This window comes from Streptomyces sp. NPDC012827, assembly GCF_042900905.1.
Taxonomy (GTDB): domain Bacteria; phylum Actinomycetota; class Actinomycetes; order Streptomycetales; family Streptomycetaceae; genus Streptomyces; species Streptomyces gulbargensis.
Genome location: NZ_JBIBBY010000013.1, coordinates 224,004 through 280,617 on the forward strand (window position 1 = coordinate 224,004; position 56,614 = coordinate 280,617).

General features: G+C 74.7%; 47 protein-coding genes and 1 pseudogene (2 of these 48 only partly in view). 22 read left to right on the forward strand and 26 right to left on the reverse strand.

What is annotated here, in order from left to right; genetic code table 11:
• Window positions 1-19: the start of a PadR family transcriptional regulator gene (locus ACFY60_RS27180; protein WP_388613995.1), read on the reverse strand. It extends 560 nt beyond the left edge of the window; only the first 19 of its 579 coding nucleotides appear in the window; its start codon is at window positions 17-19; the stop codon falls past the left edge of the window.
• Window positions 20-326: 307 nt separating this feature from the next.
• On the opposite strand from ACFY60_RS27180, the gene ACFY60_RS27185 reads away from it, so the two are divergent.
• On the forward strand, window positions 327-2,180 hold the full coding sequence (locus tag ACFY60_RS27185; protein ID WP_388613998.1) for a serine/threonine-protein kinase: 1,854 nt from the start codon (window positions 327-329) through the stop codon (window positions 2,178-2,180).
• 102 nt (window positions 2,181-2,282) lie between these two features.
• Here the strand turns inward: ACFY60_RS27185 and ACFY60_RS27190 are convergent, their stop codons facing one another.
• Window positions 2,283-4,325, reverse strand: coding sequence for a prolyl oligopeptidase family protein (locus ACFY60_RS27190; RefSeq protein WP_388614000.1), 2,043 nt, complete (start codon window positions 4,323-4,325; stop codon window positions 2,283-2,285).
• Between the two features lie 241 nt (window positions 4,326-4,566).
• Here ACFY60_RS27190 and ACFY60_RS27195 point away from each other — a divergent pair, with 241 nt between their 5' ends.
• Entirely contained in the window at window positions 4,567-5,592 is a 1,026-nt protein-coding gene (locus ACFY60_RS27195) for a LacI family DNA-binding transcriptional regulator (RefSeq protein WP_388614003.1), read from the forward strand.
• Window positions 5,593-5,662: 70 nt separating this feature from the next.
• Here ACFY60_RS27195 and ACFY60_RS27200 read toward each other — a convergent pair whose 3' ends face one another.
• On the reverse strand, window positions 5,663-8,434 hold the full coding sequence (locus tag ACFY60_RS27200; protein WP_388614006.1) for a glycosyl hydrolase: 2,772 nt from the start codon (window positions 8,432-8,434) through the stop codon (window positions 5,663-5,665).
• A 315-nt stretch (window positions 8,435-8,749) separates the two neighbouring features.
• On the opposite strand from ACFY60_RS27200, the gene ACFY60_RS27205 reads away from it, so the two are divergent.
• The 4 genes and pseudogenes from ACFY60_RS27205 to ACFY60_RS27220 all read left to right on the forward strand — a co-directional run bounded on the left by ACFY60_RS27205 (window position 8,750) and on the right by ACFY60_RS27220 (window position 13,712).
• Complete coding sequence (locus tag ACFY60_RS27205) at window positions 8,750-10,054, forward strand: extracellular solute-binding protein (protein ID WP_388614008.1); 1,305 nt, start codon at window positions 8,750-8,752, stop codon at window positions 10,052-10,054.
• A gap of 164 nt (window positions 10,055-10,218) precedes the next feature.
• Window positions 10,219-11,178: pseudogene (locus ACFY60_RS27210) on the forward strand (carbohydrate ABC transporter permease); the annotation flags it as partial.
• Between the two features lie 131 nt (window positions 11,179-11,309).
• A complete protein-coding gene (locus tag ACFY60_RS27215) occupies window positions 11,310-12,242 on the forward strand; it encodes a carbohydrate ABC transporter permease (protein WP_388614009.1) in 933 nt (310 codons plus the stop codon).
• Between the two features lie 63 nt (window positions 12,243-12,305).
• On the forward strand, window positions 12,306-13,712 hold the full coding sequence (locus ACFY60_RS27220) for a GH1 family beta-glucosidase (RefSeq protein WP_388614012.1): 1,407 nt from the start codon (window positions 12,306-12,308) through the stop codon (window positions 13,710-13,712).
• 93 nt (window positions 13,713-13,805) lie between these two features.
• Here the strand turns inward: ACFY60_RS27220 and ACFY60_RS27225 are convergent, their stop codons facing one another.
• Together ACFY60_RS27225 and ACFY60_RS27230 are read right to left on the reverse strand one after the other, a co-directional pair.
• On the reverse strand, window positions 13,806-15,179 hold the full coding sequence (locus ACFY60_RS27225) for a carbohydrate-binding protein (RefSeq protein ID WP_388614015.1): 1,374 nt from the start codon (window positions 15,177-15,179) through the stop codon (window positions 13,806-13,808).
• Between the two features lie 124 nt (window positions 15,180-15,303).
• Window positions 15,304-16,296: a LysR family transcriptional regulator gene (locus ACFY60_RS27230; RefSeq protein WP_388614017.1), complete on the reverse strand. Its 993-nt coding sequence runs from the start codon at window positions 16,294-16,296 to the stop codon at window positions 15,304-15,306.
• A gap of 121 nt (window positions 16,297-16,417) precedes the next feature.
• On the opposite strand from ACFY60_RS27230, the gene ACFY60_RS27235 reads away from it, so the two are divergent.
• On the forward strand, window positions 16,418-17,149 hold the full coding sequence (locus ACFY60_RS27235) for a DUF2470 domain-containing protein (protein ID WP_388614019.1): 732 nt from the start codon (window positions 16,418-16,420) through the stop codon (window positions 17,147-17,149).
• A gap of 9 nt (window positions 17,150-17,158) precedes the next feature.
• On the opposite strand, the gene ACFY60_RS27240 is transcribed toward ACFY60_RS27235, so the two are convergent.
• Both ACFY60_RS27240 and ACFY60_RS27245 read right to left on the reverse strand, forming a co-directional pair.
• A complete protein-coding gene (locus tag ACFY60_RS27240) occupies window positions 17,159-17,488 on the reverse strand; it encodes a hypothetical protein (protein ID WP_309052563.1) in 330 nt (109 codons plus the stop codon).
• 75 nt (window positions 17,489-17,563) lie between these two features.
• On the reverse strand, window positions 17,564-19,000 hold the full coding sequence (locus ACFY60_RS27245; protein WP_388614022.1) for a polysaccharide lyase 6 family protein: 1,437 nt from the start codon (window positions 18,998-19,000) through the stop codon (window positions 17,564-17,566).
• Between the two features lie 656 nt (window positions 19,001-19,656).
• Between ACFY60_RS27245 and ACFY60_RS27250 the strand changes: the two genes are divergently transcribed.
• Both ACFY60_RS27250 and ACFY60_RS27255 read left to right on the forward strand, forming a co-directional pair.
• Window positions 19,657-21,330 carry an IclR family transcriptional regulator C-terminal domain-containing protein gene (locus ACFY60_RS27250; protein WP_388614025.1) on the forward strand — a complete coding sequence of 558 codons (1,674 nt, stop codon included), beginning with the start codon at window positions 19,657-19,659 and terminating at the stop codon, window positions 21,328-21,330.
• 153 nt (window positions 21,331-21,483) lie between these two features.
• Window positions 21,484-23,118, forward strand: coding sequence for an amidohydrolase (locus tag ACFY60_RS27255; protein WP_388614027.1), 1,635 nt, complete (start codon window positions 21,484-21,486; stop codon window positions 23,116-23,118).
• Window positions 23,119-23,181: 63 nt separating this feature from the next.
• Here the strand turns inward: ACFY60_RS27255 and ACFY60_RS27260 are convergent, their stop codons facing one another.
• Window positions 23,182-24,777, reverse strand: coding sequence for an alpha/beta hydrolase (locus tag ACFY60_RS27260; RefSeq protein ID WP_388614158.1), 1,596 nt, complete (start codon window positions 24,775-24,777; stop codon window positions 23,182-23,184).
• Between the two features lie 70 nt (window positions 24,778-24,847).
• Between ACFY60_RS27260 and ACFY60_RS27265 the strand changes: the two genes are divergently transcribed.
• From ACFY60_RS27265 to ACFY60_RS27300, 8 genes are all read left to right on the forward strand, one after another.
• Window positions 24,848-25,795: a MerR family transcriptional regulator gene (locus tag ACFY60_RS27265; protein WP_388614029.1), complete on the forward strand. Its 948-nt coding sequence runs from the start codon at window positions 24,848-24,850 to the stop codon at window positions 25,793-25,795.
• 157 nt (window positions 25,796-25,952) lie between these two features.
• Entirely contained in the window at window positions 25,953-26,762 is an 810-nt protein-coding gene (locus ACFY60_RS27270; RefSeq protein ID WP_388614160.1) for a VOC family protein, read from the forward strand.
• A 366-nt stretch (window positions 26,763-27,128) separates the two neighbouring features.
• Window positions 27,129-27,491 (forward strand): hypothetical protein, encoded by a 363-nt coding sequence (locus tag ACFY60_RS27275; RefSeq protein WP_388614031.1) that lies wholly within the window; start codon window positions 27,129-27,131, stop codon window positions 27,489-27,491.
• 471 nt (window positions 27,492-27,962) lie between these two features.
• Window positions 27,963-30,962 carry a carbohydrate binding domain-containing protein gene (locus ACFY60_RS27280; protein ID WP_388614033.1) on the forward strand — a complete coding sequence of 1,000 codons (3,000 nt, stop codon included), beginning with the start codon at window positions 27,963-27,965 and terminating at the stop codon, window positions 30,960-30,962.
• Between the two features lie 272 nt (window positions 30,963-31,234).
• A complete protein-coding gene (locus tag ACFY60_RS27285; RefSeq protein WP_388614163.1) occupies window positions 31,235-33,025 on the forward strand; it encodes a S8 family serine peptidase in 1,791 nt (596 codons plus the stop codon).
• A gap of 224 nt (window positions 33,026-33,249) precedes the next feature.
• A complete protein-coding gene (locus ACFY60_RS27290) occupies window positions 33,250-34,152 on the forward strand; it encodes a diiron oxygenase (RefSeq protein WP_388614036.1) in 903 nt (300 codons plus the stop codon).
• A gap of 27 nt (window positions 34,153-34,179) precedes the next feature.
• Window positions 34,180-35,859 carry an FAD-dependent oxidoreductase gene (locus ACFY60_RS27295; RefSeq protein WP_388614038.1) on the forward strand — a complete coding sequence of 560 codons (1,680 nt, stop codon included), beginning with the start codon at window positions 34,180-34,182 and terminating at the stop codon, window positions 35,857-35,859.
• Window positions 35,860-35,929: 70 nt separating this feature from the next.
• Window positions 35,930-36,442, forward strand: a complete 513-nt coding sequence (locus ACFY60_RS27300; RefSeq protein WP_388614041.1) for a DUF6328 family protein — start codon at window positions 35,930-35,932, stop codon at window positions 36,440-36,442.
• An 86-nt stretch (window positions 36,443-36,528) separates the two neighbouring features.
• Here the strand turns inward: ACFY60_RS27300 and ACFY60_RS27305 are convergent, their stop codons facing one another.
• Window positions 36,529-37,107, reverse strand: coding sequence for a Type-2Aa cytolytic delta-endotoxin (locus ACFY60_RS27305; protein ID WP_309051295.1), 579 nt, complete (start codon window positions 37,105-37,107; stop codon window positions 36,529-36,531).
• 131 nt (window positions 37,108-37,238) lie between these two features.
• Entirely contained in the window at window positions 37,239-38,024 is a 786-nt protein-coding gene (locus ACFY60_RS27310) for a LysR family transcriptional regulator substrate-binding protein (RefSeq protein WP_388614044.1), read from the reverse strand.
• Between the two features lie 63 nt (window positions 38,025-38,087).
• Here ACFY60_RS27310 and ACFY60_RS27315 point away from each other — a divergent pair, with 63 nt between their 5' ends.
• The 3 genes from ACFY60_RS27315 to ACFY60_RS27325 all read left to right on the forward strand — a co-directional run bounded on the left by ACFY60_RS27315 (window position 38,088) and on the right by ACFY60_RS27325 (window position 40,451).
• On the forward strand, window positions 38,088-38,498 hold the full coding sequence (locus tag ACFY60_RS27315; RefSeq protein WP_388614047.1) for a DUF5997 family protein: 411 nt from the start codon (window positions 38,088-38,090) through the stop codon (window positions 38,496-38,498).
• Window positions 38,499-38,583: 85 nt separating this feature from the next.
• Window positions 38,584-39,546: a universal stress protein gene (locus ACFY60_RS27320; protein WP_388614048.1), complete on the forward strand. Its 963-nt coding sequence runs from the start codon at window positions 38,584-38,586 to the stop codon at window positions 39,544-39,546.
• A gap of 104 nt (window positions 39,547-39,650) precedes the next feature.
• A complete protein-coding gene (locus tag ACFY60_RS27325; protein ID WP_388614049.1) occupies window positions 39,651-40,451 on the forward strand; it encodes a VOC family protein in 801 nt (266 codons plus the stop codon).
• A 61-nt stretch (window positions 40,452-40,512) separates the two neighbouring features.
• On the opposite strand, the gene ACFY60_RS27330 is transcribed toward ACFY60_RS27325, so the two are convergent.
• The 11 genes from ACFY60_RS27330 to ACFY60_RS27380 form a co-directional block, all read right to left on the reverse strand.
• A complete protein-coding gene (locus ACFY60_RS27330; RefSeq protein WP_309051290.1) occupies window positions 40,513-40,707 on the reverse strand; it encodes a hypothetical protein in 195 nt (64 codons plus the stop codon).
• A gap of 118 nt (window positions 40,708-40,825) precedes the next feature.
• Window positions 40,826-41,455, reverse strand: a complete 630-nt coding sequence (locus ACFY60_RS27335) for a hypothetical protein (RefSeq protein WP_388614052.1) — start codon at window positions 41,453-41,455, stop codon at window positions 40,826-40,828.
• Window positions 41,452-42,123 carry an ABC transporter ATP-binding protein gene (locus tag ACFY60_RS27340; protein ID WP_388614054.1) on the reverse strand — a complete coding sequence of 224 codons (672 nt, stop codon included), beginning with the start codon at window positions 42,121-42,123 and terminating at the stop codon, window positions 41,452-41,454. Before ACFY60_RS27340 ends, ACFY60_RS27335 begins: the two co-directional genes overlap by 4 nt.
• Entirely contained in the window at window positions 42,116-43,126 is a 1,011-nt protein-coding gene (locus ACFY60_RS27345) for an ABC transporter ATP-binding protein (RefSeq protein WP_388614057.1), read from the reverse strand. Before ACFY60_RS27345 ends, ACFY60_RS27340 begins: the two co-directional genes overlap by 8 nt.
• Window positions 43,123-43,959 (reverse strand): ABC transporter permease, encoded by an 837-nt coding sequence (locus ACFY60_RS27350; RefSeq protein ID WP_388614060.1) that lies wholly within the window; start codon window positions 43,957-43,959, stop codon window positions 43,123-43,125. The genes ACFY60_RS27345 and ACFY60_RS27350 overlap by 4 nt, the downstream gene beginning before the upstream one ends.
• On the reverse strand, window positions 43,952-44,917 hold the full coding sequence (locus tag ACFY60_RS27355) for an ABC transporter permease (RefSeq protein WP_388614063.1): 966 nt from the start codon (window positions 44,915-44,917) through the stop codon (window positions 43,952-43,954). The genes ACFY60_RS27350 and ACFY60_RS27355 overlap by 8 nt, the downstream gene beginning before the upstream one ends.
• Window positions 44,918-44,940: 23 nt before the next feature.
• Window positions 44,941-46,572 carry an ABC transporter substrate-binding protein gene (locus ACFY60_RS27360; RefSeq protein ID WP_388614066.1) on the reverse strand — a complete coding sequence of 544 codons (1,632 nt, stop codon included), beginning with the start codon at window positions 46,570-46,572 and terminating at the stop codon, window positions 44,941-44,943.
• A gap of 114 nt (window positions 46,573-46,686) precedes the next feature.
• Window positions 46,687-47,763 (reverse strand): acyl-CoA dehydrogenase family protein, encoded by a 1,077-nt coding sequence (locus ACFY60_RS27365; protein ID WP_388614068.1) that lies wholly within the window; start codon window positions 47,761-47,763, stop codon window positions 46,687-46,689.
• Window positions 47,760-48,947: an acyl-CoA dehydrogenase family protein gene (locus tag ACFY60_RS27370; RefSeq protein ID WP_388614071.1), complete on the reverse strand. Its 1,188-nt coding sequence runs from the start codon at window positions 48,945-48,947 to the stop codon at window positions 47,760-47,762. Before ACFY60_RS27370 ends, ACFY60_RS27365 begins: the two co-directional genes overlap by 4 nt.
• A complete protein-coding gene (locus tag ACFY60_RS27375; protein ID WP_388614074.1) occupies window positions 48,944-49,912 on the reverse strand; it encodes an NADPH:quinone oxidoreductase family protein in 969 nt (322 codons plus the stop codon). The genes ACFY60_RS27370 and ACFY60_RS27375 overlap by 4 nt, the downstream gene beginning before the upstream one ends.
• A 56-nt stretch (window positions 49,913-49,968) precedes the next feature.
• Window positions 49,969-50,568 carry a helix-turn-helix domain-containing protein gene (locus ACFY60_RS27380; RefSeq protein WP_388614076.1) on the reverse strand — a complete coding sequence of 200 codons (600 nt, stop codon included), beginning with the start codon at window positions 50,566-50,568 and terminating at the stop codon, window positions 49,969-49,971.
• Window positions 50,569-50,665: 97 nt separating this feature from the next.
• Here ACFY60_RS27380 and ACFY60_RS27385 point away from each other — a divergent pair, with 97 nt between their 5' ends.
• Together ACFY60_RS27385 and ACFY60_RS27390 are read left to right on the forward strand one after the other, a co-directional pair.
• On the forward strand, window positions 50,666-51,664 hold the full coding sequence (locus tag ACFY60_RS27385; RefSeq protein ID WP_388614165.1) for an NAD(P)/FAD-dependent oxidoreductase: 999 nt from the start codon (window positions 50,666-50,668) through the stop codon (window positions 51,662-51,664).
• Window positions 51,665-51,956: 292 nt separating this feature from the next.
• On the forward strand, window positions 51,957-52,736 hold the full coding sequence (locus tag ACFY60_RS27390; RefSeq protein ID WP_388614079.1) for a VOC family protein: 780 nt from the start codon (window positions 51,957-51,959) through the stop codon (window positions 52,734-52,736).
• 46 nt (window positions 52,737-52,782) lie between these two features.
• On the opposite strand, the gene ACFY60_RS27395 is transcribed toward ACFY60_RS27390, so the two are convergent.
• From ACFY60_RS27395 to ACFY60_RS27415, 5 genes are all read right to left on the reverse strand, one after another.
• Window positions 52,783-53,535, reverse strand: a complete 753-nt coding sequence (locus ACFY60_RS27395; protein ID WP_388614081.1) for a PIG-L deacetylase family protein — start codon at window positions 53,533-53,535, stop codon at window positions 52,783-52,785.
• A gap of 369 nt (window positions 53,536-53,904) precedes the next feature.
• The gene (locus ACFY60_RS27400; RefSeq protein ID WP_388614082.1) at window positions 53,905-54,855 is read right to left on the reverse strand and encodes an ABC transporter substrate-binding protein; all 951 of its coding nucleotides are present in this window, start codon (window positions 54,853-54,855) and stop codon (window positions 53,905-53,907) included.
• A complete protein-coding gene (locus ACFY60_RS27405; protein ID WP_388614084.1) occupies window positions 54,852-55,526 on the reverse strand; it encodes an ABC transporter permease in 675 nt (224 codons plus the stop codon). The genes ACFY60_RS27400 and ACFY60_RS27405 overlap by 4 nt, the downstream gene beginning before the upstream one ends.
• Window positions 55,523-56,203: an ABC transporter permease gene (locus tag ACFY60_RS27410; protein ID WP_388614087.1), complete on the reverse strand. Its 681-nt coding sequence runs from the start codon at window positions 56,201-56,203 to the stop codon at window positions 55,523-55,525. The genes ACFY60_RS27405 and ACFY60_RS27410 overlap by 4 nt, the downstream gene beginning before the upstream one ends.
• Window positions 56,204-56,298: 95 nt before the next feature.
• A protein-coding gene (locus tag ACFY60_RS27415; RefSeq protein ID WP_388614090.1) for a VOC family protein crosses the window boundary here: on the reverse strand, window positions 56,299-56,614 show its 3' portion. Its footprint extends 74 nt past the window's final position; the window shows 316 of its 390 coding nt (coding positions 75-390); its start codon lies beyond the right edge, outside the window — the gene reads right to left on this strand; its stop codon occupies window positions 56,299-56,301.

The window sequence follows — 56,614 nt, forward strand, 5'->3', positions numbered from 1 at the left end:
TCGCGTGTTCGAGCGCCATGGCCCCGATCTTGCTATGCAACGAGTTGCATAGCAAGGGTGCGGGGGCCGGTGAGACACGGCTCACGGAGAACCGGCGGGCCCGGGGCGTTCCGGGCGGCCGGACCGGTCCGCCGCTCCCCCTCTCACCGCACGGGGGCCGGCGCGGGGTCCCCGGCCGGGGCGGCACCGGACCCCTGGGGGCGGATACGGCCTGACGGGCGCTCAGGAGGCGGGCGGGGTCCGGCCGGCGGCGGGGGACGCGCCGGACGGGTGCGGGGGTAGGGTGCCGTCCGGCAACAGAGGTCCGCACGGGGAGACATGAGTACATGAGTGGGCAGCAGTCGGGGCGGGACGGAGCGGGCGAGATCTTTCAGCCGCTCGCGGCGGACGACCCCACCACCGTCGCCGGGTACCGGCTCGCCGCCCGCCTGGGCGCGGGCGGCATGGGCAAGGTGTACCTGTCGTACACGCCCGGCGGGCGGGCCGTGGCGATCAAGGTGATCCGGCCGGAGTTCGGCGAGGACGCCGAATTCCGCCGCCGGTTCGCCCAGGAGGTGCGTTCGGCGCAGCGGGTCCAGGGCCTCTACACCGCCCCCGTCATCGACGCCGATCCGGACGGGACCCGCCCGTGGCTCGCCACCGCCTACGTGCCGGGCCCCTCACTGGCGGACGCGGTCGTCGCGCACGGCGCGCTGCCGGTGGAGACGGTGCTGCTGCTGGTCGCCGGCATGGCCGAGGCCCTGCACGTCATCCACGGAGCGGGGATCGTGCACCGCGACCTCAAGCCGTCCAACGTGCTGCTCGCCGCCGACGGGCCGCGGGTCATCGACTTCGGCATCGCCCACGCCGCCGACGCGACCTCGCTCACGGGCAGCGGCGTCACCATCGGGACACCGTCCTTCATGGCTCCCGAGCAGGCGGCGGGGAGGCGGGTGACCCCGGCGACGGACGTCTTCGCGCTCGGTCAGGTCGCGGCGTACGCGGCGATGGGGGTGCCGGCCTTCGGCGAGGGCACCTCGCACGGGGTGCTGTACCGCATCGTGCACGAGCAGCCCGACCTGAGCGGGCTGCCGGAGCGGCTGACGGAGCTGGTGACGCGCTGCCTGGCGAAGGACCCGGAGGCCAGGCCGTCCGTGCGGGAGGTGATCCGGCTGTGCCAGGCCGCCAACGAGGCGACGGTGCTGCGGCGCCCCGAGGACTGGCTGCCGGCCTCGGTCTCCGCCGACATCACCGCCCGGGTGGCGGCCCCGGCTCCCGCCCAGGCCCCTCCCCCGCCCTCCGCACCGCCGACCGCCCCCGGCACGGTGCCCACCGCGCCCGCCTACTCCCCCACGGCCCCGGCCGGCCCCGCCGCGCCGGTCACCGCACCCGCTGCCGGGTTCGGGCCGCCCACCGGCGCGCCGGGGCGCCCGGCCACGCCGCCGCCGGGGACCGGTCCCTCCCCCGCCTTCGCGTACGCCCCCACGCAGCACCGGGGTCCGGGCGGAGCCCCGTCCCCCGGCCCGTACCCCCCGGGCTTCCCGCCCCCCGGTACCGGCCCCCGACCCGCGGCGGGGCAGGCGCGGCGCGGTCTGCTCGTGGCCCTCGTCGCCGCCCTCGCCTTCGGCGTCGCGGGCGGCGTGACCGCGTACGTCCTGCTGAAGGACCAGGGGCAGCGGACCGGAGCGGACGGCGGCGCGCAGCCGGACGGGCGCGGCGGCGACGCCTCCCGGGGCGGCTCCACCGGCCCGGCGACCGGCGCCACGCCGGGTGCCACGGCCTCCGCCTCCCCGGCCGCCGCCACGCCGAAGGCCGTCGAGTTCAAGGACATCGACCTCCCGGCCGGCTACCACCTGAACCTCGGCGACGAGGTCGTCCGGCCGGAGGACGGCGAGGACGGCGGGTACGAGCTCTCGTACGACACCGGCGACTACCTCGACGCGGAGGGCAACGGCGGCCATCTGGTGCTCCTCGACCCGGGGCAGAAGGGCTCGCTCGCGACGTGCCGCGCGGAGACCCGCTTCGCGCAGGACGTCTATGTCAAGAGCCTCTCCCAGGGGCGCCAGATCTGTGTCACGACGGGTTCGGGCCACATGGGCCTGGTCACGATCAGGGGCTTCTCCTCGAAGGACTCCCCCAGCAAGTACCTGACGCTCGACCTGACCGTCTGGCGGAACGCGGCCGCGGCGCCGCGGAGCTGACGGCCCCGACGGCGGAAGGGCTCCCCGGTACCGGGGAGCCCTTCCGCCGTCGGACCTCGTCCGCCCCTCCGCCCCCCTCGCGCCCCGGGGCCGGTTCCGTCCCTACACCCCGGCTTCCCCGGCCGGCGCCAGATGGCGCCACAGGAAGGTGTGGACCAGGGCCCGGTTGTGGGCGGCCTGTTCGTTGTCGCTCGCTCCCGCGTGCCCGCCGCCGGTGTTCTCGTGGAACAGCACCGGGTGGCCGAGGGCGCGGAGCCGGGCCGCCGCCTTGCGGGCGTGTCCCGGGTGCACCCGGTCGTCGCGGGTGGAGGTCATCAGCAGCACCGGCGGGCAGCTCCGGTCCGCCGACAGCTGGTGGTACGGGGAGAGGTCCCGCAGGTGCGGACGGTCGGCGGCCACGTCGGGGTCGCCGTACTCGGCGGTCCAGGAGGCTCCGGCGAGGAGCTTGTGGAACCGCAGCATGTCGAGGAGCGGCACCTGGGCGACGATCGCGCCGAACAGCTCGGGGTAGCGCGTGAGCATCGCGCCCATGAGCAGGCCGCCGTTGCTGCCGCCCAGGGCGCCGAGCATGGCCGGGGTGGTGATCCCGCGGGCGACGAGGTCGGCGGCGACGGCGGCGAAGTCCTCGAAGGCGCGCGGCCGTTCGGCGCGGAGCGCGGCCTGGTGCCAGGCCGGTCCGTACTCGCCGCCGCCCCGGATGTTGGCGATGACGTAGGTGCCGCCCCGCTCCAGCCAGGCACGGCCGGTGACCGCCCCGTAGGAGGGGGTGAGGGAGACCTCGAAGCCGCCGTAGCCGTACAGGAGGGTGGGGCCGGGCCCGGTGGCGGTGGGGTCGGGGCCGATCACGAAGTACGGCACGCGCGTGCCGTCGGCGGAGCGCGCGAAGTGCTGGCGGACGGAGAGGCCCGTCGTGTCGAAGCGGGCGGGGGCCTGCTTGAGGACCTCCGAACCGCCGCCGATGTGCCCGTGGTACAGCGTGGACGGCTGGAGGAAGCCGGACACGTCGAGGAAGTACTCGTCGGAGACGTCCGGGTCGGTGTCCACCACGCCGACGGCGGAGAGGGGCGGTACGTCCGCGAGGGGTTCGCGGGTCCACTCGCCTCCGGTGACGGGGGTGAGGACCTCGATGTGGGTGCTGACGTCCCGCATCACCTCCAGGACGAGGTGGTGCCGGGTCCACACGTGGCCGGCGAGCGCGGTCCGCTCGTCCGGCGTGAACAGGACCCGGGGCGTGCGGTCGCCGGCGAGGAAGGCGTCGAAGCCGAAGGCGAGGAGCGCGCCCGCGGGCTGCCCGAGCCACGGCGACTTCAGGGTGACGACGAGGTGGTCCCGGTGGGCGTACGCCTCGGCGTCCTCGGGGACGTCGATGCGGACGAGGGTGGAGTCCTCGCGCAGCAGGTAGGTCTCGCTGCGGTAGAAGTCCAGGGAGCGGCCGACGAACGCGCGCTCGTACCCGGGCGTGGTGTCGTACCGGCCCCAGGCGGAGACGTCCGAGGCCTCGGCCTCGAAGACGGTCACGGCCTCCTCCAGGGGGGTGCCGCGCCGCCATCGGCGGACCGTCCGGGGATAGCCGGCGTCGGTGAGCGAGCCCGGCCCGTGGTCGGTGCCGAGCAGGACGGTGTCGGCGTCGATCCAGCCGATCCGCGTCTTGGCCTCGGGGACGTGGAAGCCGTCCTCGACGAAGGCCCGGGTGGTGAGGTCGAACTCGCGCACCACGACGGCGTCGCCGCCGTCGCGCGACAGCATGACCAGGGCCCGGTCGAGGTCGGGGCGGCGGACCCGCGCGCCGGCCCAGACCCACTTCTCGTCCTCGGCCTCGGCGAGCGCGTCGACGTCGAGGAGGACCTCCCACTCGGGGTCGTCCTTGCGGTACTGCTCCGGGGTGGTGCGCCGCCACACCCCGCGTACGTGACGGGCGTCCCGCCAGAAGTTGTAGAGGTACGGGCCCCTGCGGGCCGTGTACGGGATGCGGTCCGAGGCGTCGAGGACGTCACGGAGGCGCTCCTTCAGGGACGGGAAGCCGGGGTCGGCGGCGAGCTCGGCCTCGGTCTCCGCGTTGCGCTCGGCCACCCACGCGAGGGCTTCCTCGCCCAGCACGTCTTCCAGCCACAGGTACGGGTCGTCGTCATCGGTCACATGCCGCATTCTGCAGGCCGGCCGGAGGCGGCGGGAAGGCGGCCCGTGGCGGGTGCGGGGACGGACCGCTCCGCACCCGGCTTCTGAGAGCGCTCTCATGAGGCGTGGTCTGCGGATATCCTGTCCCCACCCGGCCGGGTCGCCGGCGGCCCGCCGACCGGAGGTGCCGGTCCGCCGGACCCGGTGACCGGCGGACCGGCGGACCGGCACCATGAACGACGACCGGCAGACCAGACGAGGAGCGCCCGCCTTGCCCGAGCAGACCACGGGGTCCCGCCCCACGCTGGAAGCCGTCGCCGCCCGCGCCGGGGTGTCCCGCGCCACCGCCTCCCGGGTCGTCAACGGGGGCGTGGGCGTACGGGCCCCGCTGGTCGAGAAGGTGCGCAGAGCGGTGGAGGAGCTCGGTTACGTGCCCAACCACGCGGCGCGCACCCTGGTGACGCGGCGCAACGGAGCGGTGGCCGTGGTCATCGCCGAGCCGGAGTTCCGGATCTTCTCGGACCCGTTCTTCGAACAGCAGGTGCGGGGCATCAGCCGGGAGCTGACGGCCCATGACACCCAGCTGGTCCTGCTGTGGGTGGAGGGGCCGGGCGACCACGACCGGATCGCCCGCTATCTCGGCGGCGGCCACGTGGACGGCGCGCTGGCCTTCTCGCTGCACGGCGACGACGCGCTGGTGGACCTGATCGGCCGGGCCCGGGTCCCGCTGGTCCTGGGCGGGCGGCCCGCCCCGGGGACGGACCCGGCCGTGCCGTTCGTGGACTGCGACAACCGGGGCGGGGCCCGCGAGGCGGTGCGGCACCTGGTCGCGACCGGGCGCCGGACGGTGGCCCACATCTCCGGTCCGGCCGACCAGACCTCGGCCCTCGACCGGCTGCACGGATACCGCGACGTGCTGATCGACGCCGATCCGGAGCTGCTCGCCCGGGGCGACTTCACGGAGGAGAGCGGGGCCCGGGCGATGGCCGGGCTCCTGGACCGGCGCCCCGATCTCGACGGGGTCTTCGTGGCCAGCGACCTGATGGCCCTCGGCGCGCTGCGCACCCTGCGCGAGAGCGGGGTGCGGGTGCCGGAGGACGTGGCCGTGGTCGGTTTCGACGACATGGCCTCGGTGGTCGGGCGGGCCGACCCGGCCCTGACGACCGTGCGCCAGGACATCGAGGGCATGGGCCGGCTGATGGTCCGGCTGCTGATGCGCCTCCTGGACGGCACGGGGGCCGGGGTCCCGGAGTCCGTCATCACCCCCACCTCGCTGGTGCTGCGCGGCTCCGCCTGACCGAGGCACGACACGGGCGCGGCGGCCCCGGGGGTGTCGGGGGGCCGCCGCGCCGTGCGGCAGGGCCGGGTCAGCCGTACGGGATGACCACCACGGAACGGTCCGCGCCGGTCCTCAGGCGGGAGTCCCCGTTCCCGATGGCGCTCCAGACCTCCAGCCGGACGGTGCCTCCGCGCAGGTCGCCGAGGGTGCCGGTGGCGGACTTCAGGCCCCGGGCGGCGGTGTAGTCCTCCCAGCCCGTGACGGGGTCGGTCGCGAAGTAGTGGTAGGTCTCGGTCCGTTCGAAGGTGCCGTCGCCGGTGAGGTCGTAGCTGACGCGGGCCTGCTGGCCGAGACCCACGGCCGTCCCCGCGTCGACCTGGAGGCGGAAGGCGGTGGCGGCGCCGGACCGCAGGGCCGCGTGGACGCCCCTGGCCTCGTAGACGAGCGGACGGTACGGGGTGCCGTCGTGGTTGGCACCCTGGGCCGAGGCGAGGACGTCGGCGCCCTCGGTGCCGCCGGTGGCCGTGGTGAGCGTGCCGCCGGAGCGCAACTGGAAGGTGTTGCCGGCCGGGGGCTGCGGGTCCGGGTCGGTGGAGCCGGGGCCGGTGGCGGTGGCCGTGGAGCGGGCCGGCACGGAGAGGGTGCGGCCGTCGGAGAAGGTGACGGTACGGGTCGTGGAGCCGTGGTTGTGGGCGGCGTAGGTGCGGGTGGTGCCCTTGGTGAAGACGGCCGCGGTGGGCAGGTCGGCGGTCACGGCGGGGTCGGGGGCGCCGAGCGTGTCGAGGGTGGTGATCCAGTGGTAGGTGTGGGCCCGCGACTCCCCCGCCTCCGGGGTGTAGGAGGCGTTCCCCGCGTCCCACTGCGCCTTCGCGGCGGCCGGGTCGGCGAGGGAGCGGAATTCCCAGAGCAGGTCGCGCCATTCGACGGCGGGTCCGCCGTTCTCGCGTTCCATCTCGGCGAGGTTGCGCCGGACGGCCTCCTTGTGGCCGCCGAGGTGGAGTGAACCGCCGGTCACCGGCAGGACGTTGATGCCGTGGATCTCCTCGGGGTTGGCGGTCCACCAGGTGGCGTAGGCGGCGCCGCTGCCCCAGACCATGCCGGCGGTGTCATGGCCGAAGGAGGCGGGGAAGACCTGCTGGTCGGCGTCGAACCAGTACTGGGCGATGGCCTCGCCCTCGGTGGTGAGCAGATAGCTGCCGAGGTCGCGCAGGCCGGTGTCGCCGGTGGCGGAGCCCCACAGGACGAGGGCGGCGCTCAGGTTGGTGGACTCCGAGGAGGACTCCTGGTTGTTGCCGGCGGCGAAGCCCTGGTGGCCGCTGGCCCAGCTGTGTCCGGCGTAGACGTCGAAGCCGCGCAGGAAGGGGTAGGCGGTGTCGGTGCGGCTGGGGTTGGCGGTGTCGCGGACGAGGGTCTTCACCATGCCGCCCCAGGCGGAGTCGGCGGCCCAGCCCGGGTCGTACTGGGCGACGATCGCGGCGGCGTACACGTAGTAGCCGTAGTGGAAGTGGTGGTCGTTGAGTTCGGTGTCGCTGCCGTAGGAGGCCGGGTAGCCGGTGAGGGTCTTCCAGACGCGGTCGTACGAGAACTCGCTCGCCCCGCCCGCGGTGAACCACTCCTGGAGGCGGCCCTTGATCAGCCCGAGGAGCCGGTCGCGGACGGCGCCCTCGCCGATCTGGTCGGCGACGGGCACGAGCTGGGCGAGCTTGCCGAGCGCCTTGCCCGTCCAGTAGGTGTCGACCGCTCCGGAGAACGGGTCGGCGGAGTTCACGACCTCGTTCAGGTGGCCGCGCAGCCGGGCCGTGTCCGTCCCGGCCGCCCTGGGCAGCGCCGGCAGGACGGGGGCGGCCTTCTGGGCGGTGGTGAAGGAGGCGGCCGCGCGCACCTTCATGGTGCCGCGCGGGGAGACGTACGTGTACGGGGTGAGGGCGTCGGTGGTGTGCAGCCACTGGTGCCGGTAGAGCGCCTGGAGGGTGCCGCGCTCGGTGCCCTCCTTCGCCTCGGTGGCGAGGGTGTAGGTGGCGCGGACGGTGCCCTGGGAGGTGCTCCAGTTGACGGTGGAGCCGGTGACGAAGCTGTACGCGTACGTGCGGAAGGTCGCGAGTGCCTCGGGGGAGGGCAGGACGGCGACGGAGAAGTAGTCCTTGCCGGCGAGGCCGGCGGTGAGGGTGGAGCCGGCGATGTTCCAGTCGGCCCCGGTGGGGGCGAAGAGGGCGTAGTGGTGGCCCGCGACGGTGATGCCGAGGACGTTTCCCTGGTCGGCGAAGACGGCCGGGGCGGTGGCGGTGGTGACGCGGGCGTCGCCGCCGGTGCCGCGGGCGTACACGAAGGGCATGCCGTGGCCGATGGTGGTGCGCAGGGTGCGGGCGCCGTCCGACCAGTAGGGGGTGACGGTCCAGTCGGACCAGCCGTCGACCTTGGTGTCGGGAGCGTTGAGGCCGGTGAGCCCGATGGTGAGGTCCCGCTTGTGGGCGTACTCGTACTGGCGGCCCTCGCCGACGACGGCGGGGCTGGTGGGGTAGCCGACGTCGAGGCCCGCGGCGGTGGCCTGGTAGGTGAGCGGGTGGCCGTACATGGGGGTGGAGTACGGGTTGTCGCCGTAGCGCTGGAAGGCGAGCGAGGACCACCAGTCGTTGGTGGGGACCGGCCGGCCCTGGGCGGCCGCGGTGACCTTGGGGGTGACGGGCGTGCCGGTGTTGGTGGTGGGCCCGGAGGTTCCCGGGGGCCGGGTGTCGGAGTGGCTTCCGGCGCCGACGGGAACGGTGGCGGCGGCCGCGGGGGTCGCGGCGGGGCCGAGTCCCAGGGCGGCGAGCGCGGCGACCAGGGCCAGTGCGGCGGCCGGTCGGAGGCGGGGGGCTGGCATGTGCGGCACCTCGATGGGGACGGGGGTGGGGGGCTGTGTGGGGGGCGCATGCGGGGCGGGGACGGGTTCGGGGGGTGCGGCGGGGCTCCGGCGGGTCTCCGGAGCGGTTTCGAGAGCGCTCTCAGATGGCCGGAAACGTAAAACTCCCGAAACCGGGGTGTCAAGAGAGCGTGCATGACGGGGAGTTCACGACCGCTCCCGACCGGCAGGCCTTCAAGTCTTGACGGGACACCCTTGGCGCGGGCACGCTCCAACCGCATCGCTGAGAGCGCTCTCAAAGCGTTTCCCGCTCGACCGGAGCCAAGGAGGCTTCCCATGCCCATCGCCCGAGCCGCCAGGAGAACCGCCGTCCGTCTCGGCGCGCTGGCCCTCACCGGGGCGCTCCTCACCGCCTGCGGAGGTTCCCCGGACTCCCCGTCCGCGGACAGCGCCGGCGGGAAGGTGACGATCACCGTCGACCTGTTCGGTTCGTTCGGGTACAAGGAGGCCGGACTCTACGAGGAGTACGAGAAGCTGCACCCGGGTGTCACGATCAAGCAGACGGACACCGAGGACGAGGCCGACTACTGGAAGTCGCTCCAGACGCGGCTGGCGGGTGGCGGCGGGCTCGCCGACGTCCAGGGTGTCGAGGTGGGCCGGATCGCCTCCGTCACCCAGCAGCAGTCGGACCGCTTCGAAGACCTCCGCACGTACGGCGCCGACCGGCTCAAGGGCCGGTTCGCCGAGGCCAAGTGGGCGGCCGCCACCGGCCGGAACGGCGAGGTCCTCGGCCTCGGCACCGACGTGGGCCCCGAGGCGATGTGCTACCGCGCGGACCTGTTCCGGCGGGCCGGCCTGCCGACCGACCGCGAGGAACTGGCCCGGCGGTGGGCCACCTGGGACGGCTACCTGGAACTGGGACGCCAGTACAAGGCGAAGGCGCCCGGCAGGAGCGCCTGGCTCGACAGCGTCGGCAGCCTCTACTCGATCATGATCGGCCAGCAGAAGGAGCGGTACTACGACGCCTCCGGCAAGCTCATCTGGGAGAACAACCCGGCCCTCCGCGAGGCGTGGGACCACGCCGTGGAGGCGGCCGAGGACGGGCTGAGCGCCCGGCTCGACCAGTGGTCGCCCCAGTGGAACCAGGCCTTCGCCGGCGGCTCCTTCGCCACCATCCCGTGCCCCGCCTGGATGCTCGGCTACATCAAGGGCCAGGCGGGCGAGGCCGGCAAGGGCACCTGGGACATCGCCCGCCTGCCGGGCGGCGCGGGCAACTGGGGCGGCTCGTACCTCTCCGTGCCGAAGGCGGCGAAGCACAAGAAGGAGGCGTACGAGCTGATCGCCTGGCTCACCGCGCCCGAGCAGCAGGCGAAGCTGTTCCGCAAGCAGGGCAACTTCCCCTCCGCCACCGGGGCGATCGACCAGGTCGCCGACGCCGAGGACCCGTACTTCTCCGACGCCCCCATCGGCCGGATCTTCGGCGAGGCGGCGAAGGCGGCCCCCGTGCAGGTCCTCGGTCCGCACGACCAGAACATCGCCCAGCAGATCACCAACGCGCTCAGCGAGGTCGAGCGGAAGGGCGTCTCCTCCGAGCAGGCCTGGTCGAACGCGCGCAAGGGCGTCGAGAACACCCTCGGCTGACGCCCCGCCCCGGCAGCGGGCCACGGGGCAGGGGACCGCTCCCCTTTCCGTACCGGCGCGCCCCGCCCCTCCCGCTCCGCGCTCCCCTCCGTACCGGCGCTCCAGGGCCCATCGCCTGCCCACCCCCCTCCGTCCCGCCGCTCCTCCACCCGAAGGGCCGCCCCGTGACCCTCACCGCACCCGAGACCCCGGCGCCGCCGCGACGGGCCGCCACGTCCCCGCCCTCACGGCCGGGGTCCGCCCGGCGGGCCTGGCGGACCCTCTCCCCGTACGCCTACATCGCCCCGTTCTTCACCCTCTTCGCCGCCTTCGGCCTCTTCCCCCTGCTCTACACGGCGTTCGTCTCGCTCTACCGCGTCGAGCTCCAGACGCCCGGCGACATGGAGTGGCGGGGACTGGGCAACTACACCGCCCTGTTCGGCGACAGCTACTTCTGGACCTCACTGCGCAACACCTTCACCATCGGAGTGCTCTCCACGGTGCCGCAGCTGGCGATGGCCCTGGGCCTCGCGCACCTGCTGAACTACCGGATGCGCGGGCGCACGTTCCTGCGGACGGCGATCCTCCTGCCGTACGCGACCTCCGTCGCCGCCGCCACCCTCGTCTTCGCCCAGCTCTTCGGCCGGGACTTCGGGCTGATCAACTACGCGCTCGGGCTGATCGGGATCGACCCCGTCGACTGGCAGACCGGCACGCTCGCCTCGCAGATCGCCGTCTCCACGATCGTGATCTGGCGCTGGACCGGCTACAACGCGCTGATCTACCTGGCGGGGATGCAGTCGATCCCCGACGAGCTGTACGAGGCGGCGGCCATGGACGGCGCCTCGCGGTGGCGCCAGTTCTTCCACGTCACCCTGCCGGGGCTGCGGCCCACCATCGTCTTCACCGTGATCGTCTCGACGATCGGTGCGACCCAGCTGTTCGGCGAGCCGCTGCTGCTCGAAGGCAGTGTCTCGGGCGGCATCTCGCACCAGTACCAGACGCTCGGCCTCTACATGTACGAGCAGGGCTGGGGCTTCTTCCACCTGGGGCGGGCCGCCGCCATCGCCTGGGTCATGTTCCTCCTCATCGTGGTCCTCGTGGGGGTCAACGCCCTGATCGCGCGCCGCCGTTCACGCGGTGAGCCCCGGGAGGGGAGCTCGGGCGCCGGGCGGAGCGGGCGCACCGGGCGCGGCACGCGCGCCCCTCGCCTCGAGCGCGCCCGTCGCACCACCCGTCCTCACACCGACCGCACCGACCGCGAGGAGGCCGGCCGATGACCGCGCTCGCCGACCCGACCGCCCCTCCCCCGGCTCCGGCGGCGGCGCCCCGGCCTCCCGCCGAAGGCCGCCGGGGCCGCCCGCCGCGCCGCCGCCCGTCCGGCGCCGGCCGGACCCTGCACGCCGGCCCGCTGGCGTACGGGATCCTCGTCCTCGCCGTCCTGGTCTCCGCGTTCCCGTTCTACTGGACCCTCGTGGCCGCCAGCCGCTCCAACGCCGACCTGGCGCAGGCCCCGCCGGCGCTGGTGCCCGGTCCGCATCTGATCCGGAACTTCGAGGCGGTCCTCGAGGAGGCCGACATCGGCAAGGCGCTGCTGAACTCCCTCGTCGTGTCGGGTTCGGTCACCCTCGGCACGGTGCTGTGCTGCACGCTGGCCGGCTTCGCCTTCGCCAAGCTCCGCTTCCGGGGCCGGGGGGCGCTGCTCGCGGTGACCGTGGGCACGATGATGATCCCGCCGCAGCTGGGGGTGATCCCGCTGTTCATGCTGGTCGCCGAGCTGGGGTGGGTGAACCAGCTCCAGTCGGTCATCCTGCCGGGTCTGGTGTCCGCCTTCGGGGTGTTCTTCATGCGCCAGTATCTGGTGCAGTCCCTGCCGGACGAGCTGATCGAGGCGGCCCGGGTGGACGGGGCGTCCACCGCACGCGTGTTCTGGTCGATCGTGGTGCCGATCGCGCGCCCCGGGATGGCCGTGCTCGGCCTGCTCACCTTCATGGCCTCGTGGAACGACTTCTTCTGGCCCGTCGTCGCGCTCTCCTCCTCCGAGCCGACCGTGCAGGTCGCCCTGCGCCAACTGGGCGGCGGATACGTCCACGACCAGTCCGTGATCATGGCGGGAACGCTGCTGGGAACGCTTCCCGTGCTGCTTGTCTTCGGTCTGCTCGGCAGGCAGATCGTCGGCGGGATCATGCAAGGTGCTGTCAAGGGCTGACCTTCCCCCACCCCCCTCCCCCGTCCCTCGCCGGACCTCCTCTCCCTCAGGAGTTCTCCTCACATGACGACGCTCGACGCACGCCCCGGCACGACCGCCCCCGCCCTCCGCTTCCCGCCCGGCTTCCGCTGGGGCACGGCCACGGCCGCCTACCAGATCGAGGGCGCCGCCTCCGAGGGCGGCCGAACGCCGTCCATCTGGGACACGTTCAGCCGCACGCCGGGAAAGGTACGCAACGGCGACACCGGTGACATCGCCGCCGACCACTACCACCGGGTCGACGAGGACATCGCCCTGATGCGGCGGATCGGGGTGACCGACTACCGCTTCTCCGTCGCCTGGCCCCGCGTCCAGCCCACCGGTCGCGGGCCCGCCGTGCGCACGGGCCTGGACTTCTACCGGCGGCTGGTCGACGGGCTCCTGGAGGCCGGCATCCGTCCCGTGGCCACGCTCTACCACTGGGACCTGCCGCAGGAACTGGAGGACGCGGGCGGCTGGCCGCACCGGGAGACCGCGTACCGCTTCGCCGAGTACGCGGGCCTCGTCGCGGAGGCCCTCGGCGACCGGGTGGCGACCTGGACGACGCTCAACGAGCCCTGGTGCGCCGCCTTCCTCGGGTACGGCAACGGGGTGCACGCGCCGGGCCGCACCGGCGCCGTCGCCTCGCTGCGCGCCGCCCACCACCTCAACCTGGCGCACGGGCTGGCGGCCCGGGTGCTGCGGGAGGCGGTCCCGGCGACGGCGGAGGTCTCCCTGACCCTGAACCTGCACGCCGTACGGCCCTGTTCGCAGGCCCCCGAGGACGTGGACGCGGCCCGCAGGATCGACGCGGTCGGCAACCGGATCTTCCTGGACCCGGTCTTCCACGGCCGGCTCCCGGAGGACCTGGTGCGGGACACCTCCGCGGTCACCGACTGGGGCTTCGTCGCGGACGGCGACCTGGCGGCGGTCTCCGCGCCGCTCGACTCCCTCGGCATCAACTACTACGCGCCCTCGCTCGTCGGGGCCGGCACCTCCGACTCCCCGTCGCCGTGGGCGGGCGCGGAGCGGCACGTGCGGTTCGAGACGGTGCCCGGGCCCCGGACGGCCATGGACTGGCCCGTCGACGCGGACGGCCTGCACGGGCTGCTGCTGCGGCTGCGGGACGAGCTGCCGGGGGTCCCGCTGGTCATCACCGAGAACGGGGCCGCGTACGACGACTACGCCGACCCCTCCGGCCGGGTGAAGGACCCGGAGCGGGTGGCCTATCTGCACGCCCACCTGGCCGCGGTGCACCGCGCGCTCGCCGACGGGGCGGACGTCCGGGGCTACTTCCTCTGGTCGCTCCTGGACAACTTCGAGTGGGCGTACGGCTACAGCAAGCGGTTCGGCATCGTCCACGTGGACTTCGCCACCCAGCGGCGTACGCCCAAGGACAGCGCCCGCTGGTACGGGGAGGTCATCGCGCGGGGCGGCCTCGACACCCCGTGACGGCCCGCGTCCCGCCTCCGGCCCGCGCGGGAGTGGCCCCGTGCCGGGAGCCCGCCACCCATGGGGCTCCCGGCACGGGGCGCGGGGGGATGGTCAGGCGCGCTGCCAGAGCGCCGGGGTGGTCGGCGGCTCCCAGCCGGTCTGGGCCTGGTGGCCCTGGAGGCAGCGGTAGGTGCCGCCGCCGTAGGTGACGACGTCACCGGCCTTGTACACCTTGCCGACCGCCCAGGTGCCGCCGGGCTGCGGTTCGCCCGGGCCGGGGCCGGGGTCCGTGCCGGTGGTCCTCAGGGTGAGGCCGTAGTTCTGGAGGATCGGGTTGAGCGGCTGGAAGAAGGTGGTGCCGCCGGTGGAGCAGTTGCCCGAGCCGCCGGAGGTCACGCCCTGGGCCTGGCTGCCGGAGATGTACGAGCCGCCGGAGTCGCCGGGCTCGGCGCACACGGTCGTCCGGGTCACCCCGCTGATGGTGCCCTCGGGGTAGGTGACGCTGGTGTTGTGCTGCTGGACGGTGCCGCAGTGCCAGCCGGTGGTGGAGCCGGACCGGCAGACGGAGGAGCCCACGGGCTGGAGCACGGAGCCGGTCACCTGCACCTGGGCGCCGCCCGCGCCCTTGACGTACGGAGTGGCGGTCCAGCTGGAGTTGGCGGCGACCCAGGCCATGTCGCTGCCGGGGAACACCGAGGCCTGGAAGGTGCCCTGGGCTACCTGGTTGTAGCCGCTGGTGCCGGTGCCGGCGCGGCCGCAGTGACCGGCGGTGGCGAAGCCCTGGGTGGTGCCGCGGGTGACGGCGAAGCCGACCGAGCAGCGGCCTCCGCCGCCCATGTGGTAGGCGTCGCCACCCCTGATGTCGTAGAGCGGGCGGGGCGCCTCGGCGGTGCGGACCACGCGGACGAGGTGGCGGGGGACGCCGGTGGCGGCGAGGAGCCGGTCGCCGGCTCCGGCGCGGGCCTCCTCGACGACGAGGACGTTGGCGCGGACGTCGACGTAGCGGACGGGCGCGTCGGCGGTGGCGGCCCGGTCCAGGGCGGCCTTGGCGCGGTCGAGGGCGGCGAGGTCGTTCGGGACGACGCGCACGGTGGCGCCCGCGGCCCGTATCGCGGCGGTGTCGGCGGCGCGGGTGGTGGCGACGGTGAGCGTGCGCGCCTCGGGACCGTCGACCCAGGCGCCGGCGAAGGCGGAGCCCAGGCTGTGCCGGAGGCGGGCGGCGGTGGCGCCGGCCTCGGCCTCGTGGGCGAGGCGGGACAGCGCCTGGGTGCGGGTGAGGCCGAGGTCGCGTTCCATGGCGCGCAGCAGCTCGGGCGGGGCCGCGTCGGCGCCGAGCGTCCGGGCCGCGCCGGCGGTGGCGCCGGTGGAGACGGACGGGGCTTCGGGCCGGGCGACGGCGGTGGCGGAGCCGGCCTGGAGGCCGGCGAGCGCGAGACCGGCGGCGGCCAGCACGGTACACGCCGTGCGGGCGTGTCGTCGGAGCATGGGGGCTCTCCTCGGGTTGCGGTGGGGATCTGCGGCCACCGTAGGAACCCCGAGGGGGACGGCGGGAGCTGCCGACCGGCCCCTGCCACGGCGTTATGGCCACCGCCGGCGCGCCGTGGACGCCCTACTCACGCCCGGCTCCTGACGCCCCAACAGCTCCGGACGCCCGTACGGGGACGGAGGCGTGGGGCACGGCCGGTGCGGGGGTGTGGACGGCGCTGCGGGTCAGCGCGTCGGTGTGGGCGGCCCGGGCGTGGGCGAGGACGGCGGCGGCGCGGCCCGCCGCCCGGCCCTCGGGGTGCCAGCCGAGGAGGTGCCGCCAGACGAGCGGGGTCCCGGCGAGGGGGCGGGTCACCAGGCCGGGGGTGGCGGGGAAGGTGGCGCGGCACAGACCGACGGCGCGGCCCACCTGGACCAGGTGGACGCAGGAGGCGGTGTCCGTCTCGTAGACGCAGGCGGGGGTGAAGCCGGCGCGGACGCAGGCGGCGGCGAAGCAGTCGCCGAAGCAGCCGTCGCCGGGTACGTCGCTCCACGCCTCCGCGGCCAGTTCGGCGAGTTCGATCTCCGCGCGGGCCGCGAGCGGGTGGTCGGCGGCCAGCATGACGTGCACGGGGTCGCGGGCGACCTCGGTCCAGGCGAGCCGCCCCGCCTCGGGGGGTCCGCTCTCGCCGCAGACCCCGACGAGGGCGAAGTCGAGCCGTCCGGCGGCGACCCCGCGGGCGATCTCCCGTTCCGACCAGGAGGTGTACGTGGTGACCTGGGCGCCGGGTTCGGTGCGGGCGAGCCGGTCCACGAGGCCGCCGAGGAGCGGACCGTGGGTGCCGCCGAGCCGGTAACCGTCCGCGCCCTGCCGGGCGAAGCGGACGGCTTCCTCCTGGAGTTCGCACACGGCGGGCAGGACGACCCGGGCCCGGTCGAGGACGAGGTCCCCGAGGGCGGTGGCGCGCACGCCGTCCCGGCCCCGCTCGAACAGCGTCCCGCCGAGGGCCCGCTCGATGCGCTTGAGCTGGGCGCTGAGGGCGGGCTGCGCGAGGCCGAGGACCGTCGCGGCGCGGGTGAGACTGCCGGCGTCCGCGATGGCCCGGATCGTCTTGAGGTGTCGCAACTCCAAGTCCATGCGGAGAGCTTGCCGCCCCTCCCCCGCACAGGTCCATACCAAGGAGGGGGCTTGGAAAGCCCTCAGGGAACCCCTAGGGTAAGTTAGGTGAGCCTTACCTAACCGATCAGGGGGTTTCCCGATGGTCTCCGATCCTTCCTCGACCGCGCCGACGGACGCGGAGCGCGTCCGCACGGTCGTGGCCGCCGCCGACTCCCTCACCGTGGTCACCGGCACCCGCGACTACGTGCTCCTCGGCGCCGGCCTGCACACCGTCGACGAGGACGGCCGCCTCCTCCTGCACGTCCCTCCGGACTGCCCGCTCACCGCCGAGGTCGCCACCGCGCCCTGCGGGGTCCTCTCCACCCTGCTGAAGTTCACCGACGTGGCCCCCGTCGCGCTGCGCGACCGGGTGCGCGCCCGGGTCACCTTCGCCGGCTGGCTCACTCCGGGGGCACGGGACACCGAACTGCGCCTGGACACGGCCCACGTCTCCCTGGAGACGGCCCGCGGCACCGTCACGGTCGGCCTGGACGAACTGGCCCTCGCCCGGCCGGACGCGCTGGCCCCGTACGAGGCGGGGATGCTCACCCACCTGGTCGACGGCCACGGCGACGTGGTGGACCTCCTCGCCGGGCTGCTCGACCCGGCCCTGCTCCGGGGCGCGACCGCCGTCCGGCCCGCCGCCGTGGACCGCCACGGCCTCACCCTGCGGGTGGAGCGCGCCACCGGGCACGACGACGTCCGGCTCCCCTTCACCGCCCCCGCGTACGAGCCCGCCCAGGTGGGCGACCGTGTGCACGGCCTGATCGCGGCGGCCGAGCGCGCCTTCCACGGCCTCGCCCCCCTGCCGCTCGGCCGCCGCCCCGAGTGAGGCGGGGCGTCAGGGCCCCTCCTCCTGGAAGTCGTCGCCCGCCAGGCGCAGCGCCAGTTCCTGGAGGATCGCCTCCGTCCTCGGCTCGGCGCCCGTGCCGTCGTACGCGTCGGCCACCGTCTCGAAGGCCAGGATGAAGCCGTTGACCAGCGCGCTCAACGGCTCGGAGAGCTGGGCGAGCACGGCGAAGCCCGCCTCCTCGGCCGTCGCCCCCGTCCGTACCTCGAACTGCTCGGGAATGACCTCCCCGAGCAGGTCCGAGGCGATGCGTTCGTCCACGTCGGAACGCAGGGCCGTGAGCGCGGCGATGGCCTTCAGCTTGATCTCGTTCTCCGTCACATGCCGAGGTTAGGCCGAAACGGGCGCGCGGCGGGGGAGCCGCGAGCGAAGCCCCGGCGAACCCGGGGTGCCCGCTCAGGAGGCGTTCGGGCCGACGTCCGCCGTGGTGAGGGGTGAACGGAGCGGGGCGGCGGTCGTGTACTGGTCGGCGCCCACGTCCCGGGCGGCGCCACGGGGGTGGCCGTCGAGGTCCTCCGTGACGGCCGGGCTCGCGAGGGTCGCCGCGCCGATCGCCGGGCTGCCCCCCGTCAGGCGGTACACCCCGTCGGCACCCCGCTGGAGGCGCGGGTCGGTGCGGACGAAGCCACCCGCCGGCAGGTTGCCGTTGGCGGCGGCACCCCACAGGATGTTGCCGCTCCACCGGAAACCTCCGGTCGCGCCCATCGCGACGAGCGTGCCCGCGTCGCCCACCAGCAGGTTGTCGGCGACGACCACGTCGCGGGGCTCGTGGTCCTTCGTCTCGCCGAGCAGCGTGCGGGTGTTGCCCCACAGCGTGTTGTGCGCGACGACCGCGCGGTCGCAGGCGTCGTTGCCGCGCCGCTCCTCGGTGGTCTCGCCCTCGTGGTGGTCGCGGGTGGTGCCGCTGCCGATCACCAGGGCCTTGCCGGTGAGCCCCGCGACGTAGTTGTTGACGATCAGGTGGTCGTTGCCGTAGACGCGGATGCCGTCGTGGCCGTCGACGATGTGGTTGCCCGCCACGGTCGTGCGGTTGCCGTGGCGCAGGACGATGCCGCCGAGGCTGTCGCGGACGGTGTTGTAACGGACGGTGTTGTCCGAGGACTTGACCGAGACCGTCTCCGGGTCGCCGTCGCACCGCTCGAAGAGGTTGTACTCGACGAGGGCGTGGGCCGGCGTGAGGGCACGGGAACTGACGCCCAGGCGGATGGGCTCGCCGCCGTTGTCCCCGGCGAAGGTGTGGTCGGAGAAGTGGTTGCGCAGGACGTGGAGCCGCTGCGCCATGCCCGTCGTGCCCGGCCCGTCGACACGGAGGAAGATGCCCTCGGTGGTCTTGTGGTGGAAGTGGTTGCGGTCGATCTTGACGTCGTCGCCCTGGACGATCACCCAGTCCAGACCGGTGAGGTCGGCGAACCGCAGGTCGTTGCGGGTCAGCCGGATGCGGGTGCTGCCGGTGGGAATCACCATCGAGGTGCTCTGCCGCAGGGCGAAGCCGCTGATGGTGATGTCGCTGGAGTCGTCGAAGACGAAGCCGCGGGTGCCCTGGAGCACCGCGCCGCCCCGCGAGGCGGCGACGACGGTGATGGGGGCGCTGCTGGTGCCGCGCTTGCCGGCGAAGCTGATCCCGTCCGAGGGCAGGGTGTAGGTGCCGTCGGCCAGCACGATCCGGTCGCCGGGCAGCGCGCGGTCGATCGCGAGCTGGAGTTCGGCGAGGGAGGCCACGGGGACCACGCGCTCGGCGGCGAAGGCCGCGGACGCCGCCCCTCCCACGGCGGCGGGTACGGCGGCGAACGCCGCGCCCAGCAGCGTGCCCTTCAGAAGCGTGCGTCGTCGCATGATGCGTTCTCCCGTGATCGGCGAATGCGCGCACGCGGTCCCGTCGTGCGGCGCGTCCCCCAGCTTTCCGCCCGGTCCTGCCGTCCCGCTCACGAACGGCTAACGCCCGGCGGCGGTCGGACCGCGGCCGGCTGCCGTCCGGGCGGGGGACGCCTGGCCTGCGGTCCCGCCCAGGCGGTACGTCGACGCGTGCCCGCGGGCGGGGACCGGGACCCGCACGGGGGCCGGGACCGGGCGATGCCCTGGCGCGGGCCCCGCTGCCACCGGCTTCCGTGGAGGCGTGGCGCCCTCGCCTTCCGCCCGGCCGTGGTCGGCGCGGGAGGCCGAGCCGGCCGCGTCCGCCCTGGACGCGGCGGAAGTTGCTCGACCCGCTGGCCCCGCTGCCCCGGGCGGTCGTCCACCGGGGACCCGACCGGTACGCGGCCGGGCCGGGCCCTCCGCCGCGGCGGGGCCCTCGACCTGGGCAGCGGGATCGGCGGACCGGGCGGGTGAGGGGGCCGGGGTACGACCCGGTGCCGGGGCCGCCGGGGCCGAGGCGTGGACGCCCGGGCGGCCGCCGGGGACGGCCGGTACGGTTCTCCTGCCCGCTCCGGGGCCGAGGGCCGCGCCCGGACCGGCCCCGTCCGCCGTACAGCGCCGCCCGAGGAGGCAGGACGATGGAGCAGACCACCGCGTCGTCCGGGGAGACCTCCGGCGCGCCCGCCGACCGGGCCGGGCCGCCGGTGCCGGCGGTGTCCGGCGAGTCCGCGGCCGGGTCCGCCGGGGCGGTGGGGCCGCTGGTTCGCGGTCTGGAGGTGCTGCGGGTGCTCGCCACCGGACCCGAACCGCGCCGGCACCCCGGGGAGCTGGCGCGGGTCACCGGCCTCGCCCGGTCGACGGTGGACCGGATCACCACCACCCTCGTCCGCGTCGGCGTGCTGCGCGCCGAGGGGCGCGAGCTGTTGCTCGCCCCCGGGGCGGCGGAGCTGGGCAACGCCTATCTCGCCTCCTGCGGCCTGCCCGAACTCCTCGGCCCGCACGCCGCGTCGCTCGCCGCCACCCTGGACGAGTCGGTGTCCCTGGCCGTCCCGGACGGCGACGGGGTCCGCTTCCTCACCCAGTCCGCCCGGCGCCGGGCCATGGCGATCTCGCTGCGGCCCGGCGAACTGCTCCCGGCCGGACACTGCGCGGCGGGCGCGCTGTTCGCCGCCGGCCGGGACGAGGACGGGGCGGCGCGGGGCTCCGGCACGCCCGACCGGCACAGGAGGGTGGCGGAGGCCCGCGCGCGGGGCTTCGCGGTGGACGACCAGGGGGTCGAACCGGGCCTTGTCGCGGTCGCCGTGCCGGTGCGCGGCCCGGACGGCGCGGTGGTCTGCGCGGTCGGGGTGGAGAGCCACACCAGCCGGCACAGCGCCGCCTCGCTGGAGGAGCGGGCGCTGCCCGCGCTGCGGCGGACGGCCGCCGCGATGGAGGAGGCACTCGCCTCCGCCCCGGCCACCACCACACACCCGGCTCCCCCGGTGGTCTCGGCCGCCGGTGCCCGCAAGGACGCCCTCAGGGAGGAGCTGGGCGCCGGATTCCTGCAGTCCCTCGCACGCGGCCTGGACGTGCTGCGCGCTTTCGGGGCCGTACGGGGCCCGGCCCGGCTGACCGATCTCGCCCGGCTCACCGGCCAGCCGCGGGCCACCGCCCGCCGCTCCCTGCTGACCCTGCGGCACCTGGGATACGTACGGGAGGAGGAGGCGGGTTTCCGGCTGCTGCCCCGCGTCCTGGAGCTCGGCTACGCCCGGCTCTCCGAGCTGACGCTGCCCGAGATCGCGACCCCGCATCTGGTGGACCTGGTGCGCCGGGTCCGGGAGTCGGCCTCGGTGGCGGTGCTCGACGGCGACGACATCCGGTACGTGGCGCGGGTCGCCGGCAGCCGCATCATGCGGATCGACATCGGCATCGGCACCCGGTTGCCCGCGTACGCCACGGCGATGGGCCGTGTCCTGCTCGGCGCGCTGCCGGCGGCGGAACGGGCCGTGCGTCTCGGCCGGATCACGCCGGAGGCGCTGACACCGCACACCCTCACCACGCGCGACGACCTGGAGGAGGCCGTGACGGCGACGGCGGAGCGCGGACACGGCTGGGTGGAGCGGGAGTTGGAGGAGGGCCTGCGGTCGCTGGCGGTGCCGGTCACGGACGGGGCGGGCCGGGTCGTCGCCGCGGTCAACATCGCCCTGCACGCGGGGCGTGCCACCCCCGAGGAGAGCCTGGCCACGCTGCTGCCCCCGCTGCGGGAGACCGCCGCCCTCATCAGCGCGGACCTCGCCGCCGTGGGCCGCTTCTCCCCCGTCGCGCCGGGCTGACCGCCCCTCGGGGCGCCCGGGGCCGACGCCGTCCGCGCGGGGCCACCGACCGCCCGGCGGGGAGTCGTTGACGGCGGTACGTCCGCCGGGCTTCGATGGCGCCCGGCGACCGAGCTCGCCGCCACCGTTCACCGCACGCCCCGGAGCCGTCACATGCCCAAGGCCGATCTCGTCCTCACCGGAGGGCCCGTCCTCACCCTGGATCCCGCCCGCACCCGGGCCACCTCGGTCGCCGTCACCGGTGAACGGATCACGGCCGTCGGCCACGACGAGGTCCGCGAGCTGATCGGCCCCGGGACCGAGGTCGTCGACCTGCGCGGGAAGCTGCTGCTGCCCGGTTTCCAGGACGCCCATGTGCACGCGGTCTACGGCGGGAGCGAGCTGGCCGAGTGCGATCTGACCGGGACGGTCGGCGTCGCGGAGTACCTGGAGCGCGTCCGGGCGTACGCGCGGGCGCATCCGGACCACGAGTGGATCACCGGGGGCGGCTGGTCCCTGGAGAGCTTCGCGGGCGGTCTGCCCACCCGCCGGCTGCTCGACTCGGTCGTCCCCGACCGGCCGGTGCTCCTGTCGAACCGCGATCACCACGGCGCGTGGGCCAACACCCGCGCGCTCGAACGGGCCGGGATCACGGCGGCGACGCCCGACCCCGCCGACGGCCGGATCGAGCGGGAGGCCGACGGCACGCCCAGCGGCATGCTGCAGGAGGGGGCCGCGGCGCTGGTCGGCCGGCTCGTCCCGGCCGCCACGCCCGCCGACCGGCTGGCCGGGCTGCTGCGGGCGCAGCGGCTGCTGCACTCGCTGGGCATCACCGGCTGGCAGGACGCGCTGCTCGGCGAGTTCGGCGGGCGGCCCGACCCCTCGGACGCCTACGCGACCGCGGCCCGTGACGGCTCGCTGACCGCGCGGGTGACGGGGGCACTTTGGTGGGACCGGGAGCGGGGGGCGGAGCAGATACCCGAATTGGAGGCCCGGCGAGCCGAGTTGAGCCACGGCCGGTTCCGGGCGCGCTCGGTGAAGATCATGCAGGACGGCATCGCGGAGAACTTCACGGCCGCGATGACCGCCCCGTACCTCGACGGCTGCGGCTGCGTCACCGCGAACGCGGGCCTCAGCTTCGTGGACCCGGAGGCGCTGCGCGGCCATGTCACCGCGCTCGACGCGCGCGGCTTCCAGGTCCACTTCCACGCCCTGGGCGACCGCGCCGTCCGGGAGGCGCTGGACGCGGTGGAGGCGGCCCTGGAGGCCAACGGCCCGCGCGGCAACCGCCATCACCTCGCCCACCTCCAAGTGGTGCACCCCGACGATCTCGCGCGCTTCGCCCGGCTGGGGGCCGTCGCGAACATCCAGCCGCTGTGGGCGGCCCACGAACCGCAGATGGACGAGCTGACGATCCCGTTCCTGGGGCCCGAACGCGCCGCCCGGCAGTACCCGTTCGGCGATCTGCTGCGGGCCGGCGCGACGCTCGCCGCGGGCAGCGACTGGCCCGTGAGCAGCCCGGACCCCCTGGAGGGCCTGCACGTCGCCGTCAACCGGCGGGCGCCGGGCACCGACGACGAGCGGGTCTTCCTGCCGGAGCAGCGGCTGGACCTCACCACCGCCCTGGCCGCCTACACCGCCGGCTCGGCCCACGTGAACGGGCACGACGACGCGGGCAGCCTGCGGGCCGGGAACCTGGCCGATCTGGTCGTCCTGGACCGCGACATCCTCACCGGCCCTCCGGAGGAGATCGCGGACGCCCGGGTGGAGCGCACCTATGTGGGAGGCGTGCTCGTCCACGCCGCCTGAACCGGCGGTTCCGGCCGGTCGCCGCCGGGCCTCCGGGCGAGGCGGTGCCGCCACGTCTCCCCGTCAGGGGTGACCGCCGGACCCTTCGCCGAGGGGGTCCGCCGGACGTCTTCCCCGGACGTCTCCGTCCGGTGTGTCCGTCAGGTGGGCGAGCACCGACCGCATGGCGTGGCGGACCGCCGCCCGGGACTCCTCCGTGGGGTCGAGCGTCTCGAAGCCGTGCCGGCCGTGCGGCACGTCGACCACCTCGACGGCGGCCCCGTGGGTCCGGGCGGCGTCCAGGAAGTCCGCGACGGTCCGCGCGAAGTCGGGGTGCTCCCGGCCGGCCCGGGTGAGGACGAGCGGGAGCCGCCCGGCGGAGGCCACCGCGGTCACGGGCCGGAAGCGGGACGGGACCGTCTCCCAGCCGGGCGGCGGGGCGAGCACCGGGTACGTGAGGGCGAGGGCGCCCAGCCAGGGCGGCGGCGCGGCGAGCCAGTCCGAGGCGAGGAGTCCCCCGCCGGAGAAGAACCACAGGGCGATCCGCCGTTCGTCGACCCGGGGGTGCGCGCGGGCCCGCTCCACGGCCTCGGCCAGGTCACCGGCGGCCCGCCCGTAGTCGGTCAGGGCGTGCAGGCGGTGGTCCAGGGTGATGCCGACGGCGCCCAGGTCCGCCGCGTGGCGGGCGTAGCCGAGGAGGACCGGGGAGTCCCTCGGGGTGGGCCGTGCGTCGGCGTCCACCGGTCCGCCGTGGACGAAGAGGACGGCGGGACGGGGGCCGTCGGCCTCCGGGAGGTGGAGGTCGATCCGGCCGGTGCGCTCGCGGGGCCGTACGGGCACGTCGAGAAGGAAGGGGCGGTCGGCGGCCGCCTCGTCCGGGCCGGGGCCCGGCGCCGGGAGCCGGTGGCCCCGGCCGGCCGCGGCGGCGAGGAGGACGCCGGCGAGGTCGTCGGGGCGGGAGAGCATCGGCCAGTGGCCGGTGTCCAGCTCGAAGAAGGTCACACCGCGCTCCGCCAAGGCCCGGAACGGGGGCGGTCCGGCCTCCGCCAGCGTCTCGAGCATGCCGATGCCGGGCCCGTCGGCGGTGCACAGGACGCCGGTGGCGGGGATGTCCGCGACGGCGGCCGGAAGGCGGAGCGGTTCGGTGAGGGTACGGGCGGGCTGGGGGACGGCCAGCCGGTCGAGCCGTTCGCGGGCGGCCGGGGACAGGCCCTCGGTGCTCCCCCAGCGCTCCCACTCCTCCCCCACCGGGGCCGGTACGTCGGCGGGGGTCGCGCCGGTGGTGGCGGTCAGCCGGTCGCGGACGGCCTCGTCGCGGACGAGGCGCAGCGCCGGGTCGCCGTCCCCGGCCATGCCGGCGGCCACGTACACGACCCGGGCGATCCGCCGGGGCCGCCGGCCGGCGGCGCCGAGGACGGGGTGGATGCCGTAGTCGTGGCCGACGAGCACCACGTCCCCGGGGTCGTCGGAGCCGAGGCCGTCGATGAGCCGTACCAGCTCGTCGACGTGCGTCTCCAGGCCGATGTCCGTATTGGCCGGGCCGGCGCCCGGGCCGCGCGGCGAGGGGCCGGTGAGGGTGACCGGGTGGGCCGCGGCCCCTTCGGCCCGCAGCCGGGCGGCCACCTCGTCCCACACCCAGCCGCCGGTGAAGGGCCCGGACACCAGCAGGAACAGCGTCATGATCGTCTCCTCGCACGTCGGTGATCGCACGCCGTTACGCTAGGAACTCCCCCTGAGGGAGGTTCAAGTCGTGGTGTCCGACGACGGTCGGTGGAGCATCGGTGAGCTCGCCGCGCGGGCCGGTGTCACCGTCAAGACCGTGCGGTTCTACTCGGATCGCGGGCTGCTGCCCGAGGCCGGTCGCAGCGCGGGCGGTCACCGCCGCTACGGACCGGAGTCGCTCGACCGGCTGCGCCTCGTCCGGTCCCTGCGCGGGCTCGGCGTGCCCGTGCCCGAGGTGGAACGGGTGCTGTCCGGGGCCGACGGGTCGCGGGACCCCGGCGGGGCGCTGGAGGAGGTCCTCGCGGGCCGGTTGCGGGAGGTCGGTTCCCGGCTGGCGGCGCTGCGCTGGCAGGAGGCGTCGCTGTGCGCGCTGCGGGACTCCCCGGCCGGGGAGCGGGCCGAACGGCTGGCGCTGCTCGGCGCCCTTCCGTCCCCTCCCGGCACGGCCCCCCTGGTCGCGTTCTGGCGGCGTTCCCTGCCCGCGCGGTTGCCGCGCCGGGTGGTGGCGGCCGTGCTCGACGCCGTGGTGCCGGAGCCGCCCGCCGCACCGGATCCCGGGCAGGTCCTCGCCTTCGCCCGGCTGCACGCCCTCGTCTCGGGGCCGGTGCGGGGCGGCGGCGGGTTCCGCGTCCCGCCGCCGCTGCCGGAGGGCTCGTACCGGCCGGGCGTGCTGTACGAGGGGCTGGCGGAGGCGTACGCGCTCGCCGCGGCCGAGGCCCGCGAGGGCCGGGAGCCGGACGGTGGCGCGGCCCTCGACGGCTTCGTCGCCGCGTACGCCGCGGCGCTCGGTGCCCGGGACACCCCGGAGTTCCGGCGCGGGCTCCTGGAGCCGCTCGCGCGGGGCGCCTGCCCCTCGACGGTCCGCTACTGGAAACTGGCGGCCGGCCTCTTCCCGCCCGGCCGGCCCGTCGTCGGCGCCCTCCACCACCGGCTCTCGCTCGCGCTGCGCGACCAGGTGGCCCGCGAGGCGGCCTGACCCGCGCCGTCCGGGGCGCCGCGAGGCACCCGCGCGGGTGGCCGGCACCGGCAGCCGGGTGAGGACACGCATGGGAAGGGCCCGGGGCGGGAAGGGGCGCGGGGCGACGTCCGGCCGGCGGGCGCGGGACGAGGAGGTGGTGGCGGTGACGGGGCCGATGACCGCGGAGGCGGCGGGTGCGCCCTGCTGGCTGAGCCTGGCGGCACGCGACCTGGACACGGCGCAGCGGTTCTACGGGGCGGTCCTGGGCTGGACCTTCCGGCCGGCCTCCCTGGGCCAGGCGTACGCGGTGGGCGAGCGCGACGGGGTGCCGGTGGCCGGGATCGCGGCGGTGGCGGCCGAGCTGGCCGTGCCGGTGGCCTGGACGGTCTTCTTCGCCGTCGACGACGCGGACGCGGCGGTCGCGCGGATCCGTGAGCGCGGCGGCACGGTCGGCGTCGGCCCCGTCGCCTTTCCGCCGCGCGGCCGGGCGGCGCTGGCCACCGACCCGGAGGGTGCCGCCTTCGCGGTGTGGGAGGGACGGCTGGTCTCGCGCTGGCACGTCGGCGAACGGCAGGCCCCGGCGTGGCTGGAGCTGCACACCCGGGACGCCTTCGCCGCGGCCGTCTTCTACGGCGGGGTGCTGCGCTGGGCGGAGGCGGATCCCGGCCGCTGCGACGTCTCGTACGAGGAGGAGCGGGTGGTCCTCCGGCGCAACGGGCAGGCCGTCGCGCGGCTCGACAGCGGCCCCGTCGAATCGGCCTCCCCCCGCCCGCAGCTGCGCCCGCGCTGGCTCGTCCGGTTCCGGGTCCCCGACCTGGCCGCGTCGAAGGCGGCCGTGGTGGAACACGGCGGCTCGCTCGTCCCCGGCGGCGAGTGGGGCGGCGTCCACCGCCCGGAGGACGACGACACGGACCGCCGGGTCGTGGTCCGCGACCCGGACGGCGCGCTGTTCACGCTGGAGGTGGAGGACGACGGGGAGGCCTGAGCGGAGGGGCCGTCCGGCGGAGACGTGACGGGCGGCTCCCGCGGCCCGCGCCCCGTGGGCCGGCTCCGGCGGGACGCCCGGTGGGAGGAGCGTCCGGATGCGGCGGAACGGCGCTCCGCGAAGTGACGGGCGGACGGGAGAACCGGCGGCGCCCCGGGGGCGCGCGTGCCGGGAGGGGAGCGCGCGCCCGGCCCCCTTCGGACCGCTGAACTGTCCACGCGCTGCTCCCTGGGGGATCCCCGGTGAAGCGCCGGGCACCGTCCCCCGATCGTGCCGACCGCGCTGCCGACGCGTCGGCGCGGTGTCCCGGGCGCCGCGGCCGGAGGCGCCCGCCGGGGCGGCGGCCCGTTCGGATACGGTGCCTGGATGTCCGAGAGTCTGCCCGCCGATGTCGCCGATGTGCTCGCCGCCCTGCTGAGCACGGACGATCCTGTGCACGTCGCACTCCGGCGGCAGATCCCGCACCTGAGTGTGCGAGAGCGCTGCGCCTGCGGGTGCGGCACCGCCTCCTTCGCATGCGGCACCGGCGAGGTGGATCCGGCGCCCACCGGTCCCGGCACCGTCGTGGTGGCCGAGGCGCAGCTCGTCACGGAGACCGGCCTGTACCCCGGCGAGGTGCTGGTCTTCGCGCAGGGCGGCTACCTGTCGTGGGTGGAGGCCTGTTCGTGGAGCGACGAGGTCGACGTGACGCTGGCGGCCGCCCGTCGCTGGCTGCCGCCGCGCCCGTGACCCCCGACGCCCGGCACCTGGCGGTGCGTCGACCGGTACGTTCCGCTTGACGAGGGCCAGGGCGGTAGGGCTCGGCTCGTGGTGGCGGACGGCGCTCGTCCCGAAGCCGGGCTGCCATCGCCTCGGGGCCGTCGGCGGCCGGCCGCCGGGCTGACCGCCTGGGCCGCGCACCGCTCCTGACGGCCACTCGGCGCGCCTTCGCCAGGGTGCGGGACGTGCCGGGCCGGCCTGCCCCTCCCGGCCCGCTCCCCTGGTCGGCGGCCGGTCCGGGACCGCGCGGGCGTCGCACGTCCGCTGACAGGCCCTCCCCGTACGCCTTCCGGACGTCTTCGCCGGATGTCTTCCCACCCGGACCGGCCGCCGGTAACTTCCCCGCAACGCAAGGAATTTCAGAAATTTTCCGACCGATCTTCCAGCAGCGCCGATCCCCGTGTCGCCGGCCTGCCGGAAGCATCCCGCCAGGAGCCGCAGATGCCCCGTACCCCCACGCGGCCGGCCGGCCGCGCCGTGGTGGCCGTGGTGGCCGCCGCCGCAGGTCTGCTCGGCGCGGTCACCGCGCCGTCCGGCACGCCGCCGCCGTCCGCCCCGCTCCACCGGACCGCTCCGGTGGCCGCCGTCGCGGAGAACACGGCGACCGTCTTCTACTGGACCAGGACGAAGGACTGGGCCGCGTACAGACTGCACTACGCCCCCGACGGGGGCGCCTGGACCACGGTGCCCGGCGTGTCGATGGAACCGGCCTGTACGGACTGGGTGCGGGCGACCGTCCCCCTGGGCGCCGCCACCGGCCTGCGGGCCACCTTCAACGACGGCGCCGGCACCTGGGACAACAACGGCGGCCGGAACTACGCCCTCGGGACCGGGAGCATCACGGTCAAGGACGGAGCAGTCGCCCACTCCGACCCCTGCGCCGGGACCCCGCCGCCCGGTCCGTCCGCCAAGGCGACCGTGTACTACTCCACGGAGTCCCTGGGCTGGCCGACGGTCAACATCCACCACCAGCCGGCCGGCGGGGCGTGGACCACCGTGCCCGGCGCCGGCATGGAGCAGGTGTGCGCGGGCTGGTGGAAGCGCGAGGTCGACCTCGGAACGGCCGGTTCGATGAAGGCCGCCTTCAACAACGGCAACGGGATCTGGGACAACAACGGCGGCGCCGACTACACCATCGGCGCGGGCGTCTCCACGGTCCGGAGGAACACGGTGACACCGCAGGCGTCCGACCCGTGCGCCGCCACCCCGCCCGACACCCGCGCGCCGACCGCCCCGGGGCGGGTCACCGCCGTCGCCGACGGCACCTCCGTCCTCCTCACCTGGGACCCGGCCACCGACGACCGGGGCGTCACGAAGTACCAGGTGACCCGGACGGGCGGCACCGGCGGCACCGGCGTCACCGACGTCGGCTCGACCGTCCACTCCGACACGGGCCTCGCCGAACGGACCGCGTACGCCTACACCGTGCGGGCGGTCGACGCCGCCGGGAACGTCTCCGTCGCGTCCCTCCCGGCGACCGTCACCACCGGCGAGCGGCCCGCGGGCCCGGCCCCCGGCAAGCCGCTGGGCACCGACCCGCGCAAGGACCCGATCTACTTCGTCCTGACCGCCCGCTTCCACGACGGCGACCCCTCGAACAACCGCGGCGGCAGCCAGCACACCCGGTCGGGCAACGCGGCCCATGACGACCCCATGTTCCGGGGCGACTTCAAGGGCCTGATCCAGCGGCTCGACTACATCAAGGGGCTCGGCTTCTCCGCCGTCTGGATCACCCCCGTCGTCCTCAACCGCTCCGACTACGACTACCACGGCTACCACGGCTGGGACTTCCACCGGGTCGATCCGCGCCTGGAGTCCGCCGGGGCCTCCTACCAGGACCTCATCGACGCCGCCCACGCCAAGGGCATGAAGATCTACCAGGACGTCGTCTACAACCACTCCTCCCGCTGGGGGGCGAGGGGCCTGTTCACGCCGACCGTGTACGGCGTGCGGGACAGCCAGTGGAGCTGGTACTACGACGAGAAGCAGCCGGGCTTCGCCTACGACGGGCTGACGGTCGACCCGAAGTCGGGGAAGTCGTACTACAACGGCGACCTGTGGTCCACGGCCGAGCCGGCCGGCAACACCTGTCTCCACTGGGGCAGGCCCACCGGCGGCCGGAGTGCCGAGGGGTACACGCTCTACAACTGTCAGTGGCCCAGCCCCACGTCGGGCATGTTCCCGAAGGACCTCTACCACCAGTGCTGGATCGGCAACTGGGAGGGCGAGGACGCGCGCTCCTGCTGGATCCACGAGGACCTGGCCGACCTCGACACCGAGAAGCCGGCCGTGCAGAACCATCTGATCGGCGCGTACAACAAGTACATCGACATGGGGGTGGACGGTTTCCGCGTCGACACCGCCGTGCACATCCCGCGCACCACCTGGAACCGCCGCTTCCTGCCCGCGATCCAGGAGCGCGTCACGCAGCGCCACGGCGCCGAGGCGGCCCGGAACTTCTTCGTCTTCGGCGAGGTGGCCGCCTTCGTCAACGACAAGTGGAACCGCGGCTCGGTCAACCACTCCGCGCAGTTCTACACCTGGAAGGAGCGGAAGGAGTTCTCCGCCGACGACAGTGCGGCGGCCCTGGAGATGTACGCCTACGAGCAGCAGCGGGGCACCGGCGACCAGCCCACCTCCACCAACGCCTTCCTGGCGGGGAACGCCTACCACGCGCCGGACCCGAGCCGCTTCTCCGGCATGCACGTCATCGACATGCGGATGCACATGAACTTCGGCGACGCGCAGAACGCCTTCTCCAACGGCAAGGACTCGGACGACAGTTACCACGACGCCACGTACAACGTCGTCTACGTCGACAGTCACGACTACAGGCCGAACAAGTCCTCCGAGCGCTACGCGGGCGGGACCGACGCCTGGGCGGAGAACATGTCGCTGATGTGGACCTTCCGGGGCATCCCGACGCTGTACTACGGCTCCGAGATCGAGTTCCGCAAGGGCCGGAAGATCGACTGCGGGCCGTCCTGCCCGCTGGCGGAGACGGGCCGCGCCTACTTCGGCGACCATCTGGCGGGGTCGGTCACGGCCTCGGGATTCTCGAAGGTGTCCGCCGCATCGGGGGCGGTCGCCACGACCCTCCAGCAGCCCCTGGTCCGGCACGTCCAGCGGCTCAACGAGATCCGGCGGGCGGTCCCGGCGCTGCAGACCGGCCAGTACTCCACGGAGGGCGTCTCGGGCGGGATGGCGTTCAAGCGCCGCTACACCGGCGGTACGACGGACAGTTTCGCGCTCGTCACCGTCTCGGGCGGCGCCACGTTCACGGGCGTCCCGAACGGGACGTACACCGACGCCGTCAGCGGTGACGTGCGGACCGTCTCGGACGGCCGCCTCTCCGTCGCCGCGCCCGGCAAGGGCAACCTCCGGGTGTACGTGCTCGACGGGCCGGGCCGCGTCGGCACGGCGGGACCGTACCTGAAGTGACACCGGCGTACGGGGCGGGCCCGGCGCCCGCTCCGTACCCCCGGGGAACGAACCGCGCACAGGGGCGGAAAAACGCCTCTTCCCGGCGCCGCCAGGTCAACAGTCCGTAACACGAACGGGCTTCTCGGACAGAAGTCTTCCCTCCGCCGGAGCCGTCTGGGATCTTGCGTCCACCCCACACATCACAGGGCCCGGCCGGCGCCACCCGCGCCACCGGGTCATCGGAGGACGCATTGTTTTCCCACATATCCGGCCGGCTGAGAACTCCGGCCCTGGCGGCGCTCGCCCTCGGCACGGCGGCGGCGCTCGCCGCCCCCGCCGGCCTCGCCCACGCGGTGCCCACGGACGTCGATCCGGTCACGGCCCGCTCGGCCCCGGCGGCCCGCGAGACGACGGCGACGGCCACGACGGGCACCGCGGCCGCCGCCTGGGCGGCCGGCACCCGCGCGTACCTGGTCATCACCACGCCCGGTGACACCACGGCGGTCCGCGACGCCGTCACTGCCAAGGGCGGCTCGGTCTTCGCCTCGTACGACGCGATCGGCGTGATCGTCGCCCACTCGGCCTCCGCCACCTTCGCCCCGGCGATGCGCGCGGTCAGCGGCGTCCAGCAGGTCGGCGCGACCCGTACCTCCGACGTCCCGGCCGACGCCTACAACCCGGCGCTCCCCGCGAACCCGGCGCAGTCGACGACGACGCTCACCGAGTCCAACCGCTGGGACATGACGCAGATCAAGGCCGATCAGGCCTGGGCCGTGACCACCGGCTCGGCCGCGGTGAAGGTCGGCGTCCTCGACACCGGCGTGGACGACCGGCACCAGGACATCGCGCCCAACTTCAACGCCGCGGACTCCGTCTCCTGCGCCTACGGCAAGGCGGACACCCGGGCGGGCGCGTGGCGGGACGTGGACACCCACGGCACGCACGTGGCGGGCACGATCGCCGCGGCGAAGAACGGCAAGGGCGTCGTCGGCGTCGCCCCGGGCGTGAAGATCGCCTCGGTGCGCATCGCGGAGCCGACCACGGCCCTGTTCTTCGCCGAGAACACCATCTGCGGGTTCATGTGGGCCGGTGACCGCGGCTTCAAGGTGACCAACAACAGCTACTACACGGACCCTTGGCAGTTCAACTGCCCGGACAACGTGGACCAGGCCGCCATCATCGAGGGTGTGCGCCGGGCCCAGGAGTACGCGGAGAACAAGGGCTCGCTGCAGATCGCGGCGGCCGGCAACTCCAACTACGACCTGGCCAACAAGACGACCGACTCCGAGAGCCCCAACGACTCGACCAAGGTCACCCGCACCATCACCAACGCCTGTGTCGACATCCCGACCGAGCTGCCGGGCGTGGTGACCGTCGCCGCGCAGGCCAGTGGCGGCGCCAAGGCCTCGTACTCGAACTTCGGCAACGGCGTCATCGACATCGCCGCCCCGGGCGGCGACGGCGCGACCGGCGTGTACTCGACGCTGCCGGGCGGCAAGTACGGCAGCAAGAGCGGTACGTCGATGGCCTCGCCGCACGTGGCCGGGGTCGCCGCGCTGATGCTCAGCGTGGACCCGACGCTCACCCCGGCGCGGCTGCGCGACCGGCTCGCGGCGGAGGCGACCGACCGGGCGTGCCCGTCGGACAGCCGTTGCACCGGCACGACCACGAAGAATGGTTTCTTCGGTGAGGGCGCGGTCGACGCGCTCAAGGCCGTCGGGGGTGCGACCCCGCCGCCCGGCGCGTACTTCGAGAACCTCACCGACGTCACCGTCCCGGACAACACCACGGTGGAGAGCCCGATCACGGTGAGCGGGGTGGCGGGCAACGCGCCGGCCACGCTCAAGGTGGGCGTGGACATCACGCACACCTACATCGGTGACCTGAAGGTGGACCTGGTGGCCCCGGACGGCACGGTGTACACGCTGCACAACCGGACCGGCGCCGGGACGGACAACCTGGTGCAGAGCTACACGGTCAACGCCTCGGCGGAGGTCGCGAACGGGGTGTGGAAGCTGCGTGTCAACGACAACGCGACCCAGGACACCGGGCGGATCAACGCCTGGAACCTGACCTTCTGACGCGTCCCCACCCGGGGAACGGGGCCGGAGCCGAAAGGTTCCGGCCCCGTTCGCGTGCCCGGCCCGGTTCCGTACGGCCCGGTCCGGGGGCGTCCCGTGGAAGAAAGTGCGTACCGGGGGTAGGCCTGCCCCGCCCCCTTGCTATACGTTCCGTCTAACAAGCTTGCTAGACGGGACGTCTAACAAGCCTCCGAGCCGATTCGCGCGATCCAAGGAGCCGCACCATGGCAAGCAGCACCGTTCGCCCGGACAACCAGGACGACGACGTCGCCGAGCGTCTCCTCCGGTCGGCCGCGAAGCTGTCGTACGACCCGGCGGTCGAGGTCGACTGGGACACGCCGCTCGACAAGGGCTTCCACGGCCAGAGCCCGGAGTGGAACAGCCTCTACGGCACCGCGTACTGGAACGAGATGACCGAGGAGCAGCGCAAGGAGCTGACCCGCCAGGAGTCCGCCTCCGTGGCCAGCACCGGCATCTGGTTCGAGATGATCCTCCAGCAGATGGTCCTCCGTGACATCTACCGCATGGACCACACCGACCCGCGCTTCCAGTGGGCCCTCACCGAGATCGCCGACGAATGCCGGCACTCGATCATGTTCGCCCGCGGCTCCCAGAAGCTCGGCGCGCCGGCGTACCGGCCCCGGCGGGCCGTGATGGAGCTCGGCCGGGTCATGAAGACCGTCGGTTTCGGCGAGGCCGCCTACGCCGGCATCCTCGTCGCCGAGGAGGTCCTCGACGTGATGCAGCGCGACTGGATGCGCGACGAGCGGGTGGTGCCCTTCGTCCGCACCATCAACAACATCCATGTCGTCGAGGAGTCCCGGCACATGAAGTTCGCGCGGGACGAGACGCGGCGCCACCTGGCCCGCGCGAGCCGGCCCCGGCGGCACTTCCAGTCCCTCGTGGTCGCCATCGCCGCGTACTACATCATCACCAGCCTGGTCAGCCCCGAGGTGTACGTGCGCGCCGGACTCGACCCCGAGCGCGCCCGCCGCGAGGCCGCCGCCAACGAGCACTACAAGGCGCAACTCCGCGCCAGCTGCGCGGGGCTGATGGAGTTCCTGTCGGACGTCGGCATGCTGACCCGGCCGGCCGTCTTCTTCTACAAGCGCGCCCACCTCCTCTGACCCTCCGAGCCGAGCAGAGCCGCCGCCATGACCTACGCCATCACCCAGACCTGCTGCAACGACGCCACCTGCGTGGCCGTCTGCCCGGTCAACTGCATCCACCCGACGCCGGACGAGCCGGACTTCGGCACCACCGAGATGCTCTACATCGACCCCAGGAGCTGCATCGACTGCGGCGCCTGTGCCGACGCCTGCCCGGTCGACGCGATCTTCCCGGTGGACCGGCTCACCGGGAAGCTGCGCGCCTACGAGGCCATCAACGCCGCCCACTTCACCGACCGCGAGCCGGCCCCGGCCGCCGCCTCCCCCACCTTCCACAGCTGGGGCGAACCGCGCTTCGACCGCTCGCTGCCCTCCGACTTCGCCCCCATCCGGGTCGCGGTCGTCGGCACCGGTCCGGCCGGCATGTACGCGGCCGAGGACCTGCTGCTGCACACCAACGCCGAGGTGACGCTGATCGACCGGCTGCCGGTGGCCGGCGGGCTCGTCCGGTACGGCGTGGCTCCGGACCATCCGTCGACCAAGGGGGCCGGGGACGGCTTCGCCCGCTTCCACACCCACCCGCGGGCGCGGCTGCGCCTCGGGGTGGAGATCGGCCGGGACGTCTCCGCCGAGGAGCTCGCCGCGCACCACGACGCGGTGATCTACGCGGTCGGCGCGCCCTCGGACCGGCGGCTCGGGATTCCCGGCGAGGACCTGCCCGGCAGCGTGCCGGCCTCCGCCCTCGTCTCCTGGTACAACGCGCACCCGGAGACCGGCCCGGACGCCGTCGCGCCGTCGGCGGCCGAGCGCGTCGTCGTCGTGGGCAACGGAAACGTCGCCCTCGACGTGGCCCGGATCCTGGTCACCGACCCGGAGGGGCTCGCCGCGACCGACATCGCGGACCACGCCCTCGCCGCCCTGCGGGCCTCACGCGTACGGGAGGTCGTGCTCCTCGGCCGGCGCGGACCCGAGCACGCCGCGTACACCACCTCCGAGCTCCTCGCCCTCACCGGCCTGCCCGGCGTCGACCTCGTCGTCGACGACCACGACCCGCGCGTGGGGGCGGCGGTGGACGCGGCGGCGCCCGGCGGGAAGGCGGCGCTGCTGCGCGGGATCGCCCGGGAGACGGTGGACTGGAGCCGGGGCCCGGCCGAGGGGCGGCGCCGGATCGTGCTGCGCTTCCACTCCTCCGCGGTCGAGGCCCTCGGCGGCGAGCGGGTGGAGGCCGTGCGCGTCACGGGTGCCGGGGCGGCGGGCGGAGCCGGAGGCGACGGCGTGGACCTGGCGGCCGGACTGCTCGTGCGGGCCATCGGTTACCGGGGCGTACGGGTCCCCGGACTGCCCTTCGACGAGACCACCGGCACCGTGCCGCACACCGGGGGTCGGGTGGAGGGGATGCCCGGCACCTACGTCGTCGGCTGGATCAAGCGCGGACCGTCCGGGGGCATCGGCGCCAACCGCGCCTGCGCCGCCGAGACGGTCGGCGGTCTCCTCGCGGACGCGGTCGCCGGGGCGCTGCCCCGGCCCACGGGCTCGGCGAAGGACTTCGAGCGGCTGGTGCGGAAGCGGAGCCGGACGCTCGTCGACGCCCGGGGCCTCGCCGCCATCGACCGGACGGAGCGGGCCCGGGGCGCGGAGGCGGGACGGCCCCGCGTCAAACTCGCGACCGTGCCCGAACTGGTCGCGGCGGCACGCGGTGCCGGCCGGTGGCGGCGGGCCGGCTGACCCGTCGACAGACCGCCCCGGGGGCCCGGGAGACAGGTGTACGAATGCGGCTCCGGGGCACCCGCTTGCCATGAGCAGCAGTGAGAGATCCGATGACCGTCCGGCGGACAGCTCCACGTCGGACGACGGCCGCAACGAGACCCCCATGGAGCGGGCGGACAGGCAGTGGAGCGAGCTGCTCCAGGAGCTCCGGGTGGCGCAGACGGGTGTGCAGATCCTCTTCGGTTTCCTGCTCGCCGTGGTCTTCCAGCCGCGCTTCTCGGACCTGGGGTCGGTGGACAAGACGATCTACGTCGTCACGGTGTTCTGCGGGGCGGCGGCGACCGGGGCGCTCATCGGGCCCGTGTCGCTGCACCGGCTGGTGTCGGGGCGGCGGCTCAAGCCGGTGGCCGTCAGGTGGGCGGCGCGGCTCACGGTGGTCGGCCTGGTGCTGCTGTACCTGACCATGGCGTCGGCGTTCCTCCTGATCATGCGGATGGCACTGCACGACGCGCTGGCGCTGTGGCTCGTCGCGGTGATGGCCCTCTGGTTCGCGCTCGTCTGGTTCGTGGTGCCCCTGATCACGGTCCGAAGCCGGCGCTGACACCGGGGCCGGACGCGGGGGCGTCCCGTACGGCGGGGTCCGGCCCGGGACGGCGGGCCGGCAGGGCTGTTCGGCGGTTCAGCGGTTCAGGCGGCGAGGCCCAGCGGCTGGCGGAGCACCACGGCGTTCAGGCGGACGGCGAAGGCGGCGGTGTCGGCCGGGCCGAGGGCGAGGACCCGGTCCTTGGGCAGGTGCAGGGTGACGTCCACGCAGAAGGCGAGGGCGTGCAGGGACTCCCCCGCCGTCTCGTCGCCGAGGGCGAAGAACAGGTCCCGGTAGAAGCGGGTGCGCTCCGGCGTCTCCTCGTAGAAGGACAGGCCCGGCTGCCCGAGCTGCGCGCCGAGGTCCGTGAAGGCCTCGGTCAGCTCGCGCTCGACGGTCTCCCAGAAGCGGGCGTCCGCGTACTCGGCCGGGAGGGCCTGGCGCACGGCCTCCTTGAGGGAGAGGACCATGACCAGCAGCGGGGCGTGCTCCTGGAGCCCCCAGCCGCGGACGGTCCGCACGACCGTGCTGTCGGGGACGGCCTCGGCGGCCTGTCGGATCGCCTCGAAGTCGAAGTCGACGGTCGCCGGGGCGATCGCCTCCTGGAACAGCCGGTCGACGGACCGGGCCTGGTCGAGGTGGTCGGGACCCACCTCGATGACGGTCCTGAAACTGGCGGCCAATGCTCCTCCTGGGTGCGTTCGATGATCAGGAGGGGTCAGTATGCCGAGGCCCGCCGTCCCGGGGCACCGGGCGTCCGCCGTACGGACGGCCGGGACGCCGGGCCGCGACGGCGGCCGCGCACGGAACGGGTTCAGGAACGGCGGCGGGGCTTGCCGCCGCGGCCCCGGGAGGCGCCGCCACCGGTCCCGCGGCCCCCGGGGGCCTGACGTCCGCCGGTACGCGAAGCGCCCGCTCCGGACCGCCCGCCGCTCTGCGGCTTCTTGGGGGTCTTCTCCGCCTTGCGGCCCTTGCTCTCCTCCGCCCGCCGGCCCCGGGTGCTGTTGACGGTACGGCCGCGGACGATCCCGATGAACTCCTCCACCAGGTCGGGCGCCTCCTCCGCCGCGGGCCAGGACAGCGCCACCCGGGACTGCGGCACGTCGTGGAGGGTGCGGTACGTCAGGTCCTTGCGGTGGTGGAGGCGCGCCAGCGACTGGGGGACGGCGAGGACGCCGATCCCGGCGGCGACCAGCTCGATCGCGTCCGCGGTGGTCGCGGGGCGCTCCAGGGCCGGACGGCCGGGCGGGCGCTCCCAGCCCAGGGTGTCGTCGAGCGGGTGCAGGACCAGCTCGTCGGCGAGGTCCTCGGCCGACACCTCCTCCGCCGCGGCGAAGAGGTGGTCCTTGGGGACGACGACGACCGTGGTCTCCGTGTAGAGGGGGATCGCGCTGAGGTCGTCCCCGTCGACGGGGAGCCGCAGCAGCGCCGCGTCGGCCCCGCCGTCCCGGAGGACGCCGAAGGCCTCGGCGGGGGTCACGCCGAGAAGGGTGAGGGGGACGTCGGGCAGGCGCTCGTTCCAGATCCGCACCCACTTCGAGGGCGTCACTCCCGGGACATACGCGAGCCGGAACGAGGGGGAAGCTTCCGAGCCTGTCACCCCGCCAGGTTACCGGTAGCGGCCGTGGTCGGAAGTCGGCCACATGCTCGATACCCTGGAGGCATGACGTCGCACCAGAACGCCCAGACGATGAAGCCCGCCACCGCGGCGAAGAAGCTGGGTGTGTACCTCGAGGCCACGCCCGCCGCATTCCAGGAGGGTGTCGTCTCGCGCACCGAGCTCAACGAACTCCAGGCGAACCCGCCGGCCTGGCTGCAGGAGCTGCGACGCAACGGACCGCACCCGCGCCCCGTGGTCGCGGCGAAGCTCGGCGTCTCCATCGCGGGTCTCGCCCGCGGCGGGATCACCGAGGCGCTCACCACCGAGCAGATCGAGGCCCTGAAGCAGGAGTCCCCGGAGTGGCTCGTGAAGGAGCGCGCCACCCAGGCCGAGGTCCGCAAGGAGAACCTCCGCATCAAGGAGCGCGACGAGCAGCGGGCGCGGGAGCGCGCCCTGCGCGAGCAGAACGCCTGATCCTCCCCGCGCCCCGGTGGTCCTGCCGGGGGGCTTCCCCGGCGTCCCGGCATGGGGGGCCGCGGGACGAGGGAGTGATGGGCTCATGAGCGATTCCCGCACTCCCCCGGGACCGCCCGCCTCGGGCGCGCCGGTCCTGGTCGGCGTCGACGGCTCCGCGCACGGAACGAGGGCCCTCGAGTGGGCCCTGGGCGCGGCCACCGCCCTCGGGGCGCCCCTGATCGTGGCCCACGTACGCCCCGAGGGGCTCGGGCCCGCGCCGGGCCGGTCCGCCTCCCCGGGCACGGACGCCCCGCACCCGGATCCCGTCCTGGACGCGGCCCGCGCCCTGGTGGAGGAGCACGGCGCCGCCGTACCGGTGCGCTGCGCGTCGCTGGACGGTTCCGTCACCGACGCCCTCCCGGCGGCGGCCCGGGGCTGCCGGCTGCTGGTCACCGGCTCGCGGGGACGGGGCGGCTTCGCGAGCCTGCTGCTCGGTTCCACCAGCCGCTCGCTGGCGGCGACGGCGCCGTGTCCCCTGGTGGTGGTGCCGCACGAGGCGCGGACGGCCGTGCCGGGGACGGAGGCGGGGGCGGGGGCGGGGCGGGTGCTCCTCGGCCTGCATCCCGAGGAGACGCCGGACGAGGTGGTGGAGTTCGCCTTCGAGGCGGCCCGGCTCCGTGGCGTACCCCTGGAGGCCGTGACCGTGCTGCGGCTGCCGGCGGTCCCGGCCGCGCTCCTGGTGGCTCCGGTGCCGGTGCTCCAGGTGCCGGGGCCGTTGCCGGAGGAGGACGACTCGGAGCTGATGCTGCGGGAGACGGAGCGGGAGCAGGAGGCTCGGCTGCGGCCGTTCGCCGAGCGGTGGCCGGAGGTCGAGCTGCGTCCGGTGGTGGCACCGGGTGACGCGGCGGGGCGGCTCGTGGAGGGGTCCCGGGACGCGGCCCTGCTGGTCGTGGGCCGTCACCACCGCCACCGCTTCGGCTCCCTGCTGATCGGGTCGGTGGCGCACGCGGTCCTGCACCACGCGCACTGCCCGGTCGCGGTGGTCCCGCCCGTACCGGAGGCATGAGCCGCCGGGCCGGTCGCGCGTCACCGCGCGGGGCGGGCCGGGCGTGGCTAGCGTGGCTGTCAGGAACGTCTCCTCGTCGTCGAACGGAAGAGAGAGTCACCGTCATGGCCGCACGACCTGAGGGCACACCGATCTGGACCGACGCGATGTTCACCGACGCGGAGGGCGCCAAGGCGTTCTACGGTGACGTGCTCGGCTGGACCTTCGGGGAGTCCTCCTCGGAATTCGGGAACTACACGCAGGCGTACCGGAACGGCAAGGCGGTCGCGGCCGTCGTCCCGCCGATGCCCGGCCAGGACGCCCCGCCGCAGTCGGCCTGGTGTCTGTACTTCGCCTCGGACGACGTCGCCGCCACGGCGGAGAAGATCCGCGCGGCGGGCGGCACGGTGCTGATGGAGCCGATGCAGGTGAGCGATTTCGGCTCGATGTGCCTCGCGCAGGATCCGACGGGCGTGACCTTCGGCCTGTGGCAGCCGGGCACCCATGAGGGCTTCGAGCTGGAGGGCGAGAGCGGCTCGTACGTCTGGGCCGAGGTGTTCACCCGGGAGCCGGAGCGGGCCGACGCCTTCTACACCTCGGTCTTCGGGTACGGCTCGAAGAAGATCAAGGACGAGAACATGGAGGACTACCGGGTCTTCGACCTCGGTGAGGGCCCCCTGCTCGGCCGGATGGTGATGACGGCGGACGACTTCCCGCCCGAGGTCCCGGCGTACATCCAGATCTACTTCGCCGTCGACAACTGCGACAAGACCGTCGAGGCGGCCGGGCGGCTCGGAGGGCGGAAGGTGTTCGGGCCGATGGACAGCCCCTTCGGCCGGTTCGCGGCGATCGTGGACCCGCAGGGCGCCGCGTTCGCCGTGATCGACGTGCGGACGACGGTCGGCGAGATGCCGGAGATGGTCTGACGGCCGCCCGTCGCGACCGGGGCCGCTCGCCGTACGGCGGGCGGCCCCGGTCGCCGTACGGTCAGGGCCGGAGGCTGGAGACCACGTCGGCGGTGGCCGCCACGCCGTTGTGGATGGTGGGCGCCATGCTCGTACCGGCGAGGAAGAAGCCGAGCAGGAGGCAGACGAGGGCATGGGTGGCCTTCAGACCACCGCTCCGCAGGAAGACCACGGCCAGGATCAGCAGCAGCACCACGACAGAAATGGAAACGGCCATCGCTCTCACGTCCCTCCGTCGCCGCACCGGAATTGCGGCGTTCGGCGGACAGTGTGGCGGAATGTACGGTCCGTCCGGATGTGCGGCGGGGCGGCCATACGGGTGAGATTGCGCGGGATCAGCCGGGGAAGGTCCGGAAGGTCTCCGCGATGGTCGGCCTGCGGACCGCTTCCAGCTCCGGATCGGCCAGCAGGTCCGCGATCAGGGCGCGGCTGCCGAAGACCTCGGTGGCGTTGAGGTCCCAGTCGGCCAGGACGTGCCAACTGCCGTCCGCGGCCCACCAGGTGGCGGGGAAGACGTCGGCCGGCCGGGCCTCCCGGTGGGCGGGGGCGTCGCCGAGCCGGCCGCGCCAGGCGACCAGCGTCCCGTCGGTGGAGACGGGCGCCTGGGCGGCCCCGCACCAGGTGGCGAGCCCGTCGGCGGAGTGGTGCGCGAGGTGGGCGACGAGCCGGGCCAGGGTGGTGGCGTCGGGTTCGGCGTCGCCGGGCCCGTCGAGGTCGTCGGCTCCTTCGACGCCTTCGAAGACCAGGTACGAGGGGGTGAGCGGCCAGTCCGCGAAACGGCGGCCCGCCCGGGCGAGGACGTCGTCCCAGCGGAGCCGTACCGGACCGTCGTGGACGGCGTGGAGCAGCCAGCAGTGGTCCTCGAAGCCGCCGCGCGGCTCCAGGCCGCAGTCGGCGTGGGTGAGGGCGGTGCGCAGGCCGTCGAGCGGGTCGTCCTCGGCCGCGCGCGTCCAGATCCCGGTCACCGCTCGTTCCCTCCCGTGAGGCAGTCCTTCCACTCCACCGTACGGTCGCACCAGCGCTCCAGCAGGACCCGGTCGTGGCCCACGGCGAGGAGGCCGGCGCCGGTCCCGGCGCGGTAGGTCTCGACGGCGGCGACGAGGGCGGCGGTGGTGGAGGCGTCGAGCATGGCGGTCATCTCGTCGCAGATCAGCCAGCGGGGGTGGAGGCAGAGCGCCCTGGCCAGGCAGGCGCGCTGGAGCTGGCCGTCGCTGACGGCGTGCGGGCGGCGGGAGAGCAGTTCGGGGGTGAGGCCGACGGTGGGGGCGAGGTCGGCGACGCGCGCGGCGGCCTCCGCCCCGCGGCCGGTGGCGCGCAGCGGTTCGGCGATGAGGTCGGCGAGGGTGAGCCGGGGGTCGGCGGCGGTGCGCGGCTGCTGGAAGACGACGCCGACGGCGGTGCGCAGTTCGCGGGGGGCGCGGTGGCGCCAGGCGCGGATCTCGGTGCCGTCGAGGACGTAGCGGCCCGCGTCGGGACGGTGGAGGAGGGCGGCGACCCGGGCGAGGGTGGACTTGCCGCAGCCGCTGGGGCCGAGGAGGCCGACGGACTCGCCGGGGGCGAGGGTGAGACGGGCCCCTCGGAAGACGGGTGCGCGGCGGTCGTATCCGGCGGTGATGTCGGTCAGTTCAAGCACGGGGGTGCTCCGGGTGGTGGCAGGCGACCGCGGCGCGGGGCTCGGGGCGGGTGGCGCAGAGGTCGGTGGCGCGGGGGCAGCGGGGGGCGAAGGCGCAGCCGTCGGGCAGGGCGGTCAGTTCCGGCGGCATCCCGGGGATGGGGGTGAAGGCCCGCTCGGGGAGGGCGTCGAGCAGTCCCCGGGCGTAGGGGTGCCGGGGGCCGGCCGGGCCGAAGAAACGGTGGGCGGGAGCGGTCTCCACGATCCGGCCCGCGTACATGACGGCGACCCGGTCGGCGATGCGTTCGGCGGCGGCGAGGTCGTGGGTGATGAGGAGCAGCGCGCGGCCCTCGTCGACGTGGCGGCGCAGTTCGTCGGCGGTGCGGTCGACGAGGTCGCGGTCGAGGCCCGTGGTGGGTTCGTCGGCGAGGAGGAGTCGCGCGTCGCCGATGAGGGCGAGGGCGGTCGCGGCGCGCTGGGCGAGGCCGCCGGAGAGTTCGTGCGGGTGGCGGTCGAGATGGGTGGCGGGGAAGGCGGCCCGTACGGCGGCCTCCTCGGCGCGGGCCCGCCGCTCGCGCCGGGGGGCGCCGGTGAGGGCCCGTACGGTCTCCTCCAGGTGGGCCCGTACGGTGCGGACCGGGGTGAGGTGGGCGGCGGGGCTCTGCGGGACGAGGCCGACGCGGCGTCCCCGTACGGTGCGGGCGAGGGTCTTCTCACCGGCGGCCAGCAGGTCGGTGGGCCCCGTGCCGTCGGGGCCGGCGAGCAGGGCCGTGCCGGAGGTCTCGGCGTTCCCGGGGAGGAGGCCGAGGAGGGCGGAGGCGAGGACGGACTTGCCGCAGCCGCTCTCGCCGACGAGCGCGAGGCACTCCCCCGGCACGAGGTCGAGATCGGCGTCGCTGACGGCGTCGACGGTCCGGCCGCCGCTCAGGCGGAAGCGGACGGTGAGCCCGCGGACGCTGAGGACGGCGGTCCCGGCGCGTTCCGCGGTGACGGCCTCCAGGGCACGCAGGACGTTCCCGGTCACAGCATCAGCTCCGATCGGCGGCGCGGGTTGAGCCGGTCGCGCCAGACTCCGGCGAGTCCGGCGACGGCGAGGGTCGGGACGATGAGGAAGAGGCCGGGGAAGAGGGTGGGCCACCAGTCCCCGGCGAGCAGGGAGGAGCGGGCGGTCTGCACCAGGTTGCCGAGGCTGGCCTGGTGGCTGGGGAGGCCGAGGCCGAGGAAGGAGAGCGCGGACTCGTGCCACATGGCGTGCGGGACCATGAGGACGGCGGCGAGACCGGCCTGCGGGAGGACGGCGGGCAGCAGGTGCCGGACGGCGACGCGGCGGCGGGAGGCCCCGCCCGAGATGGCGGCGTCGACGTAGGGCCGGGAGCGCAGGGAGAGGACCTCGGAGCGGACGATCCGGGCGGTGGAGAGCCAGTGGGTGACCGCCACGGAGACGATGACGGGCCAGACGCCGGGCCGGAACAGGGCGACGACGAAGATGCCGAGCAGCAGGTGCGGCACGGAGGAGAAGGCGTCCACGAGCCTCATCAGGGCCCGGTCGAGCCAGCCGCCGAGGGCGCCCGCCGCCGCGCCGACGGCGGTGCCGATGACGGTGGCGACGAGGGCGGCGACGAGGCCGACGAGCAGGGAGATCCGCAGGCCGTAGACGCAGCGCAGCAGCAGGTCGCGGCCGAGGTCGTCGGTGCCGAAGGGGTGGTCCCAGGACGGCGGCAGGAGCTTGGCGGACAGGTCGACGGCCTGTTCGTCGAGCTGGGCCAGCGGGGGGACGAGGAGGACGGCGAGCAGGACGGCGCCGACGGTCACGGCGGAGGTCCACAGCCGCAGGCGGTGGGTGCGCGGGTCAGCCATCGAAGCCCACCCTCGGGTCGGCAAGGCCGTAGAGGAGGTCGGAGAGGAGGTTGCCGAGGAGGACGGCTGCGGTGGCGAGCACCGTGAGCGCGGCCAGCAGCGGGAAGTCGACGGAGGTGGCGGCCTGGACGGTGGCGGCGGCGATGCCGGGCCAGCTGAAGACGGTCTCCACGAGGAGGGCTCCGGTGATGAGCTCGGGGACGCGGGAGCCGATGAGGGTGAGCATCGGCAGCATGCCGGAGCGCAGGGCGTGGCCGGTGAGGACGGTGCCCTCGCCCAGGCCGCGGGCGCGGGCGCCGCGTACCGGGTCCTCGTCGAGGGCGTCGCCCACGCCCTGGCGGACGTACAGGAAGAACCAGGGCAGCTGGGAGATGCCGAGGACCAGGGCGGGCAGGACGAGGTGGCGGGCGACCTGGCCGAAGGTGACGGTGTCGCTCGCGGTGTCGGTGAGGCCGCCGGCGGGCAGGGCGCCCAGCTTCAGGGCGAAGAACCAGATGGCGAGGAGCCCGAGCCAGAAGGCGGGGGCCGCTTCCAGGGTGTACGCGAGGGAGCTGACGGTCCGGTCGATCAGGCCGCCGCGGCGGCGGCCGGCGAGGACGCCGAGGACGGTGCCGAGCGCGATGGCGACGAGGAAGGCGGTGGCGGCGAGGAGGACGGACCAGCCGAGGCGCTCGGTGATGACGTCGGCGACGGGGCGGCGCATGACCGAGGAGTCGCCGAGGTCGCCGGTGAGGGCGGAGGTGAGCCATTCCCACCAGCGGGTGAGAAGGGGCCGGTCGACGCCGAGGTTGGCCCGGAGCTGGTCGAGGTTCTCCTGCGAGGCGGTGAGTCCGGCGGTGCCCGCGTAGGCCTTGACGGGGTCGAAGGGGGAGGCCTCCGCGACGGCGAAGACCGCGAAGGTGACGGCGAGGAGGACGGGGACGGCGGCGAGGGCGCGCCGTCCCGTCATCCGGGCCATGGCCCCCCAGGGGAGGCGGCGCTTCACTTCTTCGTGTCTCCGGTGCTCTTGGGCTTCCAGGCCTCGACGTTCCACCAGGGGCCGGCGGCCAGGCCGTGGTCGTGCGGCTCGACCTGGGTGGTGAGCGCGGCGCCCTTGGCGTCGGAGGTCCAGGAGTCGTTCACGACGTACAGGTGGTCGATGTGGGTGAGGAAGGTGTAGCCGGGGTTCTTGACGAGTTCGCGCTGCACGGTGTCGTAGGCGGCCCTGCGCCTGGCCGGGTCGTCGGTCCTGCGGCCCTCGTCCAGGGCCTTGTCCACGGCCTTGTTGTCGTACCAGGCCATGTTGTTGAAGCCGTCGCCGGCGAGGGAGGACTTCAGGAGGAGGTACTGGTCGAAGTCGGGGTCGCCGGGCGAGCCGCCGCCGGCGAGGACGGCGTCGGTCTTCATGCGGGGTTCGATGACCTCCCAGGTGCCGGCCTGGGTCTTGATCTCGACGCCGGCCTTCTTGGCGTCGGAGGCGTAGGCGAGGGCGTGGTCCTGGCGGAGCTTGTCGCCGGAGAGGTACCAGAGGGGGAAGGAGGCCCGGACGCCGTTCTTGACGCGGATGCCGTCGGGGCCGGGCTTCCAGCCGGCCTCGTCCAGGATCTTGGCCGCGCCGGCGAGGTCGTGGCGGCGCTCGGTGCCCCGGGTGAACCAGGGGCTGTCGGTGGGGACGGGGCCGTAGGCGGGCTTGCCGGCGCCTTCGAGGATCTTGTCGACCATGGCCTGGCGGTCGACGGCGATGTCCAGGGCGCGGCGGACGGCGGTGTCGCCGGTGACGGGGTGGTGGGTGGGGAGGGTGACGGTGCGGTAGTCGTACGTCTTGGCCGCGTACGTCTTCTTGCCCTTGTCGGCCGAGAAGCCGGCGGCGAGGTTGGGCGGCAGGATGGCGCCGTCGAGGTCGCCGGCGCGCAGCCGGGTGGCGCGGACGTCGTCGTCCTTGATGATCGCCATGGTGAACTTCTTCACCGCGGGGGCGCCGTTCCAGTAGGACGGGTTGGCCTTGAAGGTGAGCTTCTCGCCCTTGGACCAGCCGGTGAGGACGTAGGGGCCGGTGCCGATGGGCCGGGTGGTGAAGGCGCCCGTGTTGACGTCCTGCTTCGCGGCGACGTGCTCGGGCGCGATGGCGTGGACGGTGCGCTCGGCGAAGGGCGCGTAGGGGTACTTGAGCCGGAAGACGACGGTGTCGTCACCGACCGCCTCGACGCTCTTGAGGGCGTCGAGTTCGGTGCGCGAGGGGTTGTTGGTCCTCGGGTCCAGGATCGTCCGGTAGGTGAAGACGACGTCCTTGGCCGTGAAGGGCACACCGTCGCTGAAGGTGACGCCGTCGCGGAGGGTGTAGGTGTAGGTGAGGCCGCCGTCGCTGATGTGGGGGAGCTTCGCGGCGAGGGCGGGCCGCAGCTTCATGTCGGCGTCGAAGGCGAGGAGCCCGTCGAAGATCTTGGAGTTGCCGTCCTTGCCGTAGCCGAGGAGGGGGCTGAGGGTCTCGGGCTCGTAGGCGATGCCGACGACCGCCGAGTCCTTGGGGCCGCCGGTGCCCCCGGCGGGGCCGGGGTTCGTGCAGGCCGCGGCGCCCAGGGCGAACGCCCCGGTGAGTATCGCGGCGGTCGCGCGGCGAACGGATCGGGCGGCCATCGTGTCCACACCCCTTTTGGAGATCAACTGTTATTGCGAACAACATGCAATTAAACAGTATGTAAAGGGGTGCGGACAGACGGGCCCCTTACCGAGGCCTGCGGCCGGACCGCGTCAGCGGGGCGCGGGGAGGTCGGCCAGGGCGGCGAGGGCGTCCTGATGGCGGCCGGGCGAGCCGAGGGCGAGCTGATCGGCCTTGGCCCGCTTGAGCGCCAGGTGGGCGGGGTGTTCCCAGGTCATGCCGATGCCGCCGTGCAGCTGGACGCACTCCTCGGCGGCCCGGACGGCCACCCGGGAGCAGTGGGCCTGGGCGACCGCGACGGTGAGCGGGGCGTCGGGCGCACCGGTGGCGAGCGCGTCGGCGGCGGCGCGGGCCGCCGCACGGGCGCCCACGACGTCCAGCCACAGCTGGGCCATGCGGTGCTTGAGGGCCTGGAAGGAGCCGACCGGCCGGTTGAACTGGTGGCGCTCGCGGGTGTGCCGCACGGTCTCCTCCAGGCACCAGGTGGCCAGGCCGAGCTGCTCGGAGGCGAGGAGTCCGGCCCCGGCCAGCAGACCCCGCCCGATCGCGGCGGCACAGGCCTCGGGCCCGGCGAGCCGGGTGCCCGTGCCGGGACCGGTGGTGACGCGGGCGAGCGGCCGGGTGAGGTCGAGCGGCGTGAGCGGCTCGACGACCGCCTCCGCGGCCGGGACGGCGTACAGGCCGTCGGCGCGCGGGGCGAGCAGGACGTCGGCGGCGGTGGCGTCGGCGACGCCGGTGGCTTCGGGGCCGTGCGGGGGCTCGCCGCCGGGGGCGGTGGTGAGGGGGACGGCGAGGACGGCGACCGTACGGCCGCCCGCGAGGCCGGCGAGCAGTTCCGCCGCCGCGTCGCTGCCCCCGGCGAGGGCGAGCAGGGTCTCGGTGGCGACGACCGCGCTCGTCAGGTACGGCACGGGGGTGACCGCGCCGCCCAGCTCCTCCAGGACGACGGCCGCCTCTCGGTGGGTCGCGCCCTGGCCGCCGAGCTTCTCGGGGACGAGCAGGCCGGCGGCTCCGATGTCGGCCGCGAGGGACTTCCAGAGCCCGGGGAGGTACGGGTCGTCCGTCTCGATCCGGTCGAGCACGGCCCGGTGGCCGGCCCGGTCGGCGAGGAGGGCGCGGACGGCGGCGCGCAGGTCGTCCTCGGTGTCGGAGTAGAGGAGGTCGGTCATCGGGCCAGGTCCTTCCAGGCGACGTCCTTGTCGTTGCGGGGCTCGGGCGGCAGTCCGAGGACCCGTTCGGCCACGATGTTGAGGAGGACCTCGGTGGTGCCGCCCTCGATCGAGTTGCCCTTGGAGCGCAGATAGCGGTAGCCGGCGTCACGGCCGGTGAAGTCGACCAGCTCGGGGCGGCGCATCGTCCAGTCCCCGTACACCAGGCCTTCGGTGCCGAGCAGTTCGACCTCCAGGCCGCTGATGGCCTGGTTGAGACGGGCGAAGCCGAGCTTCATGGCGCTGCCCTCGGGGCCCGGCTGGCCGGCGGCGAGCTGCTGGCGGAGCCGCTCGCCGGTGAGCCGGGCCACCTCGGCGTCGACCCACAGCTCCAGCAGGCGCCGGTGCAGCTCGTGGGTACGGAGCTCCGGCCGCTCGCGCCAGGTGGCGGCGAGCTTGCCGATCATGCCGCCCTCCCGGGGGATGCGGGCCCCGCCGATGGAGACGCGCTCGTTCATCAGCGTCGTCTGCGCCACCCGCCAGCCGTCGCCGACCTCGCCGAGGCGGTGGGCGTCGGGGATGCGGACACCGGTGAGGAAGACCTCGTTGAACTCGGCCTCGCCGGTGATCTGGCGCAGCGGCCGGACCTCCACGCCGGGGTCGGTCATGTCGCAGACGAAGTAGGTGATGCCCCGGTGCTTGGGCACGTCCGGGTCGGTGCGGGCGATGAGGATGGCCCAGCGGGCGACGTGCGCGCTGGAGGTCCACACCTTCTGCCCGTCGACGATCCAGTCGCCCGTCTCCGGGTCGCGTACGGCACGGGTGCCGAGGGCGGCAAGGTCGGAGCCGGCCCCCGGTTCGCTGAACAGCTGGCACCAGACCTCCTCGCCGACCCAGAGAGGCCGCAGGAAGCGCCGCTTGACCTCCTCGGAGCCGTAGGCGAGGAGGGTGGGGGCGGCCATGCCGAGTCCGATGCCGATGCGGCGCGGGTCGTTGTCCGGGGCTCCGGCGGCGGTGAGTTCGGCGTCCACCACGGCCTGGAGGGCGCGCGGGGCGTCGAGGCCGCCGAGGCCGACCGGGTAGTGGACCCAGGCGAGCCCGGCGTCGAAGCGGGCTTGGAGGAAGGCGGTGCGGTCGGTGGTGGCCGGGGGGTGCTCCTGGAGCAGCGCCCGGGTGCGGGCGCGCAGGTCGTCGGCGTCGGTCACGCGTGGACTCCTTCCGGGAGGACGACCAGGCGTCCGGTGGTGGTGCCGTCGGCGACGCGCTGGACCGCGCCGGCGACGCCGGCGAAGGGGACGCGCTCGCCGATGAGCGGCTTGATCAGGCCCTTGGCGGCGTAGGCGGTGAGGGTCTCGTGGCAGCGGCCGACCGAGGCCGGGTCCTTCTGCGCGTAGAGGCCCCAGTGGAGGCCGAGGACGGAGTAGTTCTTGACCAGGGCGTGGTTGAGGGCGGGGGCGGGGACGGTGCCGCTCGCGAAGCCGACGACGACGATCCGGCCCTCGAAGGCGACGCACTTGGCGGACTGCTGGTAGGCCTCGCCGCCGACCGGGTCGTAGACGACGTCGGCGCCCCGGCCGCCGGTGGCGGCCTTGACGGCGGCGACGACGTCCTCGGAGCCACGGTCGATCACCAGGTCGCAGCCGAGTGCGCGGGCCACGGCCGCCTTCGCGGGGCCTCCGACGACACCGATGACGGTGGCGCCGGCCGCCTTGCCGAGCTGGACGGCGGCGCTGCCGACGCCGCCGGCGGCCGCGTGGACGAGGAGCGTCTCGCCCTCCTTCAGGGCGGCCCTGCGGTGGAGGCCGAACCAGCCGGTCTGGTAGCCGATGTGGAGGGCGGCGGCCTCCGCGTCGTCCAGGGACTCGGGCGCGGGGAGCAGCCCGGCGGCGTCCGCCAGGGCGTGGGTGGCGAAGCCGCCGTGCGGCAGCGCGGCGGTGGTGATCACCCGGCGCCCGTCGTCCGTCTCCGCGCAGATCTCCACGCCGGGGGTGAAGGGCAGCGGAGGGCGCACCTGGTAGTGGCCCCGGCAGAGCAGCGCGTCGGGGAAGTTGACGTTCGCGGCGCGGACCTTCACCAGGACCTGGCCGGGGCCGGGCGGGGGCGTCTCCACCTCCTCCAGGCGCATCACCGCGCCTGGTTCGCCGTTCTCGTACACACGCCATGCCTGCATCCGGAAGCCTCCGTCCGTACCGAGCGGTCGGTGGCATACTAAGCGGTCGCTTGCCGCTACGGAACCGTCCCGCCGGACTTCTTGGGCCGCGCCCGCACGTGCATGCGCTCCCCCTGCGGCCCGAAGAGGCTCAGGAACTCCACCCGCCCCTCCCCCGCCGCCCCGAACCAGTGCGGCACCCGGGTGTCGAATTCCGCCGCCTCGCCGGCCCCGAGCACCACGTCGTGCTCGCCGAGGACGAGCCGGAGCCGCCCGGAGAGGACGTAGAGCCACTCGTAGCCCTCGTGCACGCGGGGATCGGGCGCCTCTCCCGAGGGGTCCTGGACGACCTTGTACGCCTGAAGGCCGCCGGGCTGGCGGGTGAGCGGGTACATCGTGCGGCCGTCGCGCACGATGGGCCGGGCCCGGATCCTGGGGTCGCCCACGGGCGGGGCGCCGACCAGTTCGTCCAGCGGGACCTGGTGGGCCCTGGCGAGCGGCAGCAGCAGTTCGAGACTGGGCCTGCGCTGCCCCGACTCCAGGCGCGAGAGGGTGCTCACGGAGATGCCGGTGGCGGCGGAGAGCTCCGCGAGGGTCACGCCCCGGTCGCGGCGGACCCGGCGGAGCCGGGGGCCGACCTCGGTGAGCACGGCGTCGATGCGGTCGTCTTCTGTCATGGGTCCAGCTTTGCAGAAACGGCAACATTCCTTGCCATGTTTCCCGGAACCGGCGAAGCTCGGCGGCATGAACAGCTACAGGAACGCACAGCGGAACATGGTCGGTGACGCGGGTACGGGCGCGCACGGGGACGCTCACGGAGGCGAGGCGTACGAGGCCGTGGTCGTCGGCGGCGGGGCGGCCGGGCTCAGCGCGGCGCTCGTCCTCGGCCGCTCGCGCCGGCGGACGCTGGTCGTGGACGCCGGCGAGCCGCGCAACGCCCCCTCGGCGCACATGCAGGGGTACCTGTCGCGGGACGGCATGAGCCCGGCCGACTTCCTCGCCGTGGGACGGCGCGAGATCGCCGCGTACGGGGTCGAGTGGAGGTCGGGCGAGGTGACGGGCGCGGCCCCGGACGGGGCCGACGGCTTCGTCCTGACCCTCGCGGACGGCGGTACGGTCCGGGCCCGGCGACTGGTCGTGACCACCGGGCTCGTCGACGAACTCCCCGGGATCGACGGACTCGCCGACCGGTGGGGACGGGACGTGCTGCACTGCCCGTACTGCCACGGCTGGGAGGCCCGCGACCAGCCCCTCGGCGTCGTCGCCCACCCCGCGATGCCCGCCCACCAGGCCCTCGTCGTCTCCCGGTTGTCCGACGACGTCACCCTCTTCCTGCACGGGGCGGAGCTCTCCGAGCGTGACGCGGCCCTGCTCGACGCGGCGGGGGTACGGGTCGTGTCCGGGGAGGTGGCGGGACTCGTCGTCACGGACGACCGGCTGACCGGTGTGCGCCTCGCCGACGGGCGCGTCGTGGAGCGATCCGTCGTCTTCGCCGGAGCGAAGCGCCTCGCCGCCCGCGACGGGGTGCTGCGGCAGCTCGGCGCCGATCTGCGCGAGACCCCCTTCGGGGAGTTCGTGGTGGTCGACGAGACCGGCCGGACCAGCGTCCCCGGTGTCTGGGCGGCCGGCAACGTCACCGGCCCGACGGAACAGGTCGTCAACGCGGCGAGCCTCGGCTACCGGGCGGCGGTGGCGCTCAACGGCGAGCTGCTGATGACGGACCTGGAGGCGAAGGCGGGGGCGACGGGCGGGGAGGCCGGGCTGGTCGCGTGACGCCGCGCGCGGCAGGGCCGGTGCGGCCGGCCCGCGCCCTGAGGCGGGCGCGCCGACCCGACCGCACGGACGGCGGCCGACGACGGACACGCCCCGGGCCGGTGGGCGGAACCGGGCCGGTGGCCGCACGCTTCCGCGCGGCCGGTGGCCGGACGTGGCGCGGCGTGGCGCCCGGGCCGTCGGCCGGTCGGATGAACCCCGGAGGGACCGGCCGTGCCGTCCCGGTGCGGCGGTGGGGATCGGCCATGGTGGCCGGAGCCGGTCGCGGAGGACGGAAGGACGGACGGCGCTCATGCTCGGTACGCAGTTCACGACGGGGTCGCCCTGCTGGATCGATCTCGGCAGCCCCGACACGGAGGCCGCGGCGGCCTTCTACGGTGCCGTGCTCGGCTGGGAGTTCCGCCCGGCGGGGCCGGGATCCGGCGGGTACGGGTTCTTCCAGCAGGACGGCCGCACGGTCGGCGGGCTCGGTCCGCTGACCGAGGAGGGCGCGGCGAGCGCCTGGACGGTCCACTTCCACACGCGGGACGCGGACGCCGCGCAGCGGACCGCAGAGGAGGCCGGCGCCACCGTCCGCGTACCCGCCTTCGACGTGATGGACGCGGGACGGATGGCGTGTCTGACCGACCCGGGCGGTGCCGACTTCGCCGTCTGGCAGCCGGGACGGGTCCGGGGCCTGGAGCGGACGTCGGCCCCGAACACCCTGGTGTGGGTGGAGCTGCACGCCGCCGACCCGGAGGGGGTGCTCGGCTTCTACCGGGCCCTGTTCGGCTGGCGTTGGGCGGTGATGGAGGCGCCCGGCATGTCCTATCGGGTGGTCTCCACCGCGGCCGGGGACCAGCGGGAGGCCTCGTTCGGCGGTGTGGCCGAGCTCCAGGAGGATCCGGGGAACCCCCGCTGGATCCCGTACATCGAGGTCGGGGACGCCGACGCGACGGCCCGGGCCGTGGAGGGGGCCGCCGGGCGGATCCTCCTTCCGCCGGCCGACATCCCGGACGTGGGCCGGCTGGCCTGGTTCGAGGACCCGTTCGGCGCGCCCTTCGCCGTCCTGAAGCCGTCGCCGATGGGCTGAGCCGGGCCCGGCGCCGACGGGGTGACGCGGCGCCGGGCCGTCCGGGTCAGCGGGCGAAGAGTTCGAAGGTCACGGCCGGGCGTCCGCCGAAGCGGCCGGCGGCCTGCCTGGTGGTCGTGGTGAGGAAGTCGCGGACGTACTCCTCCGGGTCCTGGTCCGTCAGCGCCTCGATGTAGGCCCGGTGGCAGAGCAGCGACGCGATGGCGCGGTCCATGCCGGGGCCCGCGTCGACCGCGTGGGTCGGGGCGCTGGACCCCGCGACGGCGACCCAGCGGACGCCGTCCCAGGGCTCCAGGCCCTCGTCGGCGAGTTCGGGGAAGATCCAGCGGTTGCCCGCGTCGGCCGCGGCGTCCAGGGTGGCCCGCCCGACGGCCCGGTGGTCGGGGGTGTTCCAGGGGGCGCCGGGTCCGGGGCCCCAGGTGTCGCGGTGGTTGAGGGTCACGACGAGTTCGGGGCGGTGGCGGCGGATCGCGGCCGCGATGTCGCGCCGCAGGGGGACCCCGTACTCCAGCACGCCGTCGCGGTGGCCGAGGAACTCGACCGTGTCCACACCGACGACGGCGGCGCTGTCGCGCTGCTCGCGTTCGCGCAGCGGCCCGCACGTCTCCGGGTCGAGGGTGTCGATCCCGGCCTCGCCGCGGGTGGCGAGGACGTAGACGACCTCCTTCCCGGCGTCCGTCCAGGAGGCGACGGCGGCGGCGCAGCCGTACTCCAGGTCGTCGGGATGGGCGACGACGGCGAGGGCGCGCCGCCAGTCGCCGGGCATCTCCCGCAGGTCCGTGGCATCCGTGGTGATCATGAGCGCAGGATACGGGCGGTCGGTTCCCCGGTGGGGCGGAACGCTCCGGCGAGGACGACCGGGCGCGGGACGTGCCGGGGGCGCGATCGGGGCCGGGGCCACGCCGGTCCGCGCGGGCGACGGCGAGGCCTTGGGCGCGGACGGGGCGCGGCGACCGGGCCGACGGCGCCGGCGGTGCACAGGGGGCCGGTGGCCGCCACTTCGTCCCGCAGCCCCGGCGGCGCGGGGCCCGGGCACCGGACCGGGCCGGCGGGGTCGCTGATGCCGAGGGGGCCGTGGCGACACGCCATCGCCGGGTAGGACTCCGTCTGCGCACAGTTCGAGGGCGGCCTCGCCGGCGAGGCCGGCGGTCCAGCCGTTGCCGCCGGTTCAGGGCCGCAGAAGGCCCTTCGCGACGAGATAGGCGCGGGCCACGTCCTCGGGGAGCCGGCGCCAGCTGTCGACGCGTTCGTTGAGGTCCGCGAGGTCGGCGGTGGTGAGGACGTCGTTGAGACGGCCGAGGACGCGGGTGACGCGCGGGCTTCCGGCACGGGCCCGGTTCACGACGGGGACGATGTGGTCGGCGTTCTGCAGGTGTCTGTCGTCGGCGAGCAGCACGAGGCCGAAGTCGTCCAGGGTGGCGTCGGTGGTCGTCGTCAGCACCAGCTGGTCCTGGCCGTCGCGCACGGCCTGCTTGGCCTGCGTGGTGCCGACGCCCTTGGGGTCGACGGCGGTGACGTCGATGCCGTAGACCTTCCGCAGGCCGGGGGCGCAGTAGGGGCGGCGGACGCACTCGTCCCCGGCGGCGAGCCGTACCGGGACGCCCCGGGCCCCCAGATCGCTGAGGGTCCTGAGACGGTGCTCGGCGGCGAAGGCGGCGGTGACGGCGAAGGCGTTCTGGTCGACGGCCCGGCCGGGGTCGAGGACGGTGAGGCCGCGCGGGCCGGCGAGCCGCCGCAGGGCGCTCATGGTGGCGGTGAGGTCGGGTGAGCCGACGGCCGGCGCGTCCGGCCCGTTCACCTTGGCGTTCAGCCAGTCGGCGAAGGTGGCCGCGTACTCGGGCACGACGTCGATCTGTCCGTTCTCCAGCGCCGGTTCGTACAGCTCGCGGTTGGTGACGGTGAGGAGGGTGGTGCGGTATCCGGCCTGTTCGAGCAGGAGGGCGTACATCCGGGCGAGCAGCTCGCTCTCGGTGAAGCCGGCCGAGCCGACGGTGAGCCGGTGGCTGTCACCGGGCGGGGCGGTGACGGCGCCCCGGTCCTCCAGGGCGGGGCCGGTGGCGCAGCCGGCGAGGGCGAGGAGCGCGGCGAGCGCTCCGGCGGCGAGGCGGGCCGTCCTCATGGGCGGCCCCGGCGCGGCCCGGCCGGGACGAGCGCCCGGACCGCTTCGAAGAGGCCTTCGACGAGGAGGGCGAGTCCGGCGACGAGGACGGCGCCCGCCAGCACCTGCGGGGTGGAGGCGAGGTTGAAGCCGGCGGTGATGATCCGGCCGAGGCCGCCGCCGCCCGCGAGGGCCGCGACGGTGGCGGTGGCGACGAGCTGGACGGCGGCGACGCGGACGCCGGTGAGGATCAGGGGCAGTGCGAGCGGCAGCTCGACGCGGGCGAGCACCTGGCGGCCGGTCATGCCCATGCCCCGGGCGGCTCGTACGACGTCGGCGTCGACCCCGCGCACCCCCACGTACGCGTTGGTGAGCAGCGGTGGGACGGCGAAGAGGACGAGGGCGACGACGGTCGGCCAGGGGTCGTACGGGCCGAGGGGGCCGAGGAGCAGCAGGACGAGGACGGCGAAGGTGGGGACGGCCCGGCCGGCGTTGGCGAGGTTGACGGCCAGGGCGCCGCCCCGGCCGAGGTGCCCGAGGGCGAGGGCGACGGGCAGCGCGATCAGGCAGCTGAGCGCGAGGCCGGCGCCGGTGAGGAGCAGGTGCTCGGTGAGCCGGTGTCCGATGCCGTCCTCGCCGGACCAGTGGGCGGCGGTGGTGAGCCAGGCCCACACGGCGGCGAGCGCGGTCACCGGTCCTGCCCGCGGGTCCAGGGGGTGAGCAGCCGCTGGGCGCCGAGGAGGAGCAGGTCGGCCGCGACGGCGAGGAGGACGCAGAGGACGGAGGCGGTGAGAACCTGCGCCTTGAAGTAGGTGTTCATCCCGGAGTAGATGAGGTTGCCGAGGCCACCGTGGCCGACGATCGCGCCGATGGTGACGAGGGAGACGGTGGAGACCGCGGCGATGCGCAGCCCGGCCATGGCGGCGGGCAGCGCGAGGGGCAGTTCGACGGCGAGGAGGAGCCGGGTGGGGCCGTATCCGAGTCCCCGCGCGGCCCCGCGGATGTCGTCGGGCACGGCGTCGAGCCCGGCGAGCAGGTTCCGGACGAGCAGGGTGAGCGAGTACAGGACCAGTCCGGCGACGACGAGGGAGGCGGACAGCCCGAACACGGGCAAAAGCAGCGAGAACATCGCGAGCGCGGGGATCGTGTACAGGACGGTGGTGACGCCGAGCACGGGCCCCGCGGCCCAGCGCCGACGGCGGGCCAGGAGGGCGAGCGGGACGGCGACGGCGACTCCGAGGGCGAGGGAGGCACCGGTCAGCCGGAGGTGCTGGACGACGGCGTCGGCGAGGATCTCGCTCCGCGAGGACAGGTAGTCCCCGCAGATCCACTCGTTGCGGGCGAGGCAGTCGTCGGGGGGCGCGCTCACCCTCCCCATTCGAGCCGGGAGGCGGGGCGCTCCGCATCCGGGCAGGTCCGTTCGTGGCGGTCCCGGGCGGATTCGGGCGGCGGCCGGCAGGCCGGTCAGCCCGACTGCAGGACGGAGAGGACGTTTCCGGCGGGGTCCTTGAACCAGGCGATCGAGGGGCCCCGGCCGTCGCTCCGCATGATCCCCTTCCCGTCCGCCTCGAAGCCGGGGTAGCGCTCGAACTCCACCCCGCGCCCGCCGAGGGCGTCGACCGCCCGGTCGATGTCGTCGACCTCGAAGTTGAGGATCGTGAAGGAGGCGGGGGCGTGGTCGTCCTTGGCGTAGACGAACACCCGGGCGCCGCCCGCCAGGGTGAGCACGAGGGCTCCCATGTCGTCGGGGCCCTCGTCCTCCACCCGCAGGCCGAGGGTC

Coding starts and splice junctions, on each gene's coding strand:
- ACFY60_RS27375 (WP_388614074.1), bottom strand. CDS start 49,912: ATGCAGGCATGGCGTGTGTACGAGAACGGCGAACCAGGCGCGGTGATG.
- ACFY60_RS27290 (WP_388614036.1), top strand. CDS start 33,250: ATGGCAAGCAGCACCGTTCGCCCGGACAACCAGGACGACGACGTCGCC.
- ACFY60_RS27230 (WP_388614017.1), bottom strand. CDS start 16,296: ATGGACTTGGAGTTGCGACACCTCAAGACGATCCGGGCCATCGCGGAC.
- ACFY60_RS27395 (WP_388614081.1), bottom strand. CDS start 53,535: ATGATCACCACGGATGCCACGGACCTGCGGGAGATGCCCGGCGACTGG.
- ACFY60_RS27360 (WP_388614066.1), bottom strand. CDS start 46,572: ATGGCCGCCCGATCCGTTCGCCGCGCGACCGCCGCGATACTCACCGGG.
- ACFY60_RS27215 (WP_388614009.1), top strand. CDS start 11,310: ATGACCGCGCTCGCCGACCCGACCGCCCCTCCCCCGGCTCCGGCGGCG.
- ACFY60_RS27280 (WP_388614033.1), top strand. CDS start 27,963: ATGCCCCGTACCCCCACGCGGCCGGCCGGCCGCGCCGTGGTGGCCGTG.
- ACFY60_RS27330 (WP_309051290.1), bottom strand. CDS start 40,707: ATGGCCGTTTCCATTTCTGTCGTGGTGCTGCTGCTGATCCTGGCCGTG.
- ACFY60_RS27390 (WP_388614079.1), top strand. CDS start 51,957: ATGCTCGGTACGCAGTTCACGACGGGGTCGCCCTGCTGGATCGATCTC.
- ACFY60_RS27235 (WP_388614019.1), top strand. CDS start 16,418: ATGGTCTCCGATCCTTCCTCGACCGCGCCGACGGACGCGGAGCGCGTC.
- ACFY60_RS27295 (WP_388614038.1), top strand. CDS start 34,180: ATGACCTACGCCATCACCCAGACCTGCTGCAACGACGCCACCTGCGTG.
- ACFY60_RS27205 (WP_388614008.1), top strand. CDS start 8,750: ATGCCCATCGCCCGAGCCGCCAGGAGAACCGCCGTCCGTCTCGGCGCG.
- ACFY60_RS27190 (WP_388614000.1), bottom strand. CDS start 4,325: ATGCGGCATGTGACCGATGACGACGACCCGTACCTGTGGCTGGAAGAC.
- ACFY60_RS27255 (WP_388614027.1), top strand. CDS start 21,484: ATGCCCAAGGCCGATCTCGTCCTCACCGGAGGGCCCGTCCTCACCCTG.
- ACFY60_RS27325 (WP_388614049.1), top strand. CDS start 39,651: ATGGCCGCACGACCTGAGGGCACACCGATCTGGACCGACGCGATGTTC.
- ACFY60_RS27350 (WP_388614060.1), bottom strand. CDS start 43,959: ATGGCTGACCCGCGCACCCACCGCCTGCGGCTGTGGACCTCCGCCGTG.
- ACFY60_RS27245 (WP_388614022.1), bottom strand. CDS start 19,000: ATGCGACGACGCACGCTTCTGAAGGGCACGCTGCTGGGCGCGGCGTTC.
- ACFY60_RS27320 (WP_388614048.1), top strand. CDS start 38,584: ATGAGCGATTCCCGCACTCCCCCGGGACCGCCCGCCTCGGGCGCGCCG.
- ACFY60_RS27385 (WP_388614165.1), top strand. CDS start 50,666: ATGGTCGGTGACGCGGGTACGGGCGCGCACGGGGACGCTCACGGAGGC.
- ACFY60_RS27355 (WP_388614063.1), bottom strand. CDS start 44,917: ATGGCCCGGATGACGGGACGGCGCGCCCTCGCCGCCGTCCCCGTCCTC.
- ACFY60_RS27315 (WP_388614047.1), top strand. CDS start 38,088: ATGACGTCGCACCAGAACGCCCAGACGATGAAGCCCGCCACCGCGGCG.
- ACFY60_RS27220 (WP_388614012.1), top strand. CDS start 12,306: ATGACGACGCTCGACGCACGCCCCGGCACGACCGCCCCCGCCCTCCGC.
- ACFY60_RS27250 (WP_388614025.1), top strand. CDS start 19,657: ATGGAGCAGACCACCGCGTCGTCCGGGGAGACCTCCGGCGCGCCCGCC.
- ACFY60_RS27270 (WP_388614160.1), top strand. CDS start 25,953: ATGACCGCGGAGGCGGCGGGTGCGCCCTGCTGGCTGAGCCTGGCGGCA.
- ACFY60_RS27275 (WP_388614031.1), top strand. CDS start 27,129: ATGTCCGAGAGTCTGCCCGCCGATGTCGCCGATGTGCTCGCCGCCCTG.
- ACFY60_RS27300 (WP_388614041.1), top strand. CDS start 35,930: ATGAGCAGCAGTGAGAGATCCGATGACCGTCCGGCGGACAGCTCCACG.
- ACFY60_RS27225 (WP_388614015.1), bottom strand. CDS start 15,179: ATGCTCCGACGACACGCCCGCACGGCGTGTACCGTGCTGGCCGCCGCC.
- ACFY60_RS27380 (WP_388614076.1), bottom strand. CDS start 50,568: ATGACAGAAGACGACCGCATCGACGCCGTGCTCACCGAGGTCGGCCCC.
- ACFY60_RS27260 (WP_388614158.1), bottom strand. CDS start 24,777: ATGACGCTGTTCCTGCTGGTGTCCGGGCCCTTCACCGGCGGCTGGGTG.
- ACFY60_RS27365 (WP_388614068.1), bottom strand. CDS start 47,763: ATGACCGACCTCCTCTACTCCGACACCGAGGACGACCTGCGCGCCGCC.
- ACFY60_RS27400 (WP_388614082.1), bottom strand. CDS start 54,855: ATGAGGACGGCCCGCCTCGCCGCCGGAGCGCTCGCCGCGCTCCTCGCC.
- ACFY60_RS27185 (WP_388613998.1), top strand. CDS start 327: ATGAGTGGGCAGCAGTCGGGGCGGGACGGAGCGGGCGAGATCTTTCAG.
- ACFY60_RS27200 (WP_388614006.1), bottom strand. CDS start 8,434: ATGCCAGCCCCCCGCCTCCGACCGGCCGCCGCACTGGCCCTGGTCGCC.